At 74.8% G+C, this 56253-nt stretch carries 56 protein-coding genes and 2 pseudogenes (2 of these 58 only partly in view); 29 read left to right on the top strand and 29 right to left on the bottom strand.

Going from position 1 to position 56253, the window contains the following annotated elements:
- Nucleotides 1-484, top strand: the 3' portion of a protein-coding gene (locus BLT39_RS22455) for a hypothetical protein (RefSeq protein ID WP_165640251.1). The gene continues 410 nt to the left of window position 1, outside the view; 484 of the gene's 894 nt are visible here — the last part of the coding sequence; its start codon lies off the left edge, out of view; its stop codon occupies nt 482-484.
- A gap of 185 nt (nt 485-669) precedes the next feature.
- Here BLT39_RS22455 and BLT39_RS11605 read toward each other — a convergent pair whose 3' ends face one another.
- A complete protein-coding gene (locus tag BLT39_RS11605; RefSeq protein ID WP_091062820.1) occupies nt 670-2397 on the bottom strand; it encodes a DUF429 domain-containing protein in 1728 nt (575 codons plus the stop codon).
- Nucleotides 2398-2469: 72 nt separating this feature from the next.
- Here BLT39_RS11605 and BLT39_RS11600 point away from each other — a divergent pair, with 72 nt between their 5' ends.
- The 4 genes from BLT39_RS11600 (at nt 2470) to BLT39_RS11585 (ending at nt 8101) form a co-directional block, all read left to right on the top strand.
- Complete coding sequence (locus tag BLT39_RS11600) at nt 2470-3432, top strand: GGDEF domain-containing protein (protein ID WP_131801474.1); 963 nt, start codon at nt 2470-2472, stop codon at nt 3430-3432.
- A complete protein-coding gene (locus BLT39_RS11595; RefSeq protein WP_131801473.1) occupies nt 3429-4403 on the top strand; it encodes a GGDEF domain-containing protein in 975 nt (324 codons plus the stop codon). Before BLT39_RS11600 ends, BLT39_RS11595 begins: the two co-directional genes overlap by 4 nt.
- A gap of 49 nt (nt 4404-4452) precedes the next feature.
- Entirely contained in the window at nt 4453-7194 is a 2742-nt protein-coding gene (locus tag BLT39_RS11590) for an MGH1-like glycoside hydrolase domain-containing protein (RefSeq protein WP_242658331.1), read from the top strand.
- Nucleotides 7195-7366: 172 nt separating this feature from the next.
- Complete coding sequence (locus tag BLT39_RS11585) at nt 7367-8101, top strand: nuclease-related domain-containing protein (protein WP_207507876.1); 735 nt, start codon at nt 7367-7369, stop codon at nt 8099-8101.
- A gap of 107 nt (nt 8102-8208) precedes the next feature.
- On the opposite strand, the gene BLT39_RS11580 is transcribed toward BLT39_RS11585, so the two are convergent.
- Nucleotides 8209-9129: an SDR family oxidoreductase gene (locus BLT39_RS11580; RefSeq protein WP_091062814.1), complete on the bottom strand. Its 921-nt coding sequence runs from the start codon at nt 9127-9129 to the stop codon at nt 8209-8211.
- Nucleotides 9130-9215: 86 nt separating this feature from the next.
- On the opposite strand from BLT39_RS11580, the gene BLT39_RS11575 reads away from it, so the two are divergent.
- Nucleotides 9216-9782, top strand: coding sequence for a TetR/AcrR family transcriptional regulator (locus tag BLT39_RS11575; protein ID WP_091062812.1), 567 nt, complete (start codon nt 9216-9218; stop codon nt 9780-9782).
- Nucleotides 9783-9800: 18 nt separating this feature from the next.
- On the opposite strand, the gene BLT39_RS11570 is transcribed toward BLT39_RS11575, so the two are convergent.
- The 6 genes from BLT39_RS11570 to BLT39_RS11545 all read right to left on the bottom strand — a co-directional run bounded on the left by BLT39_RS11570 (nt 9801) and on the right by BLT39_RS11545 (nt 16299).
- Nucleotides 9801-10898, bottom strand: a complete 1098-nt coding sequence (locus tag BLT39_RS11570) for a DUF5925 domain-containing protein (RefSeq protein ID WP_242658330.1) — start codon at nt 10896-10898, stop codon at nt 9801-9803.
- A 63-nt stretch (nt 10899-10961) separates the two neighbouring features.
- Nucleotides 10962-11798, bottom strand: coding sequence for a class II fructose-bisphosphate aldolase (locus BLT39_RS11565; protein ID WP_091062808.1), 837 nt, complete (start codon nt 11796-11798; stop codon nt 10962-10964).
- A 3-nt stretch (nt 11799-11801) separates the two neighbouring features.
- On the bottom strand, nt 11802-12734 hold the full coding sequence (locus BLT39_RS11560; RefSeq protein WP_207507874.1) for a DMT family transporter: 933 nt from the start codon (nt 12732-12734) through the stop codon (nt 11802-11804).
- Nucleotides 12735-12771: 37 nt separating this feature from the next.
- Nucleotides 12772-13749 carry an N-acetylglucosamine kinase gene (locus BLT39_RS11555; RefSeq protein WP_091062804.1) on the bottom strand — a complete coding sequence of 326 codons (978 nt, stop codon included), beginning with the start codon at nt 13747-13749 and terminating at the stop codon, nt 12772-12774.
- A gap of 49 nt (nt 13750-13798) precedes the next feature.
- Nucleotides 13799-14959 (bottom strand): SIS domain-containing protein, encoded by a 1161-nt coding sequence (locus BLT39_RS11550; RefSeq protein ID WP_091062802.1) that lies wholly within the window; start codon nt 14957-14959, stop codon nt 13799-13801.
- Nucleotides 14956-16299 (bottom strand): D-tagatose-bisphosphate aldolase, class II, non-catalytic subunit, encoded by a 1344-nt coding sequence (locus BLT39_RS11545; protein WP_242658329.1) that lies wholly within the window; start codon nt 16297-16299, stop codon nt 14956-14958. The genes BLT39_RS11550 and BLT39_RS11545 overlap by 4 nt, the downstream gene beginning before the upstream one ends.
- A 60-nt stretch (nt 16300-16359) precedes the next feature.
- Between BLT39_RS11545 and BLT39_RS11540 the strand changes: the two genes are divergently transcribed.
- The 7 genes from BLT39_RS11540 to BLT39_RS11510 all read left to right on the top strand — a co-directional run bounded on the left by BLT39_RS11540 (nt 16360) and on the right by BLT39_RS11510 (nt 23154).
- Complete coding sequence (locus tag BLT39_RS11540; RefSeq protein WP_091062800.1) at nt 16360-17115, top strand: GntR family transcriptional regulator; 756 nt, start codon at nt 16360-16362, stop codon at nt 17113-17115.
- Between the two features lie 471 nt (nt 17116-17586).
- Nucleotides 17587-18594, top strand: coding sequence for an LLM class flavin-dependent oxidoreductase (locus BLT39_RS11535; RefSeq protein ID WP_091062798.1), 1008 nt, complete (start codon nt 17587-17589; stop codon nt 18592-18594).
- 86 nt (nt 18595-18680) lie between these two features.
- Nucleotides 18681-20042 (top strand): putative Ig domain-containing protein, encoded by a 1362-nt coding sequence (locus tag BLT39_RS11530; protein WP_165640250.1) that lies wholly within the window; start codon nt 18681-18683, stop codon nt 20040-20042.
- Nucleotides 20043-20128: 86 nt separating this feature from the next.
- Nucleotides 20129-20788, top strand: coding sequence for a hypothetical protein (locus BLT39_RS11525; RefSeq protein ID WP_131801472.1), 660 nt, complete (start codon nt 20129-20131; stop codon nt 20786-20788).
- The gene (locus BLT39_RS22450) at nt 20781-21176 is read left to right on the top strand and encodes a hypothetical protein (RefSeq protein ID WP_165640249.1); all 396 of its coding nucleotides are present in this window, start codon (nt 20781-20783) and stop codon (nt 21174-21176) included. The genes BLT39_RS11525 and BLT39_RS22450 overlap by 8 nt, the downstream gene beginning before the upstream one ends.
- Before the next feature lie 35 nt (nt 21177-21211).
- Nucleotides 21212-21898 (top strand): response regulator transcription factor, encoded by a 687-nt coding sequence (locus BLT39_RS11515; RefSeq protein WP_091062791.1) that lies wholly within the window; start codon nt 21212-21214, stop codon nt 21896-21898.
- Nucleotides 21895-23154: a sensor histidine kinase gene (locus tag BLT39_RS11510; protein WP_207507872.1), complete on the top strand. Its 1260-nt coding sequence runs from the start codon at nt 21895-21897 to the stop codon at nt 23152-23154. The genes BLT39_RS11515 and BLT39_RS11510 overlap by 4 nt, the downstream gene beginning before the upstream one ends.
- Here the strand turns inward: BLT39_RS11510 and BLT39_RS11505 are convergent, their stop codons facing one another.
- A complete protein-coding gene (locus BLT39_RS11505) occupies nt 23155-24090 on the bottom strand; it encodes a serine/threonine-protein kinase (protein WP_091062789.1) in 936 nt (311 codons plus the stop codon). It lies immediately after the preceding gene.
- A 59-nt stretch (nt 24091-24149) separates the two neighbouring features.
- Between BLT39_RS11505 and BLT39_RS11500 the strand changes: the two genes are divergently transcribed.
- The gene (locus BLT39_RS11500) at nt 24150-24599 is read left to right on the top strand and encodes an NUDIX hydrolase (RefSeq protein WP_091062788.1); all 450 of its coding nucleotides are present in this window, start codon (nt 24150-24152) and stop codon (nt 24597-24599) included.
- A gap of 215 nt (nt 24600-24814) precedes the next feature.
- Complete coding sequence (locus BLT39_RS11495; RefSeq protein ID WP_242658328.1) at nt 24815-26101, top strand: serine hydrolase domain-containing protein; 1287 nt, start codon at nt 24815-24817, stop codon at nt 26099-26101.
- A 16-nt stretch (nt 26102-26117) separates the two neighbouring features.
- Here BLT39_RS11495 and BLT39_RS11490 read toward each other — a convergent pair whose 3' ends face one another.
- The 8 genes from BLT39_RS11490 to BLT39_RS11455 are packed head-to-tail and all read right to left on the bottom strand — an operon-like array spanning nt 26118 to nt 34310.
- Nucleotides 26118-26888 (bottom strand): IclR family transcriptional regulator, encoded by a 771-nt coding sequence (locus tag BLT39_RS11490; protein WP_091062786.1) that lies wholly within the window; start codon nt 26886-26888, stop codon nt 26118-26120.
- Nucleotides 26885-28105 (bottom strand): CaiB/BaiF CoA transferase family protein, encoded by a 1221-nt coding sequence (locus BLT39_RS11485; protein WP_278246972.1) that lies wholly within the window; start codon nt 28103-28105, stop codon nt 26885-26887. Before BLT39_RS11485 ends, BLT39_RS11490 begins: the two co-directional genes overlap by 4 nt.
- The gene (locus BLT39_RS11480; protein WP_091062783.1) at nt 28069-29196 is read right to left on the bottom strand and encodes an Rv3169 family protein; all 1128 of its coding nucleotides are present in this window, start codon (nt 29194-29196) and stop codon (nt 28069-28071) included. Before BLT39_RS11480 ends, BLT39_RS11485 begins: the two co-directional genes overlap by 37 nt.
- 15 nt (nt 29197-29211) lie before the next feature.
- Nucleotides 29212-29619: a hypothetical protein gene (locus BLT39_RS11475; protein ID WP_091062781.1), complete on the bottom strand. Its 408-nt coding sequence runs from the start codon at nt 29617-29619 to the stop codon at nt 29212-29214.
- A 2-nt stretch (nt 29620-29621) separates the two neighbouring features.
- Nucleotides 29622-30614, bottom strand: coding sequence for a phosphotransferase family protein (locus BLT39_RS11470; RefSeq protein ID WP_091062779.1), 993 nt, complete (start codon nt 30612-30614; stop codon nt 29622-29624).
- Entirely contained in the window at nt 30611-31834 is a 1224-nt protein-coding gene (locus BLT39_RS11465; protein WP_207507870.1) for an acetyl-CoA hydrolase/transferase family protein, read from the bottom strand. The genes BLT39_RS11470 and BLT39_RS11465 overlap by 4 nt, the downstream gene beginning before the upstream one ends.
- Nucleotides 31831-32706: a cyclase family protein gene (locus BLT39_RS11460; protein WP_091062777.1), complete on the bottom strand. Its 876-nt coding sequence runs from the start codon at nt 32704-32706 to the stop codon at nt 31831-31833. The genes BLT39_RS11465 and BLT39_RS11460 overlap by 4 nt, the downstream gene beginning before the upstream one ends.
- Nucleotides 32703-34310 (bottom strand): class I adenylate-forming enzyme family protein, encoded by a 1608-nt coding sequence (locus BLT39_RS11455; protein WP_091063104.1) that lies wholly within the window; start codon nt 34308-34310, stop codon nt 32703-32705. The genes BLT39_RS11460 and BLT39_RS11455 overlap by 4 nt, the downstream gene beginning before the upstream one ends.
- A gap of 215 nt (nt 34311-34525) precedes the next feature.
- Here BLT39_RS11455 and BLT39_RS11450 point away from each other — a divergent pair, with 215 nt between their 5' ends.
- The gene (locus BLT39_RS11450) at nt 34526-35899 is read left to right on the top strand and encodes an MFS transporter (RefSeq protein ID WP_091062776.1); all 1374 of its coding nucleotides are present in this window, start codon (nt 34526-34528) and stop codon (nt 35897-35899) included.
- 2 nt (nt 35900-35901) lie between these two features.
- On the top strand, nt 35902-36927 hold the full coding sequence (locus BLT39_RS11445) for a zinc-binding dehydrogenase (RefSeq protein ID WP_091062775.1): 1026 nt from the start codon (nt 35902-35904) through the stop codon (nt 36925-36927).
- Between the two features lie 12 nt (nt 36928-36939).
- On the opposite strand, the gene BLT39_RS11440 is transcribed toward BLT39_RS11445, so the two are convergent.
- The 3 genes from BLT39_RS11440 to BLT39_RS11430 form a co-directional block, all read right to left on the bottom strand.
- Nucleotides 36940-38133, bottom strand: a complete 1194-nt coding sequence (locus BLT39_RS11440; protein ID WP_091062773.1) for an RNA polymerase sigma factor — start codon at nt 38131-38133, stop codon at nt 36940-36942.
- The gene (locus BLT39_RS11435; protein ID WP_091062771.1) at nt 38130-38486 is read right to left on the bottom strand and encodes a YciI family protein; all 357 of its coding nucleotides are present in this window, start codon (nt 38484-38486) and stop codon (nt 38130-38132) included. Before BLT39_RS11435 ends, BLT39_RS11440 begins: the two co-directional genes overlap by 4 nt.
- Nucleotides 38487-38554: 68 nt before the next feature.
- Nucleotides 38555-39445: an SMP-30/gluconolactonase/LRE family protein gene (locus BLT39_RS11430; protein ID WP_091062770.1), complete on the bottom strand. Its 891-nt coding sequence runs from the start codon at nt 39443-39445 to the stop codon at nt 38555-38557.
- Nucleotides 39446-39512: 67 nt separating this feature from the next.
- Here BLT39_RS11430 and BLT39_RS11425 point away from each other — a divergent pair.
- The 3 genes and pseudogenes from BLT39_RS11425 to BLT39_RS23320 form a co-directional block, all read left to right on the top strand.
- Nucleotides 39513-40106, top strand: a pseudogene (locus BLT39_RS11425) (alpha/beta hydrolase); the annotation flags it as partial.
- An 86-nt stretch (nt 40107-40192) separates the two neighbouring features.
- Nucleotides 40193-40393 (top strand): annotated as a pseudogene (locus tag BLT39_RS23515) (alpha/beta hydrolase); the annotation flags it as partial.
- 81 nt (nt 40394-40474) lie between these two features.
- Nucleotides 40475-40603, top strand: coding sequence for a hypothetical protein (locus BLT39_RS23320; RefSeq protein ID WP_278246971.1), 129 nt, complete (start codon nt 40475-40477; stop codon nt 40601-40603).
- Nucleotides 40604-40612: 9 nt separating this feature from the next.
- Here BLT39_RS23320 and BLT39_RS11420 read toward each other — a convergent pair whose 3' ends face one another.
- Nucleotides 40613-41047, bottom strand: a complete 435-nt coding sequence (locus BLT39_RS11420) for an SRPBCC family protein (protein ID WP_091062766.1) — start codon at nt 41045-41047, stop codon at nt 40613-40615.
- A 46-nt stretch (nt 41048-41093) separates the two neighbouring features.
- Here BLT39_RS11420 and BLT39_RS11415 point away from each other — a divergent pair, with 46 nt between their 5' ends.
- The 3 genes from BLT39_RS11415 to BLT39_RS11405 all read left to right on the top strand — a co-directional run bounded on the left by BLT39_RS11415 (nt 41094) and on the right by BLT39_RS11405 (nt 43368).
- Nucleotides 41094-41531, top strand: coding sequence for a hypothetical protein (locus BLT39_RS11415; protein ID WP_091062764.1), 438 nt, complete (start codon nt 41094-41096; stop codon nt 41529-41531).
- Between the two features lies 1 nt (nt 41532).
- Complete coding sequence (locus BLT39_RS11410; RefSeq protein WP_091062762.1) at nt 41533-42312, top strand: enoyl-CoA hydratase/isomerase family protein; 780 nt, start codon at nt 41533-41535, stop codon at nt 42310-42312.
- Between the two features lie 66 nt (nt 42313-42378).
- Complete coding sequence (locus BLT39_RS11405) at nt 42379-43368, top strand: LLM class flavin-dependent oxidoreductase (RefSeq protein WP_091062760.1); 990 nt, start codon at nt 42379-42381, stop codon at nt 43366-43368.
- A 3-nt stretch (nt 43369-43371) separates the two neighbouring features.
- On the opposite strand, the gene BLT39_RS11400 is transcribed toward BLT39_RS11405, so the two are convergent.
- A complete protein-coding gene (locus BLT39_RS11400) occupies nt 43372-43608 on the bottom strand; it encodes a hypothetical protein (RefSeq protein WP_091062758.1) in 237 nt (78 codons plus the stop codon).
- A 190-nt stretch (nt 43609-43798) separates the two neighbouring features.
- Between BLT39_RS11400 and BLT39_RS11395 the strand changes: the two genes are divergently transcribed.
- Nucleotides 43799-44767: a hypothetical protein gene (locus BLT39_RS11395; RefSeq protein ID WP_091062756.1), complete on the top strand. Its 969-nt coding sequence runs from the start codon at nt 43799-43801 to the stop codon at nt 44765-44767.
- A gap of 57 nt (nt 44768-44824) precedes the next feature.
- Here the strand turns inward: BLT39_RS11395 and BLT39_RS11390 are convergent, their stop codons facing one another.
- Nucleotides 44825-45988 (bottom strand): RtcB family protein, encoded by a 1164-nt coding sequence (locus BLT39_RS11390; protein ID WP_091062754.1) that lies wholly within the window; start codon nt 45986-45988, stop codon nt 44825-44827.
- 211 nt (nt 45989-46199) lie between these two features.
- Here BLT39_RS11390 and BLT39_RS11385 point away from each other — a divergent pair, with 211 nt between their 5' ends.
- The gene (locus BLT39_RS11385) at nt 46200-46934 is read left to right on the top strand and encodes a hypothetical protein (protein WP_091062752.1); all 735 of its coding nucleotides are present in this window, start codon (nt 46200-46202) and stop codon (nt 46932-46934) included.
- A 14-nt stretch (nt 46935-46948) separates the two neighbouring features.
- Here the strand turns inward: BLT39_RS11385 and BLT39_RS11380 are convergent, their stop codons facing one another.
- Nucleotides 46949-47230 carry a DUF427 domain-containing protein gene (locus BLT39_RS11380; RefSeq protein ID WP_091062750.1) on the bottom strand — a complete coding sequence of 94 codons (282 nt, stop codon included), beginning with the start codon at nt 47228-47230 and terminating at the stop codon, nt 46949-46951.
- 65 nt (nt 47231-47295) lie between these two features.
- Here BLT39_RS11380 and BLT39_RS11375 point away from each other — a divergent pair, with 65 nt between their 5' ends.
- Genes BLT39_RS11375 through BLT39_RS11365 form a run of 3 tightly spaced genes read left to right on the top strand, consistent with a single transcriptional unit; the run spans nt 47296 to nt 49871 of the window.
- Nucleotides 47296-48282 carry an ABC transporter ATP-binding protein gene (locus BLT39_RS11375; protein ID WP_091062749.1) on the top strand — a complete coding sequence of 329 codons (987 nt, stop codon included), beginning with the start codon at nt 47296-47298 and terminating at the stop codon, nt 48280-48282.
- Complete coding sequence (locus BLT39_RS11370; protein WP_207507866.1) at nt 48279-49082, top strand: ABC transporter permease; 804 nt, start codon at nt 48279-48281, stop codon at nt 49080-49082. The genes BLT39_RS11375 and BLT39_RS11370 overlap by 4 nt, the downstream gene beginning before the upstream one ends.
- Nucleotides 49083-49085: 3 nt before the next feature.
- Nucleotides 49086-49871 (top strand): ABC transporter permease, encoded by a 786-nt coding sequence (locus BLT39_RS11365; RefSeq protein ID WP_091062747.1) that lies wholly within the window; start codon nt 49086-49088, stop codon nt 49869-49871.
- A gap of 9 nt (nt 49872-49880) precedes the next feature.
- Here BLT39_RS11365 and BLT39_RS11360 read toward each other — a convergent pair whose 3' ends face one another.
- Nucleotides 49881-50306, bottom strand: coding sequence for a YccF domain-containing protein (locus tag BLT39_RS11360; protein ID WP_091062746.1), 426 nt, complete (start codon nt 50304-50306; stop codon nt 49881-49883).
- A 128-nt stretch (nt 50307-50434) separates the two neighbouring features.
- Here BLT39_RS11360 and BLT39_RS22445 point away from each other — a divergent pair, with 128 nt between their 5' ends.
- A complete protein-coding gene (locus tag BLT39_RS22445) occupies nt 50435-51109 on the top strand; it encodes an LppU/SCO3897 family protein (protein WP_091062743.1) in 675 nt (224 codons plus the stop codon).
- Between the two features lie 51 nt (nt 51110-51160).
- Here the strand turns inward: BLT39_RS22445 and BLT39_RS11350 are convergent, their stop codons facing one another.
- The 4 genes in view from BLT39_RS11350 to BLT39_RS11335 are tightly spaced (at most 48 nt apart) and all read right to left on the bottom strand, a layout consistent with a single transcriptional unit that may run on beyond the window.
- Nucleotides 51161-52381 (bottom strand): NAD(P)/FAD-dependent oxidoreductase, encoded by a 1221-nt coding sequence (locus tag BLT39_RS11350; protein WP_091062740.1) that lies wholly within the window; start codon nt 52379-52381, stop codon nt 51161-51163.
- Between the two features lie 48 nt (nt 52382-52429).
- Nucleotides 52430-53809, bottom strand: coding sequence for an FAD-binding oxidoreductase (locus BLT39_RS11345; protein WP_091062738.1), 1380 nt, complete (start codon nt 53807-53809; stop codon nt 52430-52432).
- A gap of 16 nt (nt 53810-53825) precedes the next feature.
- Nucleotides 53826-55697, bottom strand: coding sequence for a glycoside hydrolase family 15 protein (locus BLT39_RS11340; protein WP_207507864.1), 1872 nt, complete (start codon nt 55695-55697; stop codon nt 53826-53828).
- On the bottom strand, nt 55694-56253 hold the 3' portion of the coding sequence (locus BLT39_RS11335; protein WP_091062736.1) for an SDR family oxidoreductase. Its footprint extends 334 nt past the window's final position; the window shows 560 of its 894 coding nt (coding positions 335-894); its start codon lies off the right edge, out of view; it ends in the stop codon at nt 55694-55696. Before BLT39_RS11335 ends, BLT39_RS11340 begins: the two co-directional genes overlap by 4 nt.

Below are 56253 nucleotides of genomic sequence, written 5' to 3'. Positions count from 1 at the left end.
CGCGCGCTGCGTGGACGTCACGGACTTGAACCCGGCGCCGACGCCGGAGGAGGTGTTCCGGTACTTCCAGCAGTTGCCGCTGCCGCAGCTGTCGACCGTCGTCCAGCCGCCGGGTGGGACCGTCCTGGTCGGGCTGCCGACGATCTTCTACACCGACGCGCCCGTGCAGCAGGTGTTCACCGTCGACATCCGGGGCTTCGCCGTCGTCATCACCGCGGTCGCGCAGGGGTTCACCTGGCACACCGGCGACGGGGGAGCGGTCGTCACCTCCGACGGCCCCGGTGCGCCCTACCCGGACCAGACGGTCACCTACGACTACTCGTCCGGCAGCTACTCCACCTACCTGACGGTGACCTGGGGCGGCACGTTCACCGTCGACGGCAGCGCCCCGCTCGAGGTCGCCGGCACGACCACCACCGACGGTCCCGCCGTCCAGCTCACCGCTGTCGAGGCGCGCGCCGTCCTCACCAACCCGTACGACTGACCCCGGTCACAGGACGCCCCGGCCACGGCCCGGGAGACCTCGTCCGCCCGACGTCGTGCGCTGAGTCGGTCGGCGACTCAGCGCACGAGCTCCGGTGGGGGCAGTTGTCCGCGGAGGTCGTGGCCTGCCCACTCCTGGTGGGCAGGGCACGAGCTCCGCCGGGAAGACCCTCCGGGCGAGGAGGATCAGCCAGCGATCTTGGCCAACCGGGCGGCCAGGGCGCCCCGGCGGTGGGCATTGCCGTGCAGGTCCACGTACCGCTGCCCGAACCCCGCCAGCAGCGCGTCGTCCAGCCGCCGCACCGCACCGGGCGGGTACTTGTAGCCCATGCGGGAAGCGATCCCGCCCTCGTCGGCCGACCGCAGGACCTCGCCCAGCTCCACCAGCGACGTCACGCCCAGCTCCAGCAGCAGGCCGGAGATCCAGTCGTAGTGGTCCGGCCGCGACCAGCCCGCGTCGGCGTACTGGCCGGCCAGGAACGCGGCCAGCTCGCGCGGGGCGATCCGCGGGTCGTCGGGGTCGTCGTCCTCCGACTCCACCGACAGCGGTGAGCGCAGCCGGTCGCGGATGGCGGTGAACTCCTGGTCGGCCAGCTCCAGCAGCCCGGCGGCCAGGGTGAACCGGCGGTCGAACTCCGACGCGTGCTCGGCGGGCACCGTGCCCTTGTAGCGGATGTCGTGCTCGAACTCCGCCCACGCGTGCTGCAGCACCGTGCGCACCTGGACCTGCACCCGCCGGTCCACCAGCGCCGGCCACTCCCCGGCGCGGGCGGCGTCCAGACCGATCTGCAGGTGCCGGCTGGCGTACCCGAAGCGGCCCTCCCGCGCGGTCACCGAGCCCATGTCGCGGTCGTCGTGCACCACCACCTGGTCGGCCAGCAGCTCGGCCACCGCCACCACGTCGCTCTGCACGTAGAGGATCACCCGCACCCCGACCGTGTCGCCGATGTCGCGCACCGGGTCCGGGTACAGCCGCACGCCGTCGGCCTCGCGGGTCACCTTCTCCGCGTAGGAGGCCACCGTCTTGGCCCGCCCGGCGATGGACAGGTAGTTGATGCCGGCCTCGTCCAGCAGCTGGGTGACCAGCGCCAGCGCCTGCTCGGCGGCCAGCACGGTCTGCGGGTAGCCGTCGGCGTAGTCCTGGATCGCCCGCAGTGCGGGGTCGACCGCGGCGGCCGGCGGCGGGCCGGGCACCAGGTCGGCGGGCAGCGTGGGCGTCACGATCGAGCCCTCGCCCGCCGTCCCGTAGATGGTCACGTCCTCCGGCCGGCGGACGGCGACGAGCGCGACGTAGGCGCAGACGACGGCGTCCACCTGGTCCTCCACCCGGCGCAGCTCGCTCTTGCGGCCGGCGGTCTCCACCGCGGTGCGCAGCGCCGTCCAGTCCCCGCCGAGGTGCAGCTCCGGCACCGCCTCCAGGTGGCCCATGAGCACCAGCAGCTCGGCGCGCATGCCGTCCAGCGTCCGACCCGGCTTGTTCTTGTACTTCAGCGTCCGGCCCAACCGGAACAGCGCGACGGTCGCCGCGTGGGGGTAGACCTCGATCGCCCGCCGCGGCCGGCCCGAGCGCGGGTCGAGGTCCAGGCCGAGACGACGCACGAGGCGGCCGCCGCGGGTGTCGCCGTCGGTGAACTCCGGCTTGCCCTGGTTGGTCGGGTGCGCGCCGGCCTGGAACTTCGCGAAGTCCGCGTTCAGCTCGCGCTCGGCCCGCCGGTTGCCGGTCGCGTTGGTCACCAGCAGCGGGGCGTCGACCGCCACCACGCACGGCCCGGCGGCGAAGGGTTCGAGCGCGGCGAGCACCTCGTCGTCGGTGCGGACGGCGGACACGTGCAGCAGCCGCCCGCCCTCGTCGAGCACCGCGATGCCGGTGGGCTGCTTGAGCCCCCAGGCGAGGTCGATCCCGATCAGGTGCACGCGTCCACCCTGCCCCACCCGACCGGGGGAGGTCGCGTCAAGCCCGGCGGGCGCGTCGCCGACACCGGACCCATGAGTGCAGGATCGGCGCCGGGGGCGTCCAGCCCCCGGGTGATGGTCGAGACCCTGGCCGTCTTCTACGCGGCCGGGACCCTGCTCGGCGTGCTCGTCGCCTCCGAGGCCGACCTCGACACCGTGGGGCGGGTCATCGCCGCCGTCTCGGTCGCCATCGGGACGATCGGGACCGCCGTCCTGCTGCTGGTCCGCGACCGCGTGCCGCGCCGGCTGCTCGACGCGCTCGTGGCCGTCGCCACGGTCGTCGTCGGGGTCGCCGTGCTGGTCCCGCCGCAGGCCCCCACCGCGCTCGCCATCGCCTGGCTGGCCTCCTTCGCCGTCGTCGACTCCTGCTACTTCTTCACCCCGCGGGCCGCCCGGGCGCAGCTGCTGCTGGCCGCGGTCTGCAGCAACGGTGGGCTGCTGCTGCGCGGCGACGTCCCCGTCTGGACCGTCCTCGCGCTGGACTGCGTGCTCGTCGCCCTGGCCGTCGTCACCCGCCGGCTGGCCGCCCGCGCCTCGGGCGCCGACCTCGACCCGCTCACCGGCCTGCCCAACCGGCGCAGCTTCGACGACCAGCTGCAGCAGCTGGTGCGCGGCGACCGCGCCGTGTCGGTAGCGCTGCTCGACCTCGACCACTTCAAGGAGATCAACGACACCGCCGGCCACGAGGCCGGGGACCGGGTGCTGCTGCGCATGGCCGAGGAACCGCTGCGCGTGCTGCCGCCCGGTGCGGTGCTGGCCCGCCAGGGCGGCGACGAGTTCGCCCTCCTGCTGCCGGGCCTCACCGGCGCGGAGGCCGTCGTCGTGGTGTGGCGGGTGTGCGACGCCCTCGCCGGCATCGGGCTGTCCTGCGGGGTGGCCCAGTACGAGCCGGGGGAGTCCGCCGCCCAGCTGGTCCGCCGGGCCGACGGCGCGCTCTACGCCGCCAAGGCCGCCGGCCGCGGCCGGGTCGAGCTGGCGACGGCGGTGCGCGCATGAGGCGGCACCGTGCGCCCGAGGTCGCGACCCCCCGGGTGATGGCGCAGACCCTCACCCTGTTCTACGTGCTCGGTGGCACCTGCGGGCTGGTCGCCCTGCCCGGCAGCGACCCCGACTGGGCTCGCCGCGGGGTCCTGCTCGCCCTCGCCGCCACCGCCGTCGTGTGCGGTGCGGCCATGCACCGGTGGGGCGCCCGGGCGCCGCGCGGCTTCTTCCACGCACCCGTCGCCGCGGCCACCGTGCTCATCGCCCTCGCCGCGCTCGTCGCGCCCGGGGAGGCCACCGCGATGGTCGTCGCCGCCATCGTCCTGTTCGTCGGCGTCGACTCGTTCTTCTTCTTCGCGCTGCCCGGCGCGCTGGCCCAGCTCGGCCTCGCCGTCGGGCTGACCACGTCGGCGCTGCTGGTCCGCGGCGACGTGCCGCCCGCCACCGCGGTCGCCCTGGACGTCGTCCTGGTGGCCATCGCCGTGGTCACCCGCCGGCTGGTCGCCGAGGCCAGCCGGGCCGGCGTCGACGGCCTCACCCGGCTGGCCAACCGGCGCGGCTTCGACGAGGCGCTGCAGGAGCTGGTGCGGCCGGGCGCCGTCCTGTCCGCGGCGCTGCTCGACCTCGACCACTTCAAGGAGGTCAACGACACCGGGGGCCACGCCGCCGGCGACGAGGTGCTCCGGCAGGTCGCCCGCACCTGGCGCCGGGCACTGCCCGGCGGGGCCGTCCTGGCCCGGCACGGGGGTGATGAGTTCGCCCTGCTGCTGCCCGGCTGGACCGGGCCGCGGGCGCTGGAGCTGGTGCGCCGGCTGCGCACCCTGCACCCGGGCATCGGGATGTCCTGCGGCGTGGCCCAGTACCGCTCCCGGGAGTCCGCTGCCCAGCTCATGCGCCGGGCCGACCAGGCGCTCTACGCCGCCAAGGCCGCCGGGCGCGGACGCGCCGAGCTGGCCGGCGAGACCCGGGAGTCCGTCGGCGGCTGACCGCGCCGGTCAACCCGATCGTCACGTGGGCGTGGCAGCCTGTGTCCCCGTGCCACCCAGCCGCCCCCGCGTCCCCAGCGTCAAGGACATCCCGGTCGCCCCGCCGCCGGGACCCCAGGACGCCGTCGACCCCCGCAGCGCCGAGCACGCCCGGCTGGCCGAGTCCACCGACCAGAACTCGCCGTGGCGCATGTGGGGCCCCTACCTCGCCGGCCGGCAGTGGGGCACCGTGCGCGAGGACTACTCCGCCTCCGGCGACGCCTGGGCCGGGTTCCCCTTCGACCACGCCGTCGCCCGCGCCTACCGCTGGGGCGAGGACGGCCTGGGCGGGTTCTGCGACCGGTACGGCTTCCTCAACTTCTCCGTCGCGCTGTGGAACGGCAAGGACCCGATCCTCAAGGAGCGGCTGTTCGGCCTGACCAACGGCGAGGGCAACCACGGCGAGGACGCCAAGGAGCACTGGTGGGCCGTCGACGGCACGCCCACCCACTCCTGGGTGCAGTGGCTCTACCGCTATCCGCACGCCGAGTACCCCTACGCGAAGCTGCGCGAGGAGAACGCCAAGCGCTCGCGGATGGAGCGGGAGTACGAGCTCGCCGACACCGGGGTGCTCGACGAGGACCGGTTCTTCGACGTCCTGGTCACCTACGCCAAGGCCGACCACGACGACATCTGCATCACCGTCTCCGCGACCAACCACGGGCCCGAGGCCGCGCCGCTGCACCTGCTGCCGCAGACCTGGTTCCGCAACACCTGGTCCTGGGGCGGGGACAAGCGGCAGGGGCACCTCACCCAGCTGCTCGCGCCCACCCTCACGGCGTCCGGGCTGGAGGCGGTCGAGGCCGAGCACGGGTTCCTCGGCCGGTACTGGCTGTGCGCCGAAGGCGCCCCGACCGTGCTGTGCTGCGACAACGAGACCGACAAGGTCACGCTGTTCGGCGCCGCCCGCAACGAGAGCAAGTACCCCAAGGACGGCGTCAACCGGCGCGTCGTGCACGGCGACAAGAGCGGGATCAACCCCGCCGACTCCGGCACCAAGGCCGCGTTCTGGTACCGCTGGGACGCCGTCGCCCCAGGCGAGACCGTCACCGTGAAGCTGCGGCTGACCACCGACGAGCCCTACGACGGCATGTTCGGGGAGTCCTTCGACGCGGTGAACGCTGAGCGCAAGGCTGAGGCCGACGCGTTCTACTCCACCGTCATCCACCCCGGCCTGTCCGCCGAGGACCGGCACGTCGCGCGCCGCGCCTACGCGGGCCTGCTGTGGACCAAGCAGCTGTACCGCTTCGACGTCTCCCAGTGGCTGGACGGCGACCCCGACGTCCCCGCGCCCGCCGACCGGGCGAAGAAGGGACGGCGGAACACCACCTGGCGGCACGTCGCGCTGGCCGACGTCATCTCGATGCCCGACGAGTGGGAGTACCCCTGGTTCGCCGCCTGGGACACCGCCTTCCACACCATCCCCCTGGCGCACGTCGACCCCGACTTCGCCAAGGAGCAGCTCGTGCTCATGTGCCGCGAGTGGGCGATGCACCCCAACGGCCAGCTGCCCGCCTACGAGTGGGCGTTCGGCGACGTCAACCCGCCGGTGCACGCGTGGGCGGCGTGGCACGTCTACCGGATCGACGGCTACCGCGACCGGGAGTTCCTGGTCCGGGTGTTCACCAAGCTGCTGCTCAACTTCTCCTGGTGGGTCAACCGCAAGGACGCCGACGGCTCCAACGTCTTCGAGGGCGGCTTCCTCGGGATGGACAACATCGCGCTGTTCGACCGGTCCGCGCCGCTGCCGCCCGGGTACCGGCTGGAGCAGTCGGACGCGACGAGCTGGATGGCGTTCTACTGCCAGCAGATGTTCAAGATCGCCCTGGAGCTGTCCCGCTACGACAAGGCCTGGGACGGGACGGCGACGAAGTTCCTCGAGCACTTCCTGTCGATCGCGCAGGCGATGAACTCCTTCGGCTCCAGCGAGGTGTCGCTGTGGGACGAGGAGGACGGCTTCTTCTACGACGTCCTGGTCGCCCCGGACGGCACCGCGCAGCCGATGCGGGTGCGCTCGATGGTGGGGCTGCTGCCGATCCTCGGCGTCACCGATGTGCCGCACTGGATCACCCAAGAGGTCCCCGACGTCACCGAGCGGCTGCGCTGGCTGCAGCGGCGGCGGCCGGAGCTGGTGTCGCCGCTGCGCAGCCGGTCGGCGCCCGAGGGCCGCAAGATGCTGCTGTCGCTGGTGGACCAGGAGCGGCTGCGCCGGATCCTGACCCGCATGTTCGACACGGAGGAGTTCCTGTCCCCGTACGGGATCCGGTCGCTGTCGAAGTCCACCGGTGAGGTGATCGCCAAGGTCGGCGGCCGGGACGCGCGGATCGAGTACGAGCCGGGGGAGTCGCGGACGGCGCTGTTCGGCGGCAACTCCAACTGGCGCGGGCCGGTCTGGTTCCCGGTGAACGTGCTGCTGGCCGACAAGCTGCGCACGCTGGGCCGGCACTACGGCGACTCGTTCACCATCGAGCTGCCGACCGGGTCGGGCAACCACTGCACCCTGGTGGACGCCGCGGACCTCATCGACAACGGGCTGACTGCGCTGTTCCGCCCGGTCGACGGCAAGCGGCCCGCCGACGGCGACCGCATCGAGTCCTCCGACAGCCCGCTGTGGCGCGAGCACCCGACGTTCAGCGAGTTCTTCGACGGCGACACCGGCGAGGGCCTCGGCGCCACCCACCAGACCGGCTGGACGGCGCTGGTCGCCCACCTGCTCAACCCTCGGCTGCCCCCCGACCCCCGCTGGTCCTGACCCGCCGCCGGGCCCACCGGCCCGCTCGCGCGAGGCAGGGGAAGCCCTGCACCCGGTGATCGGGCCCCTCACCGGGTGCAGGGGCTCCCCTGCCCGGTCTCGGTCGCCCATCCGGGTGGGCGGGGGCGGCGACCTGGTTCACCGGGCGTCCCGGTTCCGGTAACCAGAGGGGGTGCTCAACCAGGACGCCGATGTGCGGCGATCGCCCACCGGCCGCATCCCGCAGTGGGCGATGGACGAGGCGGTCGCGGGTCGTCGTCCGTCCGCCCCGCCCCGGGCCGTCGAGCAGCCGGTGCCCGGTGACCTGCTGCTGACGCGGCCTGGTGCAGCGGCCCGCGCGCGGGCGGACGAGCTCATGGCGGGCCGTCCCGTCCGCTCGGTGCTCGCCCGCCTGCTCGGGGTCCGGCGACCGGAGCACTCGTGGCAGGCGGGTGCGCGCGGCGAGGAACTGGTCGCCGGCCAGCTGGCTCGGCTCGGACCCTCGTGGACGGTGCTGCACAGCGTGCCGGTCGGCAGCCGCGGATCCGACATCGACCACGTCGTCCTCGGTCCGGCCGGCGTCTTCACCCTCAACAGCAAGCACCACCGCGATGCCCGGATCCGGGTCGACGGTGACCGCATCTGGGTGAACGGGCAGTACCAGCACCACGTCCGGAACAGCAGGCACGAAGCGATGCGGGCGGCCCGCCTGCTCTCGGCTGCGGTCGGCTTCCCGGTCCCCGTGCAGGGTGTCGTGGTGCCGGTGGGCGCGGCCGCGCTCGACGTCCGGCGTCAGCCCGCCGACGTCCAGGTGGTCAACCGGGCACGGGTCCGGCGATGGCTGGCCGGCCGGCCTCCGGTGTGGTCCGCCGAGCAGCTCGCCGCCGTGGTGCAGGCGGCTCGCCGTCCGGCGACCTGGCTGGGCTGACGCGGCCCGCCGGGGCAAGGGATCCCCTCCAGCACGGATCCGGCCCGTGCGTGGGGGAAGGGCTCCCTTGCCCCGGCGGGTGGAGGTAGCGGGCGGAGGCGGAGGGGTCAGCGGGTGTAGTGGCCGGCGCGGATGTCCTCGAGCAGGGTCGGGCCGGTGGGCGTCCAGCCGGTGAGCTCGCGGGTGCGGGCCGAGGAGGTGGGGCTGTCCAGGCCGAGCATCGGGCCCAGCCAGCCCAGCGCGTCCACGGCGTCGGCGGCGGGCACGGACTCCACCGGGACGCCGAGCTGCTCGCCCAGCGCCGCGGCGATGTCGCGGGTGGCCACGCCCTCCTCGGCCGCGGCGTGCAGCACCGACCCCGCCGGCACGGACTCCACGGCCAGCCGGAACAGCCGGGCGGCGTCGTCCCGGTGCACGGCGGGCCAGCGCGCCGCGCCGTCGTCGACGTAGCGGGAGGCGCCCCGCTCGCGGGCGGTGGCCGACAGCGTCGAGATGAACGCCCCGGGCGGGTCGCCGGCGCCGTGCACGGTGGGGGAGAGCCGGACGACGACGCTGCGCACGCCCCGGTCGGCCAGCGCCACGGTCGCCCGCGCGGTCTCCTGCCGGTGGTTGAGCAGGGCGGAGTCCAGGTCCTCGGCGACCAGGCCGTCCTCCTCGGTGGCCGGCCGGCCGGGGGAGACGCCGAGCAGCCCCGACGCGATGACCAGTGGCTTGCCGGTGCCGGCCAGGGCCTCGCCGAACGCGTCGACGACGGCCCGGTCGGCGAGCGCGGCCTCGGTCATCGCCCCGCTGAAGGCGAGGTCGTGGCGGAAGGCGAGGTGGACGACGCCGTCGGCGGCCCGGGCGCCCTGGCGCAGGGTGTCGAGGTCGTCGAGGGAGCCGCGCAGGACGTCGGCGCCGGCGTCGGTGAGCGCGGCGGCGGAGGCGTCGGAGCGGGCCAGGCCGGTGACCCGGTGCCCCGCGGACAGCAGCTCGGGGACGAGGGCGGAACCGATCCAGCCGGACGCGCCGGTGACGAGGACGTGCATGGGATGACCTCCGGACGAGTGATGGCAGCGACTGTCATCGACGCTAGCACTCCATGTCAGTCGCTGTCATCAGTAGTCTCGGGCGCATGGGTCGCTGGGAGCCGGACGCGCGCGGCCGCCTCCAGCAGGCGGCCATGGAGCTGTTCGTCGAGCACGGCTACGAGCGGACGACGACCGCCGACATCGCCGCCCGCGCCGGCCTCTCCGAGCGCACCTACTTCCGGCACTTCCCCGACAAGCGCGAGGTGCTCTTCGACGCCACCCACGCCCTCGACACCCTCGTGGTCGACGGCATCGCCGCCGCGCCCGCCGACGCCCCACCGCTGGACGTCCTCGCCGCCGGGCTGCGGGCCGGCGCGGGGATGCTCGACGGTCTCGGCGACCACGCCCGGGCACGGACGGCGGTCATCACCTCGCAGGGCGAGCTGCGCGAGCGGGAGCTGGCCAAGATGAGCGGTCTGGTCACCGCGTCGGCCGCCGCGCTGGTCGAGCGCGGGGTCGCCGAGGCGCCGGCGCTGCTGGCCGCCGAGGCCGGGGTGGCCGCGTTCCGGGTGGCCTTCGAGCGCTGGGTCGCGACCCCGGGCGGCCCGCCGCTGCCCGACGTCGTCGACACCGTCCTCGCCGAGCTCCGCCGCGTCGTCGCCCCCGCCTGACCCCCGCCGGGTCAGGCCCTACAGGTAGCCGCCCGGGGTGTCGTGGTCGGTGACCCCCAGGGTGCGCTGCTCGCGGACGGCGTAGAGCTCGGCCAGCGTCGCCTCCCGGCCGGGCGGGGTGGTGTCCGGGCCGAGCCAGGCCGCCGCCTCCCGGGCCGACAGCGGCAGGAACTCGGTGCGGTCCAGGCAGCGGCCCGGACGGGTGATCGCCGGGTGCAGCCGGCCGACCTCCTCGTTGGTGGTCAGCAGGACGACGACCTGCAGCCCGTGGCCGAGGATGCCGTCGCAGAGGTTCAGCAGCCGGCCCAGCGACGCGCCCGCCCGCTGCTTGGCGTCGGCGTGCAGGTACTCGTCGCAGTCCTCGGCCACCACCAGCCGCCACGGGTGGTCCAGCTCCTCCTCGTCGCCGCCGTCCACCCCGGCGACCTCCAGCAGGTAACCCGGGTCGGCGAACAGCTTCTCCGGGTCGGCCACGTAGTGCGTCTCGCACCACGGCGACCAGGCCTGGCTCAGCGCGCGCACCGCCGTGGTCTTCCCCGTCCCGGGCCGGCCGTGCCAGAGCACCAGCCGTCCCGCCCGGGTGGACAGGTCGGAGGTGCCCAGCAGCGTGCCCAGGGACGCCGCGGTGGTGCCGGCGTAGTTGCCCCGCACCTCGGCCCAGTCCGGCGCCTCGACCGAGCGGGTCGACATCTCGGCGTAGTTCCCGCGGTGCGCCCACAGCCGCATGCGGACCTGGTCGGCCGGGTGGTCGAGGGAGTCCCGCACCCCCTGCAGCGTCGCCTCGAGGAGGGCGGTGACCTCGCCGAGGTCCGCGCCCGCCACCTCGACCGTGGTCAGCTGCCGGCGTGCGGACAGCAGCAGGACGCTGCGGTCCACCTCGACCACGAGCGTCCGCGTGCCGTCGTCGACCGAGTCCAGCAGCACGCGGCCGTCGGCGGGCACCAGGCCCTCGGTCGAGCCGAGGACGCCGGGCTGCTCGCCGGTGCGGTGGTAGGGCCGGTCACCCCCGGCCAGGGCCCGCAGGACGTGCGCCGACCCCAGCTGGTCGACGGTGGTCAGCTCGACGGTCCCCGGGCGGTCGGCGGCGAGCGGGGCGGTCAGCAGGTCCTGGAGCACGTCGACCATGGTGGGTCACCGGGTCCAGGGGTTTGCCGGCCCGCGGCGCCCGGCCCCCCGGGGTCAGCCCACGGCGTAGAGCTGCAGCAGGCGCTGCGCCTCGGTGCCGGCGGCGCGGGCGCCGGCGGCGGTCCAGCGGCGGGTGTCGGCGAGGTCGGGGTCGGCCTGCAGCAGCCGGCGCACCTCGGCGGTGAACACCCGGTTCAGGTGGGTCGCCACGTTGACCTTCACGATGCCGGCCCGCACCGCGGCCACCAGCCCGTCGTCGGGCACCCCGGACGACCCGTGCAGCACCAACGGCACCGGCACGGCGTCCGCCAGCCGGGCCACCAGCTCGACGTCCAGCCGGGCACCGCGGTCGGCCATCGCGTGCGACGAGCCGACCGCCACCGCCAGCAGGTCGACGCCGGTCGCGGCGACGAACGCGGCGGCCTCGCCCGGGTCGGTGCGGGCCGTCGGGGCGTGCGCGCCGTCCTTGCCGCCGACCTCGCCGAGCTCGGCCTCGACGTCCACCCCGGCCGCGCGGCAGGTCGCGACCACGGTGGCCGTGGTGGCCACGTTGTCCGCGTAGGGCAGCGTCGAGCCGTCGTACATCACCGAGCTGAACCCGAGGCCCACGGCGGCGTGCACCAGGTCGAGGTCCTCGGCGTGGTCCAGGTGCACCGCGACCGGCACGTCGGAGGCCCGGGCGAGCGCCAGCACGCCGGCGGCGTAGGGCTCGAGCCCGCCGTGGTGGCGGACCGCGTTCTCCGACAGCTGCAGCACGACGCCCACCCCGGCGTCGCGTGCGGCGGCCTCGTAGGCACGGGCCTGCTCGAGGTGGACGACGTTGAACGCGCCGAGCCCCCGCCCGTGACGTCGGGCGTCACGGGCGAGGGCGGCGGTGGAGACCTGCGGCACGGATCAGACCCGGGCGCCGGGTGCGACGCCCTGCTCCTGGACGACAGCGCCCTCGGAGACGGACTCGCCGCGCTTCTCGTCGCTGTAGACCATCAGCGTGGAGCCGACCAGCGCCAGCACGATGCCGATCGCGGCGGGGACCGACGGCAGGGTCTGGTAGAAGGCCAGCGACAGCAGGATGGTCAGCACCGGGGCCAGCGCGTTCGTCGTCGGCGCGACGATCGAGGCCTTGCCGCGGGACAGCGCCATGACCAGGAACAGCGCCCCGACGGCGTTGAGCAGCTGGGTGCCGGCGGCCAGGGTCGGGGCCTGCCACGGGGCGCCCGAGGGCAGCCCGCCCATCATCACCAGCGCGACCGGCACGAGCACCAGCCCGCTGATGGTCATCCAGCCGAAGGTGGTGCCGTCGTTGACGCCGACGGTCGCCGCCTTGCGCATGAAGAAGGCCTGCACGCCCCAGGCGACGCAGATCAGGATCGCCAGCAGCAGCCACGGACCGGTGCCCTCGGTGCCGTCGGAGCTGGAGATGCTGAACATGACCACGGCGACCAGGGCCAGCACGACGCCGACGACCGCGAGGCGGCTCAGCCGCTCGCGCAGCAGGACGACGGCCAGCAGCACGGTGATCGCCGGCGAGAGCGCGATCAGCGGGAAGATCAGGTACGCCGGGCCCATGGTCAGCGCCTTGAACAGCAGCAGCTGCCCGCCGGCGCCGGTGAGGCCGATGGCCAGGCCGTAGCCCGCGGCGACCGGCCGCTTGTCCCAGGTGCTGCCGCGCAGCGCGAAGAACGCCGGGATGAGCATGGTGAACGCCCAGATGACGTAGACCATCTCGTCGGGGTAGCCGTAGGTCGCGGTGGGCAGCCCGGAGAACGCGCCCCACACCCCCCAGGACAGGACGAGCAGCAGGGCGTAGGTGATCCAGCTCCGGCTCACGCCGGCTCCGGCCGTGGTGGACGACATCGGTGTCTCCTCAGGCAACTGCGGTGGTGGGGTGGGTGGACAGCCGCGACACGGCGTCCGGGTCGACCGGGTGGCCGGCCAACCGGGCGGCGTGCAGCGCAGCGCCGAGATCGGGGGCGAGCAGCGGACGGCGCAGCTCGATCGGGTCGCCGAGGTCGGCCAACCGCCGCGAGAAGGCGGTGAGCAGCAGCTCGGCGTTCAGCGCCCCGCCGGAGTAGGAGACCGGCATCGGTTCGTCGGCGGGCCAGCCCAGCCGGAACCGGGTCGCCGACACCAGCAGCGCGAGCTCGGCACCGGCCTGCTCGACGATGCCGAGGCAGACCCGGTCGCCGGCGTCGGCCGCGGCGACCACCGGCCGGCACAGCGCGGCGATCTTGCCGCGGTCGCCGTGCCACCGGTTGAGGACGACGTCGACCAGGTCCAGGTCGGCGGTCAGCCCCAGGTGCTCGCGCAGCTGGTCCAGCAGCGGACCCGGCTCGGTGCGGCCGTCCGCCATCCGGGAGAAGGCGGCCAGGCCCTCGCGGGCGATCCAGTACGCGGAGCCCTCGTCGCCGAACAGCTCGCCCCACCCGCCGACCCGGGCGCCGCGGCCGAGCCGCTCGCCGTAGGTCATCGACCCGGTGCCGCTGATGACGTTGACGCCGTCGACCGCGCCCAGCGAACCCGCCCAGCCGGCGACCATGTCGTTGTCGCAGCGGTACCGGTCGTGCCCGAGGACGACGGCCGGCGCGGCGTCCAGCGCGGGCACGTCGCCGCTGGCCTCGCCGTAGCCGGGCATCCCGAAGAAGGCGAACTCGACGTCGACCGGGGTGGCCCCGGCGTCGGCGCACACCTGCGCGACGGCGGGGATCAGCACCTCGCCGACCAGCGCCAGGCCGGTCGCGAAGTAGTAGATGGACGGCGCGGTGCGGCGGGCCAGGACCTGTCCGGTCCCGTCCACCAGGCACAGGGCGGTCTTGGTACCGCCTCCGTCGACACCGAGGAACACGGTGCCTCCTCTCCGGCGACGTCGTCGTCGCCCGTGGGTGGGGCTGGGGTCAGTCGGCGAGCGGGTGCACGGTCACGCCCTGCACGACGCGGTTGACCTCGCCGTCGGGGAAGGGGTTGTCCGGCGTCCGGCCCTCGGCCAGCGAGCAGGCCAGCCCGATCAGCTGGGGCACGGGGGCAGCGGCCACGGCCAGCAGGACGTCGCCGAGGTCGGTCACCCCGGGGACGGCGAACCGCGGCCCCGGCGTCGTGGGGTCGGGGACGTCGTCGCCGTCCACCACGTGCACCTGGCCGGCGCCCAGCTGCGCCCGCAGCTCGCGGACCAGGTCGAGGTCGTAGGCGCGGGTGTGCCGGTCGGTGGACAGGAAGACCACCACGACGGTGCGGGCGTCGAGCACCGCCTTGGGGCCGTGCCGGAAGCCCAGCGGGCTGTCCGAGGTCACGGTGATCGCGCCGGTGGTCAGCTCCAGCAGCTTGAGGGCGGACTCCTCGGCCAGGCCCTTCAGCGAGCCGCTGCCCAGGTAGACCACCGAGCGCGGGCCGGTCGCGGCCAGTGCGTCGGCGACCGGTCCGGCCTGCGCCACCACCTGCCGGCCGGCGGACACGAGGCGGTCCACGCCGTCCCCGGGCAGGTCGCCGGCCAGCGCCAGCCAGGTGCCCAGCACCATGCAGGTGAAGCTGGAGGTCATCGCGAAGCCGCGGTCGTTGGACGCGGCCGGCATGCCCAGCACCAGCGAGCGGACCGCGGCGGCGTGGTCGCGAGCCAGCCGGCCCTCGGCGTTGCAGGTGACGACCAGGTGGTGCACCTCGGTGAGGCACTGGTCGGCCAGCTGCGTGGCGGCGACGGATTCCGGGCTGTCGCCCGAGCGCGCGAAGGACACCAGCAGGGTCGGGACGTCGGCGGCGAAGCACTCGCGCGGCGCCGACACGATGTCGGTGGTGGCGACCGCCTCGACGACCCGGTGCAGGCGGCGGGACAGCGCGGGGGCGACGACCTGGCCGGCAAAGGCCGAGGTGCCCGCACCGGTGAGCACGATGCGCAGGTCGGGGCGGGCCAGCAGGGGGCGGAGGAAGGCGTCGAGCTCGGCGCGGCGGTCGGCCACGATGCCGGCCACGGCGGCCCACAGCTCGGGCTGCTGCGCAATCTCGCGGGCGGTGGCGCCGGCGCCGGCCGACTCCAGGTCGGGCAGGGTGTCGAGCACGGTGGTCATCGGGTCTCCTCGATGTCGGCGGAGTTCTCGGTGGTGCGGGTGCGGCAGGCGACGGCGTAGCCGCGGAGCACGTCCTGCACGGCGTCCACGACCAGGGCGGCGGGGTCGGCCGACAGCCGGCCGGCGCGTACGCGGGCGTGCTGCACGGGCAGGTGGGCCGACAGCAGGGGGAGCGGGACCGTGCGCTCGCGCAGGTTGGTCATCAGCTGCTCGGTCGCGGCCTCGACGCGGGGGTCGGGCCAGTAGTAGCGGGCGCGGTCGCTGTAGGAGTAGCGGCGGGCCAGGTGCTGGGCGGCCTCGTCGCCGTCGTAGTAGCCGCGCCAGTGGCCGGGCGCCTCGAGCATCACCTGCTCGAGGACGTCGGGGAGGCGGGCCTGGTCGGCGGCGGGCACCAGCTCGCGCTCCACCTCGCTGAGCGCGAAGAGCGCCTCGCGCATCGCGAACGTCAACCACGGGCCGACCTTGAGCACGGCCCAGTGGTCGGCGACGAGCGCGCCCAGCGCCTCGACGGTCTGGTAGTCGGTGGAGTGCGCCTCGAAGACCATGGCCGGCTCGTCGGCGAGCACCTCGCGCAGCGCCGCCGTCCGGTCGCTGCGGTAGTCCACGACCTGCAGGGCGTCGAACTCCACGCCCGGCTGCACGACCAGCGCCATGACCTGCGGCCAGACGTGGTCCAGGCCGCGGGCGGCGAACGCGGCGCGGTGCGCGGCGAGGGTGGCCCGGGCGGCGTCGGCGTCGGTGGGCCGGAGGTCGTGCAGCTCGTGGTCGGCCCCGCCCGGCACCGGGACCTCGGTGCCGACGACGTAGCGCAGCGCGCCCGCCGCGCCCACCTCGGCGGCGGTGGCCTCGGCGACCGCGAGCAGGTCGGCGGCCCGCTCGGACACCAGCTCGTCGGTCAGGGGCGAGGGGTCCCCGGCGCACGGGTAGGAGCAGTCCAGGTGGATCTTGGTGAAGCCGGCCCGGACGTAGGCGGCGACCAGGTCGCGGGCCTGCGCCATGGCGTCGGCCGGGGCCGACGAGCGCCAACGGTTGGTGCCGAGGTGGTCACCGCCCAGCAGCACCCGGGTGCGGGGCAGGCCGCAGGTGTCGGCGAGGTCGAGGACGGCGTCGCGGAAGTCGGCCGGCCGCATGCCGGTGTATCCGCCGTGCTGGTCGACCTGGTTCGAGGTGGCCTCGACCAGCACGACGGTGTCGTCCTCGACGGCCTGCCGCAGCGCGGCCTCGAGCACCCACGGGTGGGAGGAGCAGACGGAGGTGATGCCGCGGACGTCCCCGCCGTGCTGTGCGCGCACGAGGTCGTCGAGGACGGCGGCCGTGGTGGGGGACGTGGTGTCGATCACGGAGCCGACGCTAGGGCGGATGCACTGGACTCATCCTGGCCCAACTGGTATGAAACTGGTATGGACCGTGCAGCCGGGGCCGACCTGATCCGTCGCGGTCGCACGCTGCCGCAGCAGACCGCGGACCGGCTGTGGTCCGACCTGGTCGCCGGTCGGGCCAGGTCAGGCGACCGGCTGCCCAGTGAGCGCGTGCTCGCCGACCGCTACCGGGTCAGCCGGGTGACGGTGCGCAGCGCCCTGGCCGGGCTCGCCGAGCGTGGTCTGCTGTCGGTCACCCCGGCCCGCGGCTGGCAGGTCGAGGTCGACACCGGACCGGTCGGGGAGGACGTCGGCCACACCGTGCAGGGGTTCGCCGACTACGCCGCCGAGCGCGGCCTGACCGCCCGCAGCGCCGTGCTGCGCCAGGTCACCCGGGCGGCCACCGTGGCCGAGGCGGACCGGCTGCAGATCGCACCGGGCGCGCCGCTGTTCGAGATGCGCCGGCTGCGCTTCCTGGACGACGTGGTGGTGGCCGTGGAGCACAACCGGCTGCCGCTGGCCCTGTGCCCGGCGCTGGCGACCACCGACTTCCACGCCGCGTCGCTGTACGCCGTCCTGCGCGACAACGACCCGCCCCAGCTGCCCCGGGTGGCCGACTACTCGGTCGAGGCGCGCTACGCCACCGACGAGGAGCGGGCGCTGCTGGAGATCGAGGGCGAGGTCCCGATGCTGGTGGCCGACCAGCTGACCTACAACCAGCAGGGCCGGGCGCTGGAGTGGACCACCCAGGTCTTCCGCGGTGACCGCTACCGCTTCCGTGCCTCCATCACCGACTGACCCCGCCCGGGGCGCGAGCGGGAGGCGGCCGCGGCTGCCCGGGCGTCGACTGTGCAGCTGCGGCCCTGCGGATACGCCGTCGACGGCGCTCGCTGCACACTCGACAGCCGTTGGACGCCGCGAGCGCACTGCTGTGGTGGTCAACGGATCCCGATGACCACCACAGTCGTGCAGTCGATGCCGTCAGGGCGATCAGGTGCCGGGAGCCGGGGCGGACGGCGGAGGACCCTCCGCCGCGTGGTCGATCAGTGCGTGGTCGCGGGGATCCTCGCCTTGGCCGGCACGGCGCCGTCGGCAACTCCGGTCGCACACGGCGCGCCGGTGGGCTCGCTGACCTGATGGGCCCCGAGCCCTCTGCCACCGGCCGCTCGATGCGCGAGGACCCCGCACGCGGAGGCGTACGGGGTCCTCGACGAGGCGCCGGAGGTCCGGTGCGGGAACGTCGCGGGCCCCGCGGGGGTTCACCGGGGCGTGCCCACCGCTGACGTGCCCCTGCAGAAGCTCGGCTTCCTCACCATCGGCGTCTTCGACGGCGCCGACCCACGACCGGGGATGGAGGCGCTGCTGACCCAGATCCAGCTCGGCGAGGAGCTCGGGTTCGACTCCGCCTGGCTGCGCCACCGGCACCTGCAGTACGGCGTCTCGAGCCCCGTCGCGATCATGGCGGCGGCGTCCCAGCGCACCTCGCGCATCGAGCTGGGGACGGCGGTGACCCCGCTGGCGTGGGAGAACCCGGTGCGGCTGGCCGAGGACCTGGCCACGGTCGACCTGCTGTCGGGCGGGCGGATCAACCCGGGCATCAGCGTCGGGCAGCCCATGCGGTGGGATGACGTCAAGGACCTGCTGTACCCCGACACCGCCGACGTCGAGGACTTCACCTACGAGCGGGTGCACCGCTTCCTGCGCGCGGTCGGCGGCGAGTCCGTGGCCACCGCCGGCACCCACGGCATCGAGGTCTTCTCCGACCGGGTGCAGCCGCACAGCCCCGGCCTGCGCGACCGGGTCTGGTACGGCGCCGGCAGCCTGCGCTCGGCCGCCTGGGCCGCCGAGCAGGGCCTGAACCTGCTCACCTCCAGCGTGGTCACCGGCGCCGACCGCGCCGACTTCGCCGCCGTCCAGGGCGAGCAGATCGCCGCCTACTGCGAGGCCAACCCCGGCGGCCGGGTGTCCCAGGGCCTGGTGGTCATCCCGACCGACACCGCCACGCCCGCGCAGCGGGAGAAGTACGAGGCCTACGCCGCCGCCCGGCTGCCGCGCACCCGGGAGCCGCAGGGCCCGGGCAAGCTGCTGTTCGCCCCGGACGTCGTGGGCACGTCGGAGCAGATCGCCGAGCAGCTGCACGCCCACGCCGGCTTCCGGCAGGTCATTGAGGTCGCCTTCGCGCTGCCGTTCAGCTTCGAGCACGAGGACTACGTGCAGATCCTCACCGACATGGCTACCCGGTTGGGCCCGGCACTGGGCTGGGCCCCCAGCCCCTGATCGGTGTCCGCACTGCCGATGAGGACCAGGAACGGTAATCGGCAGTTCAGGAACCGGGGTGCGTGGTGGGCCGTAGTGGTCGGGTCGTGGTCGTGCTGGTCGTCCTCGCAGCCGCGTGGGGGCTCGTCCCGGGCTCGGCTTCGGCCGCCCCCGTCGGGGTACCGGTGGCCGCCGCGCCGGGTCCGGTCGAGGCGTGGGGCGAGTCTTCCGCGGGCCAGGCGTCGCCGCCGAGCCTGACCGACGCCGTCGCCGTGGCAGGCGGTGGCGCGCACTCGTTGGCGTTGCGCTCCGACGGCACGGTGGTCGCCTGGGGCAACGACGGGTCGGGTCAGTCGACGGTTCCGGCGTCGGCGGTCGGGGTCGTCGCGATCGCGGCCGGTGGCAGCCACTCGATGGCGTTGCGCTCCGACGGCACGGTCATCGCGTGGGGCTGGAACTCGGCGGGCCAGTCGACCGTCCCGTCGTCCCTGTCCGGGGTGACGGCCATCGCGGCCGGTGTCGACCACTCCTTGGCACTGCGGTCCGACGGCACCGTGGTGGCGTGGGGCGACAACACCTACGGTCAGACGGCGGTCCCGCCGTCCCTGGCCGGGGTGACCGCGATCTCGGCCGGCTTCCGCTGGTCGATGGCCCTCCGCGATGACGGTTCGGTCGTGGCCTGGGGCGACAACACCTACGGTCAGACAGCGGTCCCGTCGTCGCTGCAGCCCGCGGTCGCCATCTCTGCCGGGTACGTCGAGGGGCTGGCCCTCCACGCCGACGGCACGGTGAGCGCCTGGGGGTGGGACGGGACCGGGGTGGTCACCGGGGCCGCCGTGCTGACCGACGTCGAGGCAGTGGCGGCCGGCAACTCCTTCGCCGTGGCGCTCCACCTGGACGGCACGCTGACGGCCTGGGGACGCGACAACGCCGGCGAGGTCAGTGACGCGGCCGGCCGCAGCGGCATCTCGGCTCTCGGGGCCGGCAGCGACCACGCCGTGGCCGTACGGGGGCGACGAGCGCCCGTGGTGAGCACCCCCGGCCCGGTACCCGCCGGCACGGCAGGCGCCCCCTACGCCGGTTACCAGCTGATCGCCACCGGGTACCCCGACCCCACCTTCACCGTGACCTCGGGCAGCCTGCCGGTCGGTCTCGTCCTCGGCTCCGACGGTCGGCTGAGCGGCACCCCGACTGCGGCGGGCACCTCCGCCTTCACCGTCACGGCCACCAACTCCGAGGGATCCAGCAGCACCGCTGCGCTCTCCCTGGTCATCGCCCCGGCGGCCGGTCCACCCGTCGTCGGGACGGTGCCCCCCGCCCCCGGTGGTGCCACCGGACCACGGACCCCGAGCCCCGCACTCGCAGTGACCGGGACGCCCTCGGGCCTGCTCGCCGGCACCGGAGGCGCTCTGGTCGCCCTGGGCGCCGGGTGCCTGGTCGCCGCCGGGCGTCGGCGGCGCACCGGGTGACCACTCGGGCGCGGTCCCGCACCGCGGGCTCAGGGACAGCACAGCCTTAACCTGGCCTTGAGCCCGCCGACCGGAGAGTGACCCGCATGCGAACCACACCTCTCCTCGCCACCGCCTGGGCCGGCGCCGCCACCGCCGCCGTCGGCCTCGGGTTCTTCGCCGTCGGCCTGCTCGACGCCGACCCGGTGCCGGCCTCGGCCGCCACCGCCCTGCCCACCGCCGCGGTCACGCCGTCGACGAGCAGCCCCTCGACGACGTCCTCCTCGCCGCAGGTCACGCCGCCGGCCGCCCTCACCGGCCAGTACGTCACCGACGGCGGCACGGTCTACGGCTCCTGCGTCGGCGGCGAGCTGCAGCTGGGCAGCGCGCCGGCCCCCGGCTGGGAGGTCGACGACTCCTCGACCGCCGGGGCGGTGGAACTGAAGGGCGGGGACCGCCGGATCCACGTCACCGCCACCTGCGGCCCCGGCGGCCCGGTCTTCTCCGTCGCCGAGGGCGGGGACGACGACGGCAGCGACGACCGCGGCGGGGACGACGACCGGCCGGCCGTGACCCCCGCGCCGTCCACCCGGCCCGCCCCGACCACCGCCACGACCACCGCGGAGGTGACCCCGGACGACCACGGCGGCCGCGGCTCCGACGACTCCGGGTCCGACGACTCCAGCGGCCGCGGATCGGGTGGGCACGGTTCGGACGACTCCGGGTCCGACGACTCCGGCTCGGGCGGGCACGGGTCCGATGACTGAGCGGACCGCGACCCGGCCGGGCACCGCCACGCCGCTGCTCGCGCTGCGGGTCGCCGCTGCCGCGACCGTGCTGGTGCTGGCCTGGCAGTTCGTCACCGCCGGCCAGCTGCTCGGCGGGGCTGCCTCCGACGACCTGCACGCCGTGGGCGCGATCGCGCTGCACGTCGTCGCCCTCGCCGCCGCGGCCGCCGCCCTCTGGCTGCGGCAGCGGACCGCGGGCCCGCTGTGGCCCTCGGTGGTGGCGGTCGCCGTCTTCGCGGCGAGCTTCGTGCAGGCCGCGCTGGGCAGCTCGCACCAGATGGCCGCGCACGTCCCCGGCGCGCTGGTCCTCACGGTCGGGTCGGTCTGGGTGCTCGCCTGGTCGCTGTCGCGCCACCCCGTCGGGTGAGCCACGTCGACGTCCGGAACGGCTAGCGTCCTCCGGTGGCCTCCCTGTTCGTGATCGAGGACGACGAGCGCATCCGCGGCGCGGTCATCCGGGCGCTGCGCGACCGCGGGCACGTCGTGGAGTCCACCGGCACCGCGCTCGCCGGCCTGCAGCAGGTGCTCGAGCGGCGTCCGGACCTGGTGCTGCTCGACCTCGGCCTGCCCGACCTGGACGGGGTCGAGCTGCTGCGGATGCTGCGCGCGGTGTCGGCCGTCCCGGTCATCGTCACCACTGCCCGCGACGAGGACGCCAGCGTCGTCGGGGCCCTGGACGCCGGCGCCGACGACTACGTGGTCAAGCCCTTCCAGGCCGGCCAGCTCGACGCCCGCATCCGCGCCGTCCTCCGCCGGGTCGGGGGACCCGACGCCGACGGCGGACCCGTGGTGGTGGGTGACCTGTCGGTCGACGTGCGCACCCACCGGGTCACCCTCGCCGGCGCCGACGTGCCGCTGAGCCCCAAGGAGTTCGAGCTGCTGGCCTACCTGGCCGCGCGCGCCGGCACGGTGGTCAGCAAGCGGGAGCTGCTCGCCGAGGTGTGGCAGCTGCCCTACGGCGGGTCGGACAAGACCGTCGACGTCCACCTCTCCTGGCTGCGCCGCAAGCTCGGCGAGAGCGCCGGGGAGCCGCGGCTGCTGCACACCGTCCGCGGGGTCGGCGTCCGGCTGGCCGGACCGGCCGCGTGAGGCGCCGGATCACCCTGCTGGTCGCGGCCACCACCTCGGTCGTGCTGCTGGCCTTCCTGCTCCCGGCGGCCGCGCTGGTGTCCCGGGTCGCCGAGGCCCGCGCCCTGGACGCCGCGCGCCAGCAGGTGCAGACCCTGCTCCCGGCGGTCGCCCTGGCCCCCGCGGCCGACGGCGTCCGCACCGCCGTCGACACCGCCCTGGCCGCCGGCCGCCCGGCCGCCGTCGTCTGGCCCGACGGCACCGTCGTCGGCGACCCCGCCGCGGTGCTGCCGGCGGCGGTCCCGACCACCGCGGCCACCGTGGACGTCGCCGGCGGCACCGTCGTGGTGCAGCCCGTCGCCCGGGACGGCGGGACGGCGGTGGTCACCGTGCTGGTGCCCGACGACGTCGCCGACGCAGGCGTCCTGCGCACCTGGCTGGTGCTCGGCGGGCTGGGCGCGGTGCTGTTCACCCTCGCGCTGCTGGTCGCCGACCGGCTGGCCCGCTCGCTGACCCGCCCGGTGAGCGAGCTCGCCGCCACCGCCGACCGGCTGGGCCGCGGGGAGCTCGACGCCCGGGTCGAGCCCGCCGGGCCCGACGACATCCGCGCGGTCGGGACGGCGGTCAACCGGCTGGCCGGCCGGATCGGCGAGCTGCTCACCGCCGAGCGGGAGAACGCCGCCGACCTGGCCCACCGGCTGCGCACCCCGCTCACCGCGCTGCGCCTGGACGTCGACGCGCTACCCACCGGGCCCGGCCGCGACCGGCTGGTGGACGACGTCGACGAGCTGTCCCGCACCGTCGACGCGGTCATCTCCGACGCCCGCCGGCCCGTGCGCGAGGGCCTGCAGGCGCGGTGCGACGCCGTCGCCGTGGTGGCCGAGCGGGTCGCGTTCTGGTCGGCGCTGGCCGAGGACGAGGAGCGCGGGATGGACGTCGACCTCGCCACCGCCCCGCTGCCGGTGCGGCTGCCGGCCGCCGACCTGGCCGCCGCGGTCGACGCGCTGCTGGGCAACGTCTTCGCGCACACCCCGCCGGGCACGCCCTTCGCGGTGACCGTCGGTCCCCGGCCGGGCGGCGGTGCCCGGCTCGCCGTCGCCGACCGCGGACCCGGGGTGCACGCCACCGCAGCACTCCAGCGCGGCGTCTCCGGACGCGGCTCGACGGGGCTCGGGCTGGACATCGCCCGCCGCACCGCCGAGGCCTCCGGCGGCTCGGCGACCGTCGACGGCGACGACGGCACGGTGGTCGTGCTGGAGCTGGGCCCGCCGGCCTGATCAGCGGACGACGGCCGCGGCCACCCCGGGGAAGGCCGTGGCCAGGGCGCCCCCGGCCAGCACGCACCCGGTCAGCGCTACGGCCGCCCACCGGCGGGGCGCCCGGGCCGGCACCGGCAGCCGGCGGGTGGCGTCGTCGCCGTCCCCCGGGACCAGCGCCCCGACCGGGAGGGCGGTCGGCGCCGGCCCGGCGAGCAGCGCGGCCAGGGCCGCCCCGTCGGCGGGCCGCCGGGCCGGGTCGGGATGCACCGCGGCGAGCAGCGCCGCATGCAGGGCCGGGGGCAGCGCGGCCGGCAGGGCCGGCAGCCCGTCGGCGGGCCGCACCCCGGTCAGCAGCTGGTGGCCCAGGACACCGACCGCCCAGACGTCGTCGGCCGGGGTCGCCGGGGCGCCGCGCAGCCGCTCGGGCGACAGGTACTCCCGGGTGCCGAGCACCTGGTCGGCGGGCAGGCCGTCGACGCCGCCCGCGCCGAGCGAGATGCCGAAGTCGATCAGCCGGGCGCGCCCGCCGTCGTCGAGCAGCACGTTGCCCGGCTTGACGTCGCGGTGCACGACGCCGGCGCGGTGCGCGGCGGCCAACGCCGCGGCGACCTGGCCGAGCAGGGCCGCGGCCTCGGCGGGCGGGAGGACCGGGCGGCGGCGCAGCAGCTGGGCCAGGGAGCCTGCGGCCAGCTCGAGCACCAGGAAGTGCCAGCCGCGGTCGGCGCCGGCGTCGAGCACCGGCAGCACGCCGGGGTGGCGCACCGCGGCGTGCCGGCGTCCCTCGTCCCGGAACCGCTCGACCGCCGCGGCCGGGCTGCCCGGGGGGAGCAGCTTCACCGCGACCGGGCGGTCGAGTACCCGGTCGTGCCCGCGGTGCACCACAGCCATGCCGCCGGCGCCCAACAGGCCGCCCAGGTCGTAGCGGCCGGCGAGCAGGGGAGGGGGAGGAGCCACCTCGGCACCCTCGCCCGGGCCGGGTGAAGACCGGGCAAAGGCCGGGTCAAGATGGCTCCGTGCCACGACGCAGCGCCGGGATCCTGCTCTACCGCCGCACCCCCGAGCTGCAGGTGCTGCTCGGCCACATGGGCGGCCCGTTCTGGGCGCACAAGGACGAGCACGCCTGGTCGATCCCCAAGGGCGAGCACGACGAGGACGAGGACGCCGAGGCCGCCGCCCGCCGTGAGTTCACCGAGGAGACCGGCCACCCCGCGCCGGGGCACCTGCAGCCCCTCGGCGTCGTGCGCGGCTCGAAGGTGCTCACGGTGTGGGCGGCCGAGGGCGACCTGGACGCCGACGCGGTCGTCAGCAACACCTTCGAGCTGGAGTGGCCGCCCCGCTCGGGCCGGCTGCAGACCTTCCCCGAGCTCGACCGCGCCGCCTGGCTCGACCTCGACACCGCCGCGACCAAGCTGGTCAAGGGTCAGCTGCCGTTCCTGGACCGGCTGGTCGAGCTGCTCGGCTGACCCTGCTCCCGGGCTCGTGCCCTGCCCACCCGGTGTGGGCAGGGCACGAGCCCGGGAGGGGGAGCCCGCCGGGCGTGACCCGGACCGGGCCGGCTCGTCGGTGTGGGTGACCGTCACGGACAACCGACACCGGAGTCGCCTGATGTTCCGTCGTCCTGCCCAGGGCACCCGGGGCGTGGGTCCGCAGTGCGCGCCGAGCAGGCAGTTCGTCGCCGGTGCGGAGTACGAGGCGGGGGGCCGACGAGGTCGTGGCGCTGGGCCAGGCGCAGCAGCTGCACAGCACCTGGTGCACGGCCGGGGTCACCACCCGGCTCGACGTGCTGCCCGCCGAGCGTGGGGCCGTGTCGATGAGTCCCGGGCCCGACGGCGGTCCTCCTGGCATGGACCTCACCCCGATCGTCGCGCTCCTCGACGACCACGTCGCGCAGGGCCGCTACCCGGGCGCCGTCGTCGCCGTCCGGCACGCCGGGAGGACGACGGTGCACGCCACGGGCACCCTCGCCGTCGGGGGCACCGACCCGGTGCTGCCGGGGACGCCGTTCCGGGTCGCGTCGCTGACCAAGCCGTTCGGCGGGGTGCTGGCCCTGTCGCTGGTGGCCGACGGCACGCTCGACCTGCACGACGAGGCCGCCCGCTGGCTGCCCGAGCTGGCGGCGCCCCGGGTGCTGCGGCGCCCGGGCGCCGAGCTGGCCGACACCGTGGCCGCCAAGGCGCCGATCACCGTGCGGGACCTGCTGCAGATGACCTGCGGCGCCGGGCTGCTGATGGACGAGTCGCCGCTCGCGCACGCGATGTGGGTCGGGGGCGTGAGCCCGGGCCCGCTGCCGCCCGCCCGCGACCCCGACAGCTGGGTCGCCCGCCTGGCGGAGCTCCCGCTGGCCGACCAGCCCGGGCAGGGCTGGCGGTACCACACCGGCAGCGACCTGCTCGGCGTCCTGCTCGCCCGCGCCACCGGCCGCCCGCTGGCCGAGCTGCTGGCCGAGCGGGTCACCCGGCCCCTCGGGCTGACCGGCACCGCGTTCTGGACCGACCGCCCGCTGCCGGTGCAGTACGCCCCCGGGGACGCCGGCCTGGCGGTGCTCGACCCGGCCGACGGCGTCTGGTCCGCACCGCCCGTCTTCGCCTCCCTCGGCGGTGGGCTGGTGTCGACCGCGGCGGACGTGTGCGCCTTCCTCGGCGCGGTCGCCGACGACGCGCTGCCCGGCGGGGTGCGGGCCGCCGACGTGCTGCGCGACGGGCTCACCGACGTCCAGCGCGCCGCCGCGCAGACCTTCCTCGGCCCCGGCCGGACCTGGGCCACCGGCAACCTGGAGCTGACCCTGGAGGTCACCGACCCCTGGACGACGCCCGGCCGGTTCGGCTGGACCGGCGGCACCGGCACCAGCGGCTACTGCGACCCCACGCTGGACCTGGTCGCCGTGCTGCTCACCCAGCGGATGATGACCGGCCCGCACGACGGACCCGAGGAGTTCTGGCGGGCGGCCCGGGGCGCGGTGACCTGAGGGTGGAGCGGCCGGGTCAGTCGGGGTTGAACCGACCCAGTGACCGCTCGACCTGGGCCGCTGCCGCCCGGATCTCCTCGAGCCAGGCCAGCTGTTGGACCGGGGAGCGGTGCGCCTCCAGCGCGGAGAGGTGGATGGCGGCCACCACCCGGTCCCCGGCGTCGCGCACCGGCACCGCGATGCCGACGATGCCGACGTAGGACTCCTGGTCGCTGACCGCGTAGTCCTGCTCGCGGATGCGGTCGAACTCGGCCCCCAGCGCGGCCGGGTCGACCAGCGTGGCGGGGGTGAGCTGGGGCAGCGGGCCGGCCAGCGCCTCGGCGCCCAGGCCGGGGTCCAGCGCCGCGAACAGCTTGCCCACCGACGTCGCATGCAGGTAGAGCCGTTGCCCGAGCCGGATGTCCAGCGCCATCGCACGCGGGCCGACCACCCGGTCGGTGTAGGTCACCCGGTTCCCGAAGCGCTCGGCCAGGTAGACGTCCTCCCCGAGCGCGCGGGCCAGGTCCTGGAGGTGCCGGCGGGCGACGCTGCGCACCTGCAGGGCCTCCATGATCCGGATGCCGTACCGGACCGCGCGGCCACCGACGGTGTAGCGCAGGTCCTCGGTGACGACGGCGGCCTCGGCGGAGACCAACCGTTGCAGCAGGTTGTGCGTGCTGCTCAAGGGCATGCCGACGGCCTTGCTGACCTGGGTCACGGTCATGCCGTCCGACTGGCCCGCCAGCAGCTCGAGCACCTCGAAGATGCGGGACAAGCGGTCCTTGGACTCCTCGCTCGCTGCGGTCACGGGTCCATCCTGGCCGGTGCCCCCGGGTGGGCGACGGCACCCCGGGACAGCAGCTCCTGGATCCGTCCGTGTGCCAGGCCGAGCTCGGTGAGCACCTCGGTCGTGTGCTCGCCGACGCCTGCTGCGCCGCGGTGGACCTCGGCCGGGGTACGGCTGAACCGCGGAGCCGGCGAGGGCTGCACGACACCGTCGACGCTGACGAAGGCGTCACGGGCGACGGCATGCGGGTGCCCGGGTGCCTCCGACATCGACAGCACCGGCGCGAAGCAGGCATCGCTGCCCTCCAGCAGGTCGGTCCACTCCTGCCGTGTGCGGGTGCGGAACACGTCGGCGAGCCGCTGCCGGAGGGCCGGCCACGCTACGGCGTCCCACTGGTCGGGCAAGTCCTCCGCCGACAGACCGATGAGGTCCAGCAGCACGGCGTAGAACTTCGGCTCCATCGCCGCGACCGACACGTACCGGCCATCGGCGGTCTCGTACACGCCGTAGAAGTGGGCACCGCCGTCGTTCATGTTCGACTGCCGGCTCGGGTCCCACAGCCCGCGCCCGGTCAGCTCGAACATCATGGTCATCAGCAGTGCGGAGCCGTCGACCATCGCGGCGTCGACGACCTGGCCCCGGCCCGAGCTGCGCGCCTCGAGCATCGCGGCCAGCAGTCCGACGGCCAGCAGCATCCCGCCGCCGCCGAAGTCCCCGATGAGGTTGAGCGGGACGGCGGGTGGTCCGTCGGCCGGGCCGATGTGCTCGAGCACCCCGGCCGCGGCGATGTAGTTGATGTCGTGGCCGGCGGCCGAGGCCAGGGGACCGGTCTGGCCCCAGCCGGTCATCCGGCCGTAGACCAGGGAGGGGCGGCGTGCCAGGCACGCCTCGGGACCGAGCCCGAGGCGCTCCATCACCCCCGGCCGGAAACCCTCGACCAGCGCGTCGGCGCCGGCGACGAGGTCGAGGACGAGCTCCCGGCCCGCGGGGTCCTTGGTGTTCACCGCGATCGAGCGGCGCCCGCGGCCGAGCGCCCCGGTGGTCATCGCCCCCAGCCCGTCGGTCGTCCCGCCGGCAGGGATGCGGTCGACGGTGACGACGTCGGCGCCGAGGTCGGCCAGCAGCATCGCGGCGAACGGGGCCGGTCCGAGGCCGGCGAACTCCACCACGCGGGTGCCGGCCAGCGGGCCGCTGCCGGATCTCAGAGGAGGTCCCAGCCGGGCCGGCCCGCGGTGCACGCCTCGAAGGCCAGCGGGTCGATGGTCTGGTACACCCCGATGACCGTCTCGTCGTCGCAGGTCACCCGGCACAGGTGCTCGTCCAGCCCGCGCAGCCCGATCCGCTGGCGCAGCTCGGTGAGGTCGTGGGTCTCGCCCTCGGTCATCGGCGGGCCGTCGTAGGAGCCCTGGTGGATGTCGCCGTCGGGCGTGCCGCCGTACATGCCGCAACGCAGGTAGGCCGTCTGCTCGCCGATCCGCTCGTAGTGCAGCTGCCGGGTCTGCCCGGTGACCAGCCGGTAGTCCACGACCCCCTCGACGAAGACCTGGGTGTCGGGGTCGAAGCGCAGCCGGCGGGTCGGCTTGAGCACCTTGGTGGCTCCGGGGGTGGCATGCCCGAAGGGGTAGTAGACCCGGTCCCCCCACAGCGTCCAGTCGGCGAAGGGCACGAACGCGTTCCCGTTCGTGCCGACGTGCAGCCGGCCGCCCAGCGACATGGCGGGCCCGCCGACGCCGCGGCCGGTGCCCCAGTGCCGGTCCCGGGTGCCCGCTGACCCCGGACCGAGCTCGACGCGTGCGCCGTCGACCTCCACCCAGCCCGAGACGGTGCCGAAGCCCTCGAACCCCGCGGTCACGTCGCCGCGGCGGCCCGGCGGGGTGCCGTGCGCAGAGTCCGAGAGCGGCTCGCGGAACACCTGCCGCGTGGTGTCGGTGAAGGTGATGTCCCAGCTGATCCCCTGCTCGTTCGGCTCCAGCACGTAGCGCCACTCGCGCAGGCCGCGGATGATCTGGGGCGCGATCGGACCCACGCGCAGGTCGGTCCGGTCCACGCCCAGCGGGCGGAAGCTGCGGACGGCGGTGTGCCTCCCGCCCCGGACGACGACGGCGTAGGCCTCGGCGCGGTCCAGGTTGGGGTAGATGCTGCCGCCGGTCGCGACCATCACCTCGCCGGTCGCGTCGTGGGCGACCATCCAGTACCGCTCGTAGGCGCGGGGGTCACCGGTCCAGGACACCCGGACCGGGTCCGGGGTCTGGTGGACCATGAAGTCGTCGATCGGGGACAGCGGGAACTGCTCGGCGAAGAAGTCGTCGCCGACGGACAGGTCGGTCACGGGGGAGGCCCCTCCTCAGGTGGGGTCGGTGTCGACCCGGTGGCGCAGGTGGTCGGCGATCGCGGCGCGGGCGGCGTCGCCCTCGGGGGTGTGGGGCAGGCCGGTGACGACCTGGGACAGCAGGGCCCGCAGCTGCGCGTTGCGGGTGGCCACGGCGACGGCGTCCAGCGGCGGGATCACGTCGTCGGCGGGGACCAGGGACGGGTCCACCAGCGGCGCCGTACGGACCAGGAGCGCGGTGAGCTCGGCGTTGTCGGCGGTGTGGAAGGGCAGCTGTGCGGCCCAGGAGCGCTGCACCTTGCCCAGCAGCCGCCGCACGTTGGTCAGCACCTCCTGGCCGGCGGGGGACAGCTCGTCCTCGGTCTGCAGCACGTCCAGCAGCCGGAGCGCGCCGGTCAGCTGCTCGTCGACGGTCGGGTGCACGGTCAGTCCTCCGTCAGGGCGGCGAGCAGGGTGGCGAGCACCCGCCGGGTGGGGCGGTAGGGCTCGTCGCTGCGGCCCTCGATGAAGGCGCGCAGACCGCTGACCTGCATGACGGCGGTCTTGAACGTGGAGAACACGACCCACCAGCGCAGCTCGCCCTCCTCGACGTGCAGCCCGGTGGCCGCGGCGTACCGGGCGAGGAGGTCCCCGGCGGTCCACACGCCGTCGATGAGGTGCTCCCCGGCGCGCAGGGGCTGGGTCACCCACCCCAGGTCCTCGAGCGGATCGCCCAGGTGCGCGAGCTCCCAGTCCAGCAGCGAGCTGACCTGGTCGCCCTCCAGCAGGATGTTGCCGGGCTTGTAGTCCGCGTGGACCAGCACGGTGCGCCGGGAGGGCCGGGCGCGTGTGCGCAGCCAGTCGATCGCCAGGTCCAGCTCGGGGAGCGCTTCGAGCTGGTTCTGGCGCAGCACCTGCTCCCAGTGGTCCAGCTCGTGCCGCGCGGCATGGTCACCGGGGTCGGGGAGGACGTCGTGCAGGCCCAGTGCGCGCCAGTCGACGCCGTGCACGTCGGCGAGCAGGTCGCAGAAGGACTCCGCCAGGGCGAGGCGCTCGGCCTCGGGGCGGTCGCCGTTGACCACCCGGTAGTCGCAGGTGCCCGGCTCGCGGCGCATGAGCAACGACGGGCTGCCCAGTTGCGCCCCGGTCGCGTCCAGCCAGCGCACCCGCGGGGTGGGCAGGTCGCTGCCCTCCAGCGCCCGCAGGACGGCGAACTCCTGCGCGCGGCTGGTGTCGACCAGTCCGCCGTCGGGGTCGCTGCGCAGGATCAGCGGTTCCCGGTCCTGCGGCCCCGGGCCGACCAGGTCGAACAGCCAGTTCTCCCGCGACCGGCCGGCACCGGCGCGGCGCAGGTCGGTGATGCGGGTGCCGGCGGTGCCCTCCTGGCCGGCCAGGAAGGCCTGCAGGCGGTGCAGGGTGGCGGTGCTCTCGTCGCTCATGGTCGGCCCCCCAGGGAGTCGCGGTGCTCGGGTGCGGCGACGGCGGTCAGCGCCGCGGCGCGCTCGGTGAGGCTGCGCCCGCGCAGGTCGGCCACGCCGTGCTCGGTGACGACGACGTCGACCCCCGACCGCGGGGTGGTCACCGCGCCGCCGTGCAGGCTCCGGGCGATCCGGGACTCCCGGCCGCCCAGGGCGGTGGCCGGGAGCATGACCACGGCGACCCCGCCGGGTGAGCGCTGCGCGGCCCGCAGCCAGTCCGGCTGGCCGCCGACGCCGGCGACGTAGCCGGTGCCCAGCTCCTCGGCGTTGACCTGGCCGGTGAGGTCGACCTGCAGGGCGGAGTTGACGGCCACGAAGCCGGGCACGGCGGCCAGGGCGGCAGGTGCGGCCACCTCGCCGACCGGGCACACCGGGAACCGGCGGGCCGTGATCAGGTCGTAGAGCTCCTGGGACCCGGCGGCCTCGCTGAGGACGACGGCGTCGGGGCCGGCGGCCAGCGCGCCGGCCGCGGCCAGTTCGCACAGCCAGCTGCCGACCAGCGTGGACCGCACCCGCAGGTCGCGCCGGTGCCGCAGGGCCGAGGCCACCACCGAGGGAAGGGTGCCGACCCCGAGCTGCAGGGTCGCGCCGTCGGGCACCAGGGCGGCGACGTGGGCGGCGATGCGGCGGTGCACGTCGTCCGGGCTGCCGCTCTTGACCTCGACCAGCGGCCGGGAGGTGGGCACCACGGCGGTGAACCGGGAGGCGTGCACCCGCGGGGCGGTGGTGACCGGCACCTGGTCGTTGACCTCGGCGACCACCGCCCGGGCGCCGGCCAGCAGCTCCCAGGTGTGGTCGACGGCCAGGCCGAGGCTGTGCTGGCCGTCGGCGTCGGCGGGGGAGACCTGCAGGACCACCACCACCCGGCCCGGTGCCCGCAGCTCGAGCTGGCGCGGGACGTCGGCGAAGTGGCACGGCAGCACGGCCACCCGGCCCTGCGCGGCGAGCCGGGCCAGCGGGCCCATCGCACCGAAGCTGACCAGCGACAGCTGCCCGGCACCGGGCCGGCGCAGCACATCGGTGTGGCTCAGGCCGACGAACACCTCCAGGTCGGGCAGCGTCGCCGCGGCGTCCACCAGGGCCGCGAGGAGCGGTGTGGGCTCCCCGGCGCCGCCGGCGACCACGACCAGGTCACCGGGCCGGAGCACCTCGGTGATCCACGCGCTCTCCGGGGACGTCACAGCACGGCCACCGGGGCGACCGGGCTGCCGGTCGACCCCACCAGCGGGATCGGGGCCAGCAGCAGCGCGAAGGTGCTGCGTCCCTGGTCGGCGAGTGCGCCGGCGAGCTCGGCCAGCACCACGTTCTCCAGCAGCGGCACACCGTGCTGGTGCAGCAGGACCAGGTGGGCGGGGAAGCCGGGCGTGGCCGACTGCTGCTCGACCGCGTAGTTGTCGGCGCCGACCACGGCCACGTCGTGCTCGGCCAGCCACCGGGCAGCGTCCTCGGTGATGCCGGGCTCGTCGGCGAAGTAGTCGCCGGCCGCGCCGTGGGACTCGATCCAGCCGGTCCGGACCAGGACGGCGTCCCCGGGCTCGACGGTCACCCCGGCTTCGCGGATGCCCCGCTCGAGGTCCCCGACGCCGACGGGGGCACTGGGCGGCAGCGGGCCGCCGGCGGCGGCGACCGCGTCGACCAGGATGCCGCGGGTCAGCACCGGCACCAGCTTGTCCGCGCCAAGCCGGGCCGCCCCGCGGGTGCTGCGGGTGCCCGCCTGCGGGTGGCCGTTGTAGAGCTCATCGCCCGACCACGCATGCGCGAGCGCGTCGAGGTGGGTGCCGCTGTGCGTGGCGAACTGCACGGTGTCCTCGGCGAACCGGAACCCGCCGGGCGTGCGGGCGCCCAGGACGTAGTCCCCGGCGCCGCGGTCCATGAAGCGCGATGGGGGGTTCCGGTGCGGCGGACCGGGTGTGGCCGGTCCGAGCGGCTGGGTCAGCGACAGCGTGCGGCCGGACCGGACGAGTCCCAGGGCCCGCCGGGTGACCTCCGGGGTGACCAGGTTCAGCGCCCCGGCCTCGTCGTCGACGCCCCAGCGTCCCCAGTTCCCGGTCACGCGCCACCCTCCAGCCGTGCGGCCACCAGCTCGGCTGCTGCCTGCTGCAGCGTCCGTCTCGCGAGCTTCCCGGTGCCGGTGCGGGGGAGCTCGTCGACCACCGCGGCCACCCAGGGCACCTTGTAGCCCGCCACCCGGGCCCTGCTCCAGTCGATGAGCCCCGCCGCGGTGAGCCCCGGCTCCCGGGCGACGACGAAGGCCACCACGACCTGCTCGCGCGAGGGGTGCGGGGAACCGAGCACGGTCACCTCGACCACGTCCGGGTGGCCGGCGAGGAAGCTCTCGACCTCGGCCGGGGACACGTTGATCCCGGAGGTCTTGATCATGTCGGTGGTGCGGCTGACGAAGGACACCGCGCCGTCGGCGTCGACGAGCATCCGGTCACCGGTCCGGTACCAGCCGTCGGGGGTGAAGGCCGCGGCGGTCGCGGCGTCGTCCCCGAGGTACCCGGGGGTGACCCGGCCGCGGACCTGCAGCTCGCCGGGCTCGCCCGCGGGCAGGACCTGGCCGGCCTCGTCCACGACCCGGACCTCGACCCCGGGCAGCGGCCGGCCCTGGGTGGTGACCCGGACGTCGACCGGGGTGCGGTGGTCGGTGACGCAGCAGTTGCCGTAGGTCTCGGTGGCGCCGTAGACGTTGCACATCCCGCTGATGCCCAGGTCCTCGACGGCCCGGCGCACCTCCTCGGGGCGGCCGATCGTGGCCCCGGTGCGCAACGAGTCGACGGCCGCGACCTCGATGGCCACCGAGCCCACCAGCGCGTCGACCATCGAGGGCAGCAGGTAGGCGACGGTGACGGCCTCGGCGGCCATCAGCGCGGCGGCGCCCGCCGGGGTGAACTCCTCCTGCAGCACGAAGCACGCGCCGTGGCTCATCGCGTTCACCAGCGCGTTCGCGCAGCCGAAGCTCCAGAACAGCGGGGAGCCGAACCAGATCCGGTCGGCGGCGGTGACTCCCATCCGCTCGCCGATGTGGAACCCGTTGAGCACCAGGTCGCGGTGGCGCAGCGGCACGGCCTTGGGGTGGCTGGTGGACCCGGAGGTGTAGAGCACGAAGGCGGGCGCCTCGGCTCGGGCGGTCGGGACCCGGGGCGCCGGCTCCGCTGCAGCCACCAGCTCCGCCCAGGACCGGGCTCCAGCGGGCACCCGGTCGCCGAGCACCACGACGTGCCGGAGGTCGGGGAACCGCTCGCTGCGCCAGCCGAGACCCGTGGACAGCTCGGGGAGCAGGGACTCCAGCTCACCCAGCAGGTCGCTGCTGCGCACCCGGTCGACCAGTACCAGCACCGAGGCCGCGGAGCTGGCCAACAGGTGGTCGAGGTCGTAGGCCTTGACCCAGGTGTTGAAGGCGTCCACCCGGGCGCCCAGGATCTGCGCTCCGACGGCCAGGGGTACCCACTCGGCGATGTTGGGTGCCAGCAGGGCGACCGTGTCGTCGGCTCCCACGCCCAGGCCGGCGAGCACCTCGGCGGCGAGGTCGGCCCGCCGGGAGAGCTGGGCGTAGGTCCACCGGGTGGGGCCGACCACGAGTGCCTCGGCGTCCGGCGTCCGCTCGGCCGCCTCGCGCAGCAGCGCGGGCAGGGTGGTGGCGGACGGGAGGGACATCACCGCGCACCTCCAAAACCTTCATGTTTACGAAGTCTGCTTCGACAATTCGCAAGGTACCGACGCCTCTCCGCCTCGGTCAAGGCGGCCCGACGATCTGCGGTCGGTCTTGTGCCGACGCGAGATGGTGCGCTCTACTGGCCACCCTAGCTCGAAGCTTCATTCGAATTCCCGAAGGTGACATGACTCCGGGATGACCGGCAAGGAGACGCTCAGTGACGAGCGACATCTACTCGAAGACCTCGCAGCGCAGGGTCGCCGCGGCCTGCATCATCGGGAACTTCCTGGAGTACTTCGACTTCGCCCTGTACGGCTTCTTCGCCGTGGCCATCGGCGCGGCCTTCTTCCCGGGGGAGTCCGCCAGCGTCCAGTTGCTGTCGTCGCTGGCCGTGTTCGGGGTGGCCTTCGTCGTCCGCCCGCTGGGTGGGCTGGTGTTCGGCCTGATCGGGGACCGGCGGGGACGGCGGACGTCGCTCTCGTTGTCGATCGTCCTCATGGGCCTGGCCACTGCGCTGATCGGCGTGCTGCCCACCTACGCCCAGGTGGGCATCCTGGCCCCGGTCCTGCTGGTGCTGCTGCGTTGCGTGCAGGGCATGTCGGTGGGCGGGGAGTGGGGAGCCAGCTCGGCCTACCTGATCGAGACCGCGGCGCCCGGGCGTCGTGGCGTCCGGGGCAGCTACCCGTCCATGGCCGCGGCTCTGGGCCTGGTCGGCGGCGGTCTGCTCGCCCTGTTGTTCGGCGCCGTCCTGTCCGAGGGAGCCTTGGCCAGCTGGGGCTGGCGTGTGCCGTTCCTGCTCGCCCTCCCGTTGGCGGTGGTGGGCCTCTACATCCGCCGCCAGCTCGAGGACACCCCGGTGTTCCAGGCGCTGGAGTCTGCCGGTGGGCGCCCCCGGGCGGTCTGGCGCGATGCCTTCAGCCGGCACCACGCCAAGGCCCTGCTGATCACCTTCTGCTTCTCCTGGATCTGCGGGGTGGGCCTGTACTACCTGGGCTCCTACGTCGTGAACTACCTGTCCACGACCGTCGAGCTGCCGCGCACCGAGGCGGTGCTGCTGGCGTCGCTCGGCCTGGCCGTCTACGCGGTGCTGTGCCCGATCGCCGGCCGGCTCTCCGACCGGTTCGGCCGCCGGCGCACGGTGCTGTTCGGGTGCCTGGGCCACGCAGTGCTGGGCATCCCGGTGTTCGTCGTCCTCAGCGGCGGCAACCCCGTGCTCGTGGTGCTGGCCCTGGTGGTCTACGCGGTGTTCCAAGCGCCGATCAACGCCAACACCTCGCTCATCCTCATCGAGATGTTCCCGGCGTCCACCCGGCTCACCGCCGGTTCGGTGGGGTTCAACCTGGGCGTGGGCGCCCCGTCGGGTTTCGGGCCGCTGATCGGTGCTGCGCTCGTCGTGGGCACCGGGCTGGACTTCGCCCCGGGCTTCTTCCTGGCCGGGGTGGCTGTCGTCTGCGGCCTCATCCTGTGGCGTCTGCTGCCCGAGACCGCCGGTCGCGACCTGCTCATCGAGCACGACGCGACCCAGGACGCCCCTCGTGCCACGGCGGCCGCGGCGGCCGCGGCCTCCCGGGAAGTCGCCTCGTCCTCGTGACGATGCGCGTGGCCGAGCTCGCCGCGCACGGCGGCCCCGAGGTGCTGGTCCGCGGCACCCGGCCCGTGCCCGAGCCCGCCGCCGACCAGCTGCTCGTCCGGGTGGGTGCGTGCGGGGTCTGCGGGCACGACGCGCTGGCCCGCCGCGGCCTGCTGGCGGCCCCGGTCGGCAGCGTGCTGGGCCACGAGGTCGCCGGCCGGGTCGAGGCGGTGGGCGCGGACGTCGACGGCGACTGGACGGGTCGGCGGGTCGCCCTCGTCCAACGCATCCCGTGCGGGTGGTGCCCGGAGTGCGCGGCCGGTACGACGGCGCGCTGTCGGCAGGGACCCGGCTTCTACGGGGAGGACCTGCCCGGCGGCTACGCCGAGTACGTGGTGGCCAGTCCGCTGAACGCGGTGCCGCTGCCCGACGGTGTGGACGACGTCGCCGGTGCTCTGCTGACCTGCGCCGTGGGCACCGGGCTCAAGGCGCTGCGCACCGCCGGCGTGCAGGCCGGTGACGTGGTGGTGGTCACCGGGGCCGGCGGCGGGGTGGGCGTGCACGCCGTGCAGCTGGCCCGCCACCTGGGCGCCGTGGTGGTCGCGGTCACCGGGGATGCCAGCAAGGTCGCTGCGCTGCAGGACGCGGGCGCCACCGAGGTCGCCGTCCGCCCTGACGGCCGGGAGCTCCGCCGGATCGCTGCGGGGCTGGACCGGCCACGGGGCGTCGACGTGGTCGTGGAGACCACCGGGGCACCGACTTTCGCGGTCGTGCTGCGGGCACTGCGGCCGGGCGGGCGGCTGGTGCTGGTCGGCAACACCGCGCCCGCGGACCTGCCCCTGGACCCAGGCCTGCTCATCGTGCGTGAGCTCGCGGTGCTGGGGTCCGCACACGCGACCCGGGCCGACCTGGTGGAGGTGGTCGACCTCGTCACGGTCGGCGTCGTCCGCCCGGTCGCCGCGCAGGTCTGGCCGCTGGCCCATGCGGCCGCCGCGCACGCGGCCCTCGACGGGCGCACCCTGGTGGGCCGCGCCGTGCTGGTGCCCTGACCGGCAGCGCGGTCAGCCGAGGTCGGCCAGCCGACGGCGCAGGTCGGCCTGCTCCGCGGTGTTCCGGGTGCGGGCCAGCGCGGCGGCGTAGGCCGCCCGGGCCTCCTCGACCCGTTCGAGCCGGCGCAGCAGGTCCGCGCGCACCGCGTGCAGCACGGGGGAGGCGTCGAGGTCGACCCGGTCCACCAGCGCCAGCCCGACCGACGGCCCGTCCAGCTCGGCGACCGCCACCGCCCGGTTGAGCTGCACCACCGGCGTCGACGGCAGCAGGTCGTAGAGCGCCACGACCTGCGACCAGTCGGTGTCGGCCCAGGTCGGCGCACCGGCGTGCACCGCGGCGATCGCGGCCTGCACCTGGTACGGACCGGGACGGCCGGTCCGCAGGCACTCCCGCACCAGGGCCTGGCCCTCGGCGACGAGCGCGCGGTCCCACCGGGACCGGTCCTGCCGGTCCAGCGGCACCGGCGCACCGGCGTCGTCCACCCGGGCCGGCCGACGGGACGCGGTGAGCAGCAGCAGCGCCAGCAGGCCCCGGCACTCGGGCTCGCCGGGCACCAGGTCGACCAGCAACCGGGCCAGCCGGACGGCGTCGGCGGCCAGGTCGTCCCGGGTGGCGGCGTCGCCGGTGGCGGGTGCGTGGGCCTCGGTGCCGACCAGGTGCACCACCGCCAGCACCGAGGCCAGCCGCTGCGGCAGGTCGGCGTCCGCGGGCACCCGGTAGGAGATCCGGGCCCGGGCGATCTTGTGCTTGGCACGGGTGATCCGGGCGGCCATCGTCGGCTCGGGCACGAGGAAGCCGCGGGCGATCTCCGCGGTGGTCAGCCCGCCGACCATCCGCAGGGTCAGCGCCACCCGGGCCTCCGGGGCCAGCGCCGGGTGGCAGCAGGTGAACAGCAGCCGCAGCTGGTCGTCGCGCACCGCACCCACCTCCGGCACCTCCGGTTCCACCGCCAGCCGGGACAGCTCGGCGAGCTTCGCCGCCCCCACGGCCTCCCGGCGCAGCCGGTCGACCGCGCGGTTGCGGGCGGTGGTGACCACCCAGCCGGCGGGGGACGGCGGCACCCCGCGCCCCGGCCAGGTGGCGGCCGCCGCGGCGAAGGCCTCGGCGACCGCCTCCTCGGCGAGGTCGAGGTCCCCGAACTGCCGGGTGAGGACGGCGACCGCCCGGCCGTGCACCTCGCGGAAGACCTCCTCGAGCGGGCTCACCAGCTGAACGGGCGGACCTCGACCGGCAGCCCGATCGCGGCGACCGTCCGCCGTCCCCAGTCCAGCGCGGCGTCCAGGTCGGGGACGTCGACGACGGTGAACCCGCCCAGGTACTCCTTGCCCTCGGCGAACGGCCCGTCGACGAGCAACACCCCCTCGCCCGCGGGCCGCAGCACCGTCGCGGTGGACGGCGCCTCCAGCCCGCCGGCGAAGACCCACACCCCGGCCGCCTGCATGTCGGTGCGCAGCTGGGCGACCCGGGCCATGACCGGCTCGAGCTGCTCGGGGGTGGGCGGCACGTGCTCCTCGGTGCCGGCGGACGGCGTGACGACGGACAGCAGGTACTGGGTCATGGCGGTTCCTCCTGGGGGTGGGACTGCTTCCACCCCCTGTACGCACGGCGCGGGCCGGGATCGACAGGTCAGGGCCGACCGGCGTGCGGCACCTCGACCTCGGCGGTGAGCAGCACCGCCTCGCGGGCCGCCCGGCGGTTGTGCTCCAGGAAGTCCGGCGCGCAGCACAGCAGCAGGGTGCGGCCGTCCTCGCCGCCCAGCGCGCAGGCGTACACGCCCAGGCCCTCGGGGGCGCGGACCTCGTCGACCACCGCGCCGCCCTCGGCGACCCGCACCGCCCGGCCGCCGACCGCGTCGGCCACCCACAGGTGCCCCTCGGCGTCACCGGTGCACCCGTCGGGGGCGACCACCAGCTGGCCGAGCACCTCCTCCAGCGTCGCGCCGGTGGGCACCGGGCCGAACTCCGCCCACACCCGCCGGTGGGACAGGGACCCGTCCTCGGCCAGGTCGAAGGCGGTGTACCGGTTGCCGAAGGTCTCGCCCACCAGCAGCGTCCCACCGTCCGGGCTGATCACCATGCCGTTGGGGAACAGCAGGTCCTCGGCGACCACGGTGACGGTGCCGTCGGGGTCGACCCGCTTGAGCGAGGCCGGGCCCGGTGCGCCACCGCCCATCAGGTCGAAGCCGAAGTCGCCGACGAACACGTGCCCCGCGGCGTCGACGACCAGGTCGTTGAGCAGCCCGCCGCAGTACGGGGCGAGGGCGGCGTAGGTGGCCAGGGCGCTGCCGTCCCAGCGCAGCAGCCGCTGGTCGGTCATCGACACCACGACCAGCGAGCCGTCGGGCAGCCGGCCCGAGCCCGAGGGCTGGGTGGCGACCTCCAGGACGACGGTCTCCTCGCCCGACGGCGTCACCCGGCTGACCGTGCCGCGGTAGAAGTCCGACACCCACCAGTGGCCCTGGTGCCAGCGCGGGCCCTCGAAGAACGCTCCACCGGTCAGCAACGTCGTCGTCGTCATGGCCGGACCCTAGGGTCGAGGTGTGACTCGCGCCTCGGAGACCTGGGACAGCGACGTCGCCGCGGCGATGGGCGCCAGCGCCTTCACCGCCCGCGGGGCCGTCGACATGACCGACCCCGCCTTCATCGCCGCCGCCCGCGCCCGCGGGCCGGTGCCGGAGTCGGTCGAGGGCGTGGAGATCAGCGAGACCACGGTGCCGGCGTCCGACGGCCACCAGGTCACCGTGCGGGTGTACCGGCCGACCACGCCGTCTGCGCAGCGGCCGGCGTACGTGCTGTTCCACGGCGGGGGTTGGTCGTTCGGGTCGCTGGAGACCGAGCACCCGCGCTGCCTGGAGCTCACCCGCCGCTGCGGCGCGGTGGGGGTGAGCGTGGACTTCCGGATGGCCCCCGACGTCCCCGCCGAGACGATCCTGGACGACTGCTGGTCCGCCGTGCGCTGGACCGCTGCCCGCGAGGACGTCGACCCCACCCGCGTCGTGGTCACCGGCAGCAGCGCCGGGGGAGCGCTGGCCCTGTCCATGGCCCAGCTCGGCCGCGACCGGGGCGACGTCGTCCCCGCGCTGGCGCTGGCGCTGTACCCGAACACCGACGACCGCGAGCACCCCTCGCGGGTCGCGCCGGCCTTCCCGGTCATCAGCGGCGCGCAGGTCGCGCAGGTGGTCGCCAACGTTCGGCAGGGCCGCACCGACGACCCGCCCACGTCTTCCCGAACCGGACGGCGGACCTCGCCGGCCTCTGCCCGACCTTCCTGGTGGTGGCCGGCAACGACCCGCTGCGCGACGAGGCGCTGGCGTACGCCCGCCGGCTGGTGGACGCCGACGTGCCGGTCGAGCTGCACCTGCTGCCCGGCGTCCCGCACGCCTTCGACGGCATCGCCCCGCAGGGCCGGATGACCCGGACCGCCTACGACCTCATGTGCGCGGCGTTCGACCGGGCGGTCGGCTGAGCGGTTGCTGTGTGCACCCGCCCCCGGCGGGGCATGGGGTCAGCTCGCAACCGACTCGACCTCAGGAGGCACCCGATGGGGATGCTCAGTGGACTGCTCAAGGGTGCCGCGGCCCAGAAGGTCATCGCCGCGGCCCGCAAGCCGGAGAACCAGGCCAAGGCCAAGAAGTTCATCGCCGACCAGCAGGCCAAGCGGGCCCGCAAGCACTGACCGTGCGGCCTAGCTGAACCGCTCGCGCAGGCGCAGCAGGGTGCCGTCGATGCCCTGCTGCGCCTTCGCGGGGAAACCCAGCGCGCGCACCGGCAGGAACGTGACCGCGTTGTACCGGCTCGCGTCCCAGGTCTCGGTGACCCGGGTGCCACCCTCCACGGGCTCGAGCTCGTAGCGCCAGCGGTGCGGCGCGAAGTGCTTCCACGCGATCCGCCGGTCGGGCTCGAACTCCACCACCGTGTTCGTCGTCCGGTACTTGGCGCCCATCTGCATCGCCACCGAGAACGTCGAGCCCAGCTCCAGGCGCTCGGGCGCCTCCACGATCGCCTGCACGGTGCCCGACCCGTCGATCTCGGCGTGCCGCCGCGGGTCGGCCAGCAGCGCGAACACCTCGGACGGCGGGGCGGGGACGACGACGGATCCGGACGCGGTGCGGGCAGCCATGCGGGCAGGCTATGCGCCGCCCCGGGGAGTGGGAGAAGCTGTCGGCATGACCATCAGCCCCCGGGACCTCGAGGACGAGGTCACCCTGCAGGTCGCCGCCAACCGCATCGACTTCCTGTCCCGGCGCGACGCCGGCGTGGTCGAGGCGACCGCGCCCGACGACGCCGACGACTTCCTGGCCGACCTGCGCAACACCGGCACCTCGCTGGACCGGCACGAGGCGCTGGAGCTGCTGGCCCTCGGCGAGGTCGTCTACCGGAAGGCGCACGACAGCCGGCACCTGGGCATGCACGCGGCGCTGCGCGAGGGCGCCGGCTGGGCCGACATCGCCACCGCCCTGGACGGCGACGCGGCGCTGGCCTGGGACGCCCACCAGCAGTGGATCCGCGACCAGTTCGAGCTGCACCGCCGCGGCGGCCCGGGCGGGCTGGACTCCGGCGCGGCGCACACCGCCCGCCAGCTCGCCGGCCCGCGACCGGCCTGAGGTGCGGCACGAGTCCGGCCTGGTCGTCGAGACCCGCGACCACCTGCGGCTGCTGACCCTCGACCGGCCCGAGCGGCGCAACGCGCTGTCCTCGGCGCTGCAGGCCGACCTGGTCGACGAGCTGCTCACCGCCGGCGGCGACGGCACCCGCGTCGTCGTGCTGGCCGGCAACGGCCCGGCCTTCTGCGCCGGGTTCGACCTCAAGGAGATCCGCGCCGCCGACGACCGCGGCGAGCCCTTCCGCCCGCCGATGGAGCGCCCCGGCCGGTCGCTGTTCGAGGTGGTCACCGAGTGCCCGGTGCCGATCGTCGCGGCGATCACCGGCGCCGCCGTCGCCGGCGGGTTCGAACTGGCGCTGGCCTGCGACCTGCGGGTGGCCGCCCCCGGCATCCCGATGGGCCTGCCCGAGGCGAAGATCGGCATGGGCGCCAACTTCGGGTCGGTGGTGCTGCCCAAGCGGATCCCGATGGGCATCGCGCTGGAGATGCTCTACACCGGTGCCTACGTCGACAGCGACGTGCTGGAGCGGTGGGGCCTGGTCAACCGGCTGGTGCCGCGCGAGGTGGTGCTCGACACCGCGCTCGCGCTGGCCGGGACGATCGCGGCCAACGCCCCGGTGTCGGTGCGGCGGATGAAGCAGACCGCGGTCAAGGGCCTGGAGCTGCCGCTGTGGCAGGCGCTGCGGCTGGACGTCGGCCCGAACCCCTACACGTCGGAGGACCGCAAGGAGGGGATCGCGGCGCAGCTGGACAAGCGGCCGCCGAACTGGACCGGCCGCTGAGGGAATGACCGGGCGGGGGAGTGCGCTGGCTCCTCGTAGAAGCACCCCCGCAGAGAGGCTCCACCCATGTCGTTCCCGCTCTCCGTCCTGGACCTGGCCCCCGTCTCCCGCGGGGAGTCCGTGGGCCAGTCGATCGCGCACAGCGTCGCCCTGGCGCAGGCCGCGGAGCAGCACGGCTACACCCGCGTCTGGTACGCCGAGCACCACAACATGGAGTCCATCGCCTCCTCGGCGACCAGCGTGCTGATCAGCCACGTCGGCGCGCACACCTCGACCATCCGGCTGGGCTCGGGCGGGGTCATGCTGCCCAACCACTCGCCGCTGGTCATCGCCGAGCAGTTCGGCACCCTCGACGCGATGTACCCCGGTCGCATCGACCTGGGTCTGGGCCGGGCGCCGGGTTCGGACCAGAACACGATGTACGCGATGCGCACCGACCCGCGCTCCTCGGACCGCTTCCCGCAGGACGTGCTCGAGCTGCAGGCCTACCTGGCCGGGGAGACCCGGGTGCCCGGCGTGGACGCCGTCCCCGGCAAGGGCTCGCGCGTCCCGCTCTACATCCTGGGCTCGTCGACCTTCGGCGCCCAGCTGGCCGCCGCGCTGGGTCTGCCCTACGGGCACGCCTCCCACTTCGCCCCGCAGGCGCTGCAGGCCGCCGTGGAGATCTACCGGCGGGACTTCCAGCCCTCGCAGCAGCTCGCGGCCCCGCACGTCATCGCCGGCGTCAACGTGGTCGCGGCCGACGACGAGGACGACGCCCGCGCCCAGTTCGCGACCATGCGCCGCGACCGGGCCACCCGGCTGTTCGGGCGGGGCAAGGAGTTCACCGAGGCCGAGACGGATCTGCTCATGGAGTCCGGCGCGGGTCGGCAGGTCGACTCGATGCTCACCCACTCCGCCGTGGGGACCCCGGCCCAGGTGCGCGAGCAGCTGGTGGAGTTCCGGCGGTTCGCCGACGCCGACGAGCTCATCGTCGGGCACGCGTCCTCGCAGGTCGAGCAGCGGCTGCGCTCGGTGCAGCTGCTGGCCGAGGCGATGGAGACCGTCAGCGCCTGAGCGTCACCAGTAGGACAGCTCGTCGCAGGTCGGGCACAGCGCCCCGACCGCGGCGGGGTCCGGCGGCCACGGCAGGTCGTCGTCGTGGGTGACCCACGCCCCGCACAGGGAGTTGCGGCGCCCGCCCGCGGCGCTGCCGATGGTCGCGTGCGCCGGCCCGATCAAGGTGGGTCGCGCCCCGGCGCCCACCAGCGAGCCGACCATCACCTCGGCCCGCGCGGTGCCGTAGACGAACCCCATGCACCCAGGGTGCCGCCGGGTCGTGCGCGGTCCGGGGAGGCGGCCCGTGTCCGCGGGCCCCGGCGTCCCACGCGTCCCGCTGGTCACACGAGAGGGTGACGGAGAACACCGCTAGCTGCGTGCTTGCTCTGGCTAGCAGCGGGGCAGTGGGGGGTTGGCCCACTTCGTCTTCAGAAACCAGGGAGTTGTCATGGCCGACACCACGGCCCTCGTCGCCCAGCTGCGCGCCCTCCTGCTGCTCACCCAGACCGAGGAGCAGGTCGCCCGCACCCGCACCGCCCAGGCCCGCACCGACGCCGTCCGTCGCGAGCTGCAGCAGAACGCGGACAACGCCGCGTCGCGCTCCGAGGCCATCACCCGCGCCCTGCGCGACCTCGGCGGCGTCCCCGACGTCGTCACCCCGGCCGTCGGCCGCCTCGGCGCGGTGGTCAAGGCCACCGTCGAGCAGGCCGCCCCGGTCGACGAGGCGCTGCTGTCGGACCTGTCCCTGGAGCACCAGCTGCTCGACCGCGCCACCTACCTCAAGGTGCTCGCGCAGGCCGCGAAGCAGGCCCGCGTGGTCACCCTCGCCGACCGGCTCATCACCGCCCACACGGCCACGGTGGAGTGGCTGACCGTCGTCCTCGGCGAGCACGCCCTCGGCGGCCCGGCCGCCATCCGGCCGACCCCGGTCCAGCGCGTGACCGGTGGCGCCGCCCGGCTGGCCGCGCTGCCGGCCCGCTACGTCGCCGACTCGGTGAACAAGGTCGTGGACAGCACCAACCAGGCGTCCGAGGCCGCAGCCAGCAAGATCGCCGCCGCCGCCGCCCGCGCGTCGGTGTTCGCCGGTGCCGTCCGCGAGTCGCTGGCCGACGGCCGCAACGCCTCCCTGGAGGAGGGCGAGCGGCAGGCGACGAAGGCCCGCGAGCGCGAGGTCGCCGAGGTCATCCACGAGACCCGCGCCGAGCTCGGCATCCTGCGCGCCGACGAGCTGCCCATCAAGGGCTACGGCGAGCTGACCGGTCCCGAGGCCGTCAAGGCGGTCAAGGAGCTGCGCGACGCCGGTGACATCGAGACGGTCATCCGCTTCGAGGAGGAGAACAAGAACCGCTCCTCCGTGGTGAGCGCCGCCCAGACCCAGCTGGCCGCCCTGGCCAAGGAGGCCGTCGGCGTCAGCTGACCCGCCCCGCACGACGACGAGGCCCGCACCCCCCGGGGGTGCGGGCCTCGCGCGTGCTCAGTTGCCCTTGACGTTCACGACCTGGCGGAGCGTGTGCCGGACCTCCACGAGGTCTGCGGCGTCGGCCATCACCTGGTCGATCGGCTTGTAGGCCTCGGGGTGCTCGTCGAGGAAGGCGTCCGAGTGGCCCCACGCGACACCAGCCATCCGGGCATCGAGGTCGGCCCGGTCGAACAGCTTCCGGGCCGCCGTCCGGCTGTGGCTCCGGCCGGCCCCGTGCGGGGCCGAGTGCAGCGCCCGCGGGTCGCCCTTGCCGACCACGACGTAGGACGCCGCGCCCATCGAGCCCGGGATCAGCCCCGGCTCACCGGCCCGCGCGGAGATCGCACCCTTGCGGGACAGCCACACCTCGCGGCCGAAGTGCCGCTCCCGCGCGGTGTAGTTGTGGTGGCACCGCACGGACTCGACCCGCTCGACGTCGGCCCCCAGGAACCGGCCGAGCTGGTCGAGCACCCGGTCCACCATCTCCTCCCGGTTGAGGTAGGCGAAGCGCTGCGCCCACAGCAGGGCCTCGAGGTAGGCGTCGAACTCCGGCTCGCCCTCCACCAGGTAGGCGAGGTCCCGGTCGGGCAGCTCGACGAACCGCCGGCGGCACTGCTCCCGGGCGACCGCGATGTGCCTCTGCGCGAGCTTGTTGCCCACGCCGCGGGAGCCCGAGTGCAGGAACGCCCACACCCGGTCGGACTCGTCGAGGCTGATCTCGATGAAGTGGTTGCCCGAGCCCAGCGAGCCCAGCTGCTGCGGCCAGTGCCTGGCGACCGCGTCGGCCTGGGCTGCGCCCGGCAGCGCGCGCAGCTCCTCGATGCGCGGCTCGGCCGACGCCCGGATCCGCTGGTTGCGACCGCCGGCCGACAGCGGGACCGACCGGCTGATCTGCGCGTGCAGCGGCGCCAGGTCGCGGTCGCCGAGGTCGGCGGCGGTGAACTGGGTGCGGACGGCGGCCATGCCGCAGCCGATGTCGACCCCGACGGCGGCCGGGATGATCGCGCCGTCGGTCGGGATCACCGAGCCGACGGTGGCGCCCAGCCCGAGGTGGGCGTCGGGCATCAGCGCGACGTGCGGGTGGATGAACGGCATCCGGGCGGTGAGCAGCGCCTGCTCCCGGGTGGTGTCCTCCAGGATGGACGCCCAGCTGAGCAGGCGTCCGTTGATGGTCTGCATGGTCCTTCCTCGGTCGGTGGGGTGGGGGTGGGCCGGCGCCGGCCGGGGGTGGAGTCAACCCGGTCGTCACGTCCAGCGCGCCCCCTTTTCCCGGCGTCACCCGGTCGGCTGGCCTCCGTCCCCCGAGAGGGTCGATTCGGCTTCAGGAACCGGCGTGTCGGCCGACAACGCAGAGGTGAGCTGGGGAACACGACGCGCGCCGACACGGCTGGTGTCCGCGCTGGCCGACGGCGAGTCCGTGCTGGCCGTGACCGACTGCGTCCCGCTCACCGAGTCCCTGGACGCACCGGCCGAGGACGTCGCCCGCACCGCCGTCCTCACCGACCGCGCGCTCTACTGCTGCACGGTCGGCGGCGACGTCGTCCCGCTGCCGTTCTCCCGGATGCGCGAGCTCAACCGGCGCGGGTTCGCCCTGCTGTTCTTCCGCTTCGACGACAGCCACGCCACCTGGGAGCTGCGCGACCAGCGGTTCGCCGCCAAGGCCGAGCGGCGCTTCGCCCAGCACGGCCTGGCCGCGCACCGCGCGTGGGTCGGCACCACGCGGGAGCCCGGCCGCGAGCCCGCCGGCTTCCGGCACCAGGCCCACCTGGACCTGCTCAACCGCCTCGCCGGCGGCACCGGGTTCGCCGACGCGGTGGCCGACCAGCGCGCGCTGGTGGACCAGCTGGTCTGGACCGAGACCGGCGACCGCGCCTCCTGCCGGGCGGCGCTGCGTCGCCTCGGCACGGTGCACAAGCAGCTGCACGGCGACCTGCAGGTCATCGCCGACGCCGCCCCCAGCCTGGTCACCGCGCAGCACGCCCTGCTGCTGCTCGACCAGCCCTCGCCCTGGCAGGGCGAGGTCGCCGAGCCGGTGGACGACGGCCCGACCGCGGCCGAGCTGGCCGGCCTCACGCCCGACGCCGCCCCGGTATGGGTGGCCGCCGAGCGCGAGACCGTCGGCTAGGACCTCAGCTGACCTCAGCTGACCTCGACGCCCTTCCAGAACGCGACGCGGTCGGTGATCTCCTTCGCGGCCTCCTTGGGCTCGGGGTAGGTCCACGCGGCGTCGGTGTTGGTCTGCCCGCCGGCCTCGATCGAGAAGTAGCTGGCCTCGCCCTTCCACGGGCAGGTGGTGTGGGTGTCGGTCGGGGTGAGCACGCCGTCCTTCACCGAGCTGAGCGGGAAGTAGGCGTTGCCCTCGACGGTGACGATGTCGTCGGACTCGGCGATGACGGTGCCGTTCCAGGTAGCAGTGGTCATGGCTCCATCGTCCCCCCGGACAAAGCGCTCGGCAGGGGACGACGAGGTCGCTACGGTCGGTCACCGTGGAGACGGCGATCCGGGTGCGGGACCTGCGCAAGACCTTCCGGGTGCCCGAGCGGGACGCCGGGCTGGCCGCCTCGGTGCGCAGCCTGGTCCGCCGCCGGTACCGCGAGGTGCACGCCGTCGCCGGGGTGTCGGTCGACGTCGCACCCGGTGAGGTGGTCGGCTTCCTCGGGCCCAACGGCGCGGGCAAGACCACCACGCTGAAGATGCTCTCGGGCCTGCTGGTGCCGACGTCGGGCGAGGTGTCCGTGCTCGGCCACGAGCCGTCGCGCCGGGAGAAGGCCTACCTCGGGCGGATGACGCTGGTGATGGGCAACCGCAACCAGCTGCAGTGGGACATCCCCGCCCTGGACAGCTTCGAGCTCAACCGCGCGGTCTACCGCATCCCGGAGGCCGACTTCCGGCGCACCCGCGACGAACTGGTCGAGCTGCTGGAGATCGGCGACCTGGTGCGCAAGCCGGTCCGCACCCTGTCGCTGGGGGAGCGGATGAAGGCCGAGGTCGCCGCGGCCCTGCTGCACCGGCCGCAGGTGCTCTTCCTCGACGAGCCCACCATCGGGCTGGACATCGGTGCGCAGAAGCGGCTGCGCGGCTTCGTCGCCGAGTACAACCGCCGGCACGGCGCCGCCGTCCTGCTGACCAGCCACTACATGGCCGACGTGCAGGCGCTGTGCCCGCGGGTGGTGGTCATCGACCACGGCCAGGTGCTCTTCGACGGGGGGCTGCGCGAGCTCACCGCCCGGTTCTCCCCGCACCAGACCATCACCGTGCAGCTGGCCACCCCCGGCGCGGACCTCTCCGGCTACGGCACGGTGGTCCCCGCGGACGAGGGACGGGTGGCGGTCCAGGTGCCCAAGGCGCAGACGTCGGCGGTCGCCGCCCGGCTGCTCGCCGACCACGCCGTCACCGACCTCACCATCGAGGACCCGCCCATCGAGGACGTCATCGAGCAGGCCTTCGCCGACCGCTCGGCGGTGGCGTCGTGAACGGGCTGCCCGGGCTCTACTCCGTCGTCGGCCGCACGGCGGTGCAGACCCAGTTCCAGTACCGGACGTCGAACTACCTGTTCATGCTCGGCATGGTCGCCGAGCCGGTCGTCTACCTGGTCGTGTGGCAGACCGTGGCCGACGCCCAGGGCGGCGCGGTGCAGGGCATCACCGCCGGGGACTTCGCCGCCTACTACATCGTCTGGACGCTGGTCCGGAACATGAACATCGTCTTCACGCCCTACGGCTGGGAGGACCGGATCCGGCGCGGTGAGCTGTCCGGCCGGCTCGTGCAGCCCGTCCATCCGCTGCATTTCGACCTGGCCTACTTCGCCGGCTGGAAGGTCGTCGTCGTCCTGCTGTGGGTGCCCATCGCCGCCGTCCTGGCGCTGCTCTTCCGGCCCACCTTCGACGTCAGCCCGGTCGAGGTGCTGGTCTTCCTGGTCGCGATCTGGGGCGCCTACCTGATCCGGTCGATGCTGCTGTGGGTCCTCGGCATGGTCACCTTCTGGACCACCCGGGTCAGTGCGCTCTACGAGCTGTACTTCACCGCCGAGCTGCTGCTGTCGGGCCGGCTGCTGCCGTTGGCCCTGCTGCCGGCCTGGGCGGCCACCGCCGCGGACTGGCTGCCCTTCCGCTACACGTTCGGCTACCCGATCGAGGTGCTGGCCGGTGACCTGACGACGGCGCAGCTGTGGGGCGGCCTGGCCGCGCAGGCCGCGTGGGTGGCGATCGGCGCCGGGCTGGTCGCCGTCGTCTGGCGGTTCGGCGTCCGCCGCTACTCGGCCGTGGGGAACTGAGCCGTGCAGGCGCTCCGGCTGGTCGGCACCTACCTGCGGATCGGGGTGCAGGCCGAGCTGCAGTACCGGTCCAACGTGCTGTTCAGCGTCGTGCAGTCCCTCGTCGCGGTCGGCACGTCGCTGGCGGTGCTCGCGCTGGTGTTCAGCCACACCGACGACCTGGGCGGCTGGTCGGGCAGCGAGCTGCTGGTGGTGATGGGCGTCTACGTGCTGCTGGGCGGGGTGCTGCGCAGCGTGGTGCAGCCGTCGATGACCCAGCTGATGGACGACGTCCAGCACGGCACCCTCGACTTCGTGCTCACCAAGCCCGCCGACGCGATGCTGCTGGTCAGCATCCGGCGGATCGAGCTGTGGCAGGCCGTGGACGTGCTGGTCGGCGCCGGCATCGTGGGCTACGCGCTCACCCGGCTGGACACCCGGCCCGGCGCCCTGGCGGTGGCCGGGTTCGCCGTCGCGCTGGCCCTGGGCGTGGTGGTGCTGTGGGCGTTCTGGCTGCTGCTGACCACCGCGGCGTTCTGGGTGGTGCGCACCGACTCGCTGGTCGAGCTGCTGTCGGGGATGTACCAGGCCGGGCGGTGGCCGGTGACGATCTACCCGGGCTGGTTGCGGATCGGGTTCACCTTCCTGGTGCCGCTGGCCTTCGCGATCACCGTGCCGGCGCAGGCGCTCACCGGCCGGCTGTCGGGCTGGCTGCTGCTCGGCGCCGCCGCGTTCACCGTGGCGCTGGTCGCGGTGACCCGGTGGGTGTGGACGCTCGGCGTCCGGGCCTACAGCGGGGCCAGCGCCTGAGGGCTCGGCTCAGCGCGCGACGGCCTGGCCGGCGCCGAACCAGGAGTGCGGCGCCTGCGTCTCCACGACCCGCTTGCCCAGGGGGAACAGGCCGACCGCGGCGAGCTTGAACGAGGCGACGCCGAACGGGATGCCGATGACCGTCAGGCAGAACGCGATGCCGGCGAGCACGTGCAGCAGGGCCAGCCACCAGCCGGCGAGCAGGAACCACACCAGGTTGCCCAGCGCCGACGCGACCCCGGCGCCGGGGGTGGGCACCGTCGTCCGGCCGAAGGGCAGGACGACGAAGAACGCCAGCCGGAACGCCGCGATGCCGAACGGGATGCCGATGACCGTGACGCACGCCAGCGCACCGGCCACCAGGTAGGCCAGGGCGATCGCCCAGCCGTGCAGCACGAGCCAGACGAGGTTGAGCACGAGCCGCAGACCGTCCATGCCCAGGACGACGAGCCGGGCCGTGGGGCGGTTCCCACGCCCGGGTGATGCTGTGCGCACCCGGTGTGCGGACCAAGCAGTCCGACGGGGATGATCTCCTGGCCCGTCGAACCCCTTGGAGGACATCCGTGACCACTCCCGGCTCAGGCGACCAGCCGCAGAACCCCGGACAGGGCTGGGGGCAGCAGCCGCCGTCCGGTCCGCAGGGTGCCCCCCAGCCCGGTCAGCAGGGTGCTCCGCAGCCGGGCCAGCAGTGGTCGCCGCCCGGCGGTCAGCCGCAGCAGCCCGGCCAGGCGCCGTACGGTCAGCAGCCGGGCCAGTTCGGGCCCGACGGGCAGCAGGGCCAGTTCGGGCAGCCGGGCCAGTTCGGGCAGCCGGGCCAGCAGCCGTTCGGCCAGCAGCCGGGCCAGCCGGGCCAGCCGTGGGGTGGCCAGCAGGCCGCCGGCGGTGCCCCGAAGCAGCGTCCCGCGTGGCAGAAGCGGTTGCCCCTCATCGCGGGCGCGATCGTCGTCGCGCTGCTGGTCGCGTTCTTCCGCAACGGCTTCGGCGGCGGTGCCCCCGAGGTCGGCGACTGCGTCCAGGCGGCCGGCTCCGACGGCTACGAGGTCGTGGACTGCGACTCCTCCGACGCCCAGTACCGCGTCTTCGGCACCGACGACGACATGACCGAGGCGGAGTTCCAGGCCGACCCCGACACCTGCCAGGACGCCGCCCAGGAGTCGGGCATCACCGACGGCGTGGCCCTCTGGTACGGCGAGTCCGGCGAGACCGGCGACGTGTTCTGCGCCGAGACCATCGGCTGACACGGGTCCCGACCTGCGGCGTCCCCGGCTCCCCGGGGACGCCGCGTCGGGTCAGTCCGTGGGGATCGCGCCGACCAGGTCGTCGGCGGTGTACCCGCGCTCGGCGGCCAGCAGCTCGCGGGCGGCGTCGGTGCTGTCCCACACGTTCCACAGCAGGACCCCGCGCAGCCGGTCGCCCTCGAGGTAGTAGACGACGCCCTGCGCGGACTCCCCGGTGCCCGGCGGCACCTTCCAGTCGGTGACCAGGTCCAGGTCGGCCGACAGCGTGCCGACCGCCTCGTACCCGGCGTCGAACAGGTCGGAGTAGAAGCTCGGCGTGTGCGTGTAGGGCTCGGCCCGCGCGCCGGTGGCGTCGGCGGCCATCACCGTGCCGACCGCGGTCCCCATGTCGGTGGCGTTCTCCACGTGCTCCACCCGGGTGCGGCCCAGGATCGGGTCCGGCCAGTTCGCCACGTCCCCGGCGGCGTAGACGTCCGGGTCCTCGGTGCGGCCGAACGCGTCGACCACCACGCCGTCCTCGACCGGCAGGCCGGCGTCCTGCGCCAGCTGCACGGCGGGCTGGATGCCCAGGCCGACCGCGACGCCGTCGACGTCCAGGGTGCTGCCGTCCGACAGCTCCAGGTGCACGCCCGCGGCGTCGGCGGACCCGCTGGTCACCCGGGTGCCCGGCCGCAGCTGCACGCCGCGCGCGGCGTACTCCTCGGACAGCTGCTCGGCGAGCTCGCGCGGGTAGGAGGCGCCGCCGACGAACTCCTGCGGGAAGACGAAGGTGACCCGGGTGTCGTTCTGCACCAGCGCCGCAGCGAGCTCGGTGCCGATGTAGCCGCCCCCCACGACGGCGACGTGCCGGCCCTCGCCGGACAGCCCGCGCAGCCTGCGGTAGTCGTCCATGGTGCGGAAGTGCACGACCCGGTCGTCGGCGGGCAGGTCGAGCTGCTTCGGGTGCCCGCCGGTGGCCAGCAGCAGCCGCCGGTAGCCGAACACGTCGCCGTCCTCGGCGGTGGCGGTGCGGGCGGCGCGGTCGACCGACCGGATGCGGGTGGCGGTGTGCAGCGCCGCACCGGTCTCGTCGGTGCCCAGCCAGGACTTGTCGAGGGTGAACTCCGGGTCGGTCCAGAGCTTCTTGGACAGCGAGGGCCGGGCGACCGGCGGGTCGACCTCCTCGCCGACGATCCCGATGCTGCCGTCGGGGTCGAGCTCGCGGATGCCGCGGGCTGCGCTGTCGGCCGCCATGCCGGCGCCGATGATCAGGTAGTCGTAGTTGCGTTGCACGGCCCGGTTGTGCCCGTCCGAGCTGCCGGTAACCCCGGGTTGCGCAGGTCAGAACACCTTGCCGGGGTTGAGGATGCCGTGCGGGTCCAGGGCCGCCTTGACCGCGCGGTGAATGTCCAGCACGGCGGGGGAGACCTCGGCGGCCAGGCCGTCGCGCTTGAGCAGGCCGACGCCGTGCTCGCCGGTCACCGTGCCGCCCATCTCCAGCGCGGCGGCGATGATCTCGTGGAAGGCCGCCAGCGCGCGGTCGCGGGCGGCGTCGTCACCGGCCGGGGTCGACAGCAGCGGGTGCAGGTTGCCGTCGCCGGCGTGCGCGATGTTGGCGATGAGCACGTCGTGCGCGGCGCCGATGGCCTCGATGCGGGCCAGCATGGCGGGGACGGCGGCCTTGGGCACGCAGACGTCCTCGGTGAGCAGCGGGCCCAGCCGCTCCAGGGCGGGGTAGGCCAGCCGGCGGGCGGAGAACAGCGCGTCGGCCTCCTCGGCGTCGGTGCTCACCGCGGCCCAGGACGCGCCGCCGGCCTCGAAGGCGGCCAGCAGCGCCTGCGCCTCGGCGTCCCCGGCGGCGCCGGGGGTGTCGACGCGGCCCAGCAGCACGACCTCGGCGTCGGCCGACAGGCCCATGTTCTTCCAGGCGTCGACGGCGGCCAGGCAGTGCCGGTCGACCAGCTCCAGCGCGGAGGGCGTGAGGCCCGCGGCGGCGACGGCGGTGACCGCCTCGCCGGCGGCGACGACGGAGTCGAAGTAGCCGGCGACGGTGCGCTCGGGGTCGCGCAGCGGCCGCAGCTTGACGGTGACCTCGGTGACGATGCCCAGCGTGCCCTCGCTGCCCACCAGCAGCCCGGTGAGGTCGTAGCCGGCCACGCCCTTGGCGGTCCGGCGGCCGATGCGGACCAGTTCGCCGGTGCCGGTGACCACCTGCAGGCCCATCACGTAGTCGCGGGTGACGCCGTACTTCACGCAGCACACGCCGCCGGCGTTGGTGGCCACGTTGCCGCCGATGGTCGACCAGGGGGAGGACGCCGGGTCCGGCGGGTACCAGAGGCCGTGCTCGGCGACCCTGGCCCGCAGGTCGTCGTTGACCACGCCGGGCTGGACGACGGCGAAGCGCTCCAGCTCGTCGACCTCCAGCACGGCGTCCATCGCCTCCAGCGCCACCACCACCGCACCGGCGGTGGCGTTGGCGCCGCCGGACAGCCCGGTGCCGGCGCCGCGGGCGATGACCGGCACCCGGTGCTCGATGCAGGCCAGGACGACGGCCTGCACCTCCTCCGCGGTGCGCGCCCGGACGACCGCGGCGGGCAGCTCCCACGGCGCCCACTCGGCCTCGTCGTGGGCGTAGGAGGCCAGCACGTCGGGGTCGGTGACCAGCCGGTCGGCCGGCAGCACCCCGCCCAGCGTGCCCACGACGTCGGTGGTGACGGTCATCGGGGTTCCTCCGTTGCTAGGGCGCGGCGTGCTCGTCCAGCGTGATGGCTGCGTTGACCAGCGCCAGGTGGGACAGTGCCTGGGGCAGGTTGCCCAGGAACGCCCCGTCGGCCGGGTCCAGCATCTCCGCCAGCATGCCGACGTCGTTCGCCGTCCCCTCGAGGTCCTCCATCAGCATGCGCGCCTCGCGGCCCCGCCCGCACAGCTGCAGCGCCGAGACCATCCAGTACGAGCACGCCAGGAACACGCCCTCCTCGCGGTCCATCCCGGTGTAGCGGTACAGGTGCGGGCCGGCGCCGAGCTCGCGGCGCAGCGCGTCGAGGGTGGAGCTCATCCGCTCGCCGCGGTCGAACCCGCTGATGGCGTGCAGCAGGATCGAGCAGTCCAGGGCGTCGCTGCCGGGGTGCATGAGGTAGGCCCCGCGGTCGTCGTCCCAGGCGTTCTCCTCGACCCAGGTGCGGATCCGCGCGGCCTCGGCGCGCCAGCGCGACGGGTCACCGGGGATCTGGCCGGCCTCGGCGAGCTCGACCGCCTTGGTCAGCGCCTGCCAGCAGCCCAGCTTGGACGTCGTGTAGTGCTGCGGGTCGTGCAGCTCCCACATGCCGGCGTCCTTCTGCTGCCACCGGTCGCAGGCGGTGTCGGCGATGGAGGCCAGCGACCGGCCGGTCTCGGCGTCGAGCACGTTCCCGTGCTCGACGTAGAGCGACACGATCGAGAACAGGTCGCCGTAGACGCCCAGCTGCAGCTGGGAGGCCGCGGCGTTGCCCGACTGCACGGGCCCGATGCCGCGCCAGCCGGGGACGTCGGGCTCGTGCACGCCGTCGGTCAGCTCGCCGTCGAGGGTGTAGCAGACCCGCGGCTCCGGGCCGTGCCGGCGGATGGTGCCCAGCAGCCAGCTCATCGCGCCGTGCGTCTCCTCGCGCAGGCCGAACCGGAACAGCGCGGTGAGGGCGTAGGCGGAGTCGCGGACCCAGGCGAAGCGGTAGTCCCAGTTCTTGCCGCCGGAGAGGTCCTCGGGCAGCGAGGTGGTGCCGGCGGCGACCATCGAGCCGCTGGGGGAGTGGATCATCAGCTTCAGCGCCAGCGCGCTGCGCCGCACCGACCTGTCGAAGTCGCCCTCCCAGCGGAACTCCTCGCCCCAGGCCGCCCAGTTCTTGATCGTCCGGTCGATGCCGACGTCGACGAGCGCCGGGTCGGGCAGGAACAGCGGCTCGCGCTCGGTGGCCACCAGGCCCAGCAGCGCCCGGGAGCCCGGCGTGGCGGTGTACTCCACGTCGATCCGCTGGTCCCCGGTGACGACGCGGTCCTCGCCGAGGGTGCGCACCGCCATGGTCAGGCCGTCGTCCCGCAGCACGAGGCCGTGCACCGTCTCCTGGATCCACGGCGAGGCGGTGCCCAGGCAGGTGCCGGGCCGGACGGCGGCCCGCAGGCGCACCGTGCCGGACAGGCCCTCGATGCGCCGGGCGAGCTCGGACCACGGCAGCCGCCCGGCGACCCCGGTGTTGAGCGCGTCGGTGACCCGCACGCTGCCCGAGTCGGTGGAGAAGGTCGTGGTCAGCACGTTGGTGCCGGGCACGTACTCGCGCTGGACCCGGAACTCCTCCACCGGGCGCAGCTCGATGCAGCCGCCGTGCTCGGCGTCCAGCAGTGCGCCGAACACCGGCGGCGCGTCGATGGCCGGCAGCGGCAGCCAGTCGATGCTGCCGTCGCGGGCCACCAGCGCGAGCGCCCGGCCGTCGCCGATGGCGGCGTAGGTGCGCAGGTCGGCGTAGCCGTCGTCGTCGCGCTCGTCCACCGGCCCGGGACCGGTGGCGCCCCAGCGCAGGTGCGCCGGGGCGGGGCGGGCGCCTCGCGTCTGGACGCCCGCCTCGTCCGGGGAGGTGCTCACGGGGTGGGCATGCCCCCGTTCACGTTCAGCGTCTCGCCGACCGTGTAGCCCGACTCGGCCGACGCGAGGTACACGTAGGCACCGGCCAGCTCGGCCGGCTGCCCGGCGCGGCCCAGCGGGGTCTCCTTGCCGAACTCGGGCAGGTTCTTCGGCGGCTGGCCGCCGGAGGCCTGCAGCGGGGTCCAGAACGGGCCGGGGGCGACCACGTTGACCCGGATGCCCCGGGGTGCCAGCTGCTGCGCGAGGGCCTTGGAGATGGTGTTGATCGCGGCCTTGGTGGTGGCGTAGTCGACCAGGCCGGGGGCGGGGGAGTAGGCCTGGATGGAGCTGGTGGTGACGATGGTCGAGCCCGGCGGCAGGTGCGGCACGGCCTCCTGCACGACCCAGAACACCGAGTAGACGTTGGTCTTGAAGGTGGCGTCGAACTGCTCGCTGGTCAGGTCGGCCAGGTCGTCGACCCAGGTCTGCTTGCCGGCGACGAGCACGAGGGCGTCCAGGCCGCCGAGCTCCTCGACCGCGGTGCGCACGAGCTGGCGGGCCTCGCTCTCCACCGACA

It is taken from the genome of Klenkia brasiliensis, assembly GCF_900100695.1.
Classification (GTDB): Bacteria; Actinomycetota; Actinomycetes; order Mycobacteriales; family Geodermatophilaceae; genus Klenkia; species Klenkia brasiliensis.
Note: the sequence above shows the minus strand (reverse complement) of the source record. Positions and strands in the feature narration are given on the sequence as shown.

What these genes read in the sequence shown, in the direction of transcription:
- BLT39_RS11600 (WP_131801474.1), top strand. Translation starts at nt 2,470, where the DNA reads ATGAGTGCAGGATCGGCGCCGGGGGCGTCCAGCCCCCGGGTGATGGTC.
- BLT39_RS11595 (WP_131801473.1), top strand. Translation starts at nt 3,429, where the DNA reads ATGAGGCGGCACCGTGCGCCCGAGGTCGCGACCCCCCGGGTGATGGCG.
- BLT39_RS11580 (WP_091062814.1), bottom strand. Translation starts at nt 9,129, where the DNA reads ATGCACGTCCTCGTCACCGGCGCGTCCGGCTGGATCGGTTCCGCCCTC.
- BLT39_RS11575 (WP_091062812.1), top strand. Translation starts at nt 9,216, where the DNA reads ATGGGTCGCTGGGAGCCGGACGCGCGCGGCCGCCTCCAGCAGGCGGCC.
- BLT39_RS11550 (WP_091062802.1), bottom strand. Translation starts at nt 14,959, where the DNA reads ATGACCACCGTGCTCGACACCCTGCCCGACCTGGAGTCGGCCGGCGCC.
- BLT39_RS11540 (WP_091062800.1), top strand. Translation starts at nt 16,360, where the DNA reads ATGGACCGTGCAGCCGGGGCCGACCTGATCCGTCGCGGTCGCACGCTG.
- BLT39_RS11525 (WP_131801472.1), top strand. Translation starts at nt 20,129, where the DNA reads ATGCGAACCACACCTCTCCTCGCCACCGCCTGGGCCGGCGCCGCCACC.
- BLT39_RS22450 (WP_165640249.1), top strand. Translation starts at nt 20,781, where the DNA reads ATGACTGAGCGGACCGCGACCCGGCCGGGCACCGCCACGCCGCTGCTC.
- BLT39_RS11470 (WP_091062779.1), bottom strand. Translation starts at nt 30,614, where the DNA reads ATGAGCGACGAGAGCACCGCCACCCTGCACCGCCTGCAGGCCTTCCTG.
- BLT39_RS11455 (WP_091063104.1), bottom strand. Translation starts at nt 34,310, where the DNA reads ATGTCCCTCCCGTCCGCCACCACCCTGCCCGCGCTGCTGCGCGAGGCG.
- BLT39_RS11445 (WP_091062775.1), top strand. Translation starts at nt 35,902, where the DNA reads ATGCGCGTGGCCGAGCTCGCCGCGCACGGCGGCCCCGAGGTGCTGGTC.
- BLT39_RS11435 (WP_091062771.1), bottom strand. Translation starts at nt 38,486, where the DNA reads ATGACCCAGTACCTGCTGTCCGTCGTCACGCCGTCCGCCGGCACCGAG.
- BLT39_RS11430 (WP_091062770.1), bottom strand. Translation starts at nt 39,445, where the DNA reads ATGACGACGACGACGTTGCTGACCGGTGGAGCGTTCTTCGAGGGCCCG.
- BLT39_RS23320 (WP_278246971.1), top strand. Translation starts at nt 40,475, where the DNA reads ATGCTCAGTGGACTGCTCAAGGGTGCCGCGGCCCAGAAGGTCATCGCC.
- BLT39_RS11420 (WP_091062766.1), bottom strand. Translation starts at nt 41,047, where the DNA reads ATGGCTGCCCGCACCGCGTCCGGATCCGTCGTCGTCCCCGCCCCGCCG.
- BLT39_RS11415 (WP_091062764.1), top strand. Translation starts at nt 41,094, where the DNA reads ATGACCATCAGCCCCCGGGACCTCGAGGACGAGGTCACCCTGCAGGTC.
- BLT39_RS11405 (WP_091062760.1), top strand. Translation starts at nt 42,379, where the DNA reads ATGTCGTTCCCGCTCTCCGTCCTGGACCTGGCCCCCGTCTCCCGCGGG.
- BLT39_RS11400 (WP_091062758.1), bottom strand. Translation starts at nt 43,608, where the DNA reads ATGGGGTTCGTCTACGGCACCGCGCGGGCCGAGGTGATGGTCGGCTCG.
- BLT39_RS11395 (WP_091062756.1), top strand. Translation starts at nt 43,799, where the DNA reads ATGGCCGACACCACGGCCCTCGTCGCCCAGCTGCGCGCCCTCCTGCTG.
- BLT39_RS11390 (WP_091062754.1), bottom strand. Translation starts at nt 45,988, where the DNA reads ATGCAGACCATCAACGGACGCCTGCTCAGCTGGGCGTCCATCCTGGAG.
- BLT39_RS11380 (WP_091062750.1), bottom strand. Translation starts at nt 47,230, where the DNA reads ATGACCACTGCTACCTGGAACGGCACCGTCATCGCCGAGTCCGACGAC.
- BLT39_RS11360 (WP_091062746.1), bottom strand. Translation starts at nt 50,306, where the DNA reads ATGGACGGTCTGCGGCTCGTGCTCAACCTCGTCTGGCTCGTGCTGCAC.
- BLT39_RS11345 (WP_091062738.1), bottom strand. Translation starts at nt 53,809, where the DNA reads ATGACCGTCACCACCGACGTCGTGGGCACGCTGGGCGGGGTGCTGCCG.